The sequence below is a fragment of the Entomoplasma ellychniae genome, from assembly GCF_002930155.1.
Lineage (GTDB): Bacteria > Bacillota_I > Bacilli_A > Mycoplasmatales > Mycoplasmataceae > Entomoplasma > Entomoplasma ellychniae.
This window is the reverse complement of the sequence record NZ_PHND01000001.1, coordinates 115,343-173,013: the sequence shown is the minus strand read 5'-3', so window position 1 is coordinate 173,013 and position 57,671 is coordinate 115,343. Positions and strand designations below refer to the sequence as shown.

Genomic DNA, 57,671 nt, shown 5'->3' with positions numbered 1-57,671 from the left:
TTTAAATCTTTTGCCATTATGCACTCACCTTTACTATTGCATGAACCAATACGCGATCATGGATCATATAACCATCACTAATCACACTAACAACTTTATTTGAATCAAACTCTGCTGATTCAACTGACTCATTTGCTTCATGTATATTAGAATTAAACTCATCTCCAGGTTTTACTCCCATCGCTTTAATTCCATTATTTTCAAATGCATTTTGAATTTGATTAATAACCATATTAAATCCTGCTAGATAATTTTTAACTTCAGGATTATCATTTGGTGCTTCGACAACTTTTTTTAATAAGTCAAAAGGCTTAATCAAATCTTCTGCTAAATTTGCTGAACCATATTTTCTAATAATAGATTCTTGTTCATTTCTTTTTTTAGTTAAATTAGCTATATCAGCATTTCTTAAACCTTTTTGAAAGTAAATTTCTTCTTCGAGCTTTAGGATTTTATCTTTTAATTCTTTTATTTCTAATTTGTGTTTTTTATCATTTGATTTGACTTTTATATTTGCAACATTCTCTAAAATAGTTTCTGCACCATCTTCAATTGTTGTTTTTGCTTTTACAGCTTCATCAACTATTTTATCAACAACATCTTGAATATCTTTTTTATCTTTATCCATTTTCTTCTCCTTTTGAGTTTATAAATTCTGTAAATAATTTTATTAACTGATTTGCTTGTGAATAATCAATTCTTTTCGGCCCAACTAAAGATAATGTTGTAGACCCTTGTTTAGTTTGAAATGTAGTTTCTAATATCGTTAGATCAGACAGTTCTTCAGAAATCTCTTCACCTATTTTAGTAGTTATGATATTTTGTTTTTGGCTTGCAGAATAATTTGCATCAAATCAATCAAAAGAAGACATACCCTCCATCAAACTTATAACTTTTTTTAATTTATTAGTGTCATTAAACTCTGGGTTTTCTAACATATTTTTTATACCAACAATTTCTTTTTTTGCATTTTGTTTTTCTAATATAGTGCCAATAAATGTTTGAAGAATGTACTCATAGTTATTTATGCTCTGAGCTAAAATTTCTTTTAAGTTTTCTATATTGTTTTCAATTTCATTTAAAGGTGTATCTATTAAACAATCTGAAAATATTTTAATAGCTATTTTTAAATCATCAATACTTACATTAGAAAGGTTAAAAGTTTCAGTTTGAATGTTACCATCTGATAATACAAAAGTTACTAATGCTAAAGTTTTGCTTAAAGGAATCAAATCCATTTTTTTAACAGCTAAAAGTTTTTGATTATTTTGATTTGTGACAACAACTGCACTCATTTTAGTGATCTCACTAATAATCTTTGCAGCTTCTTCTAAAACTTCATCAATGTTAGATTTTCTTGAATAAATAATTGCTTTAAGTTTTTCTCTTAACGTTTTGTCTTCTGTATCAAATGTCATCAAGTTATCTACATAATATCTATAACCCTTTGTAGAAGGCACCCTTCCAGAAGAAGTATGTTCTTTTTCTAAAAAACCAGTTTCTTCTAATGCGGCTGATTCATTTCTAATAGTAGCACTTGAAACACTTATAGTTATTAATTCTTGAATTGTTTTAGAACCAATTGGTTGATTGGTTTTAATATATTCTGAAACAATAATTTTTAATATTTCTGCTTGCCTTTGTTTCAACATTTTCCCACCCTTTTATATATTTTAGCACTCTAATGTCTTAATTGCTATTTTTTTTAAAAAATTAATTAAATATTGTATCTAAAGTGAAAATGTTATCTTGAATACTTATTGTATATTTAACATTTATTTTTATATGGTCATTAATTATATTTTGGGCAATTAAAGTTTCAATGTGTTTTTCAATATATCTTTTAATTGGCCTAGCACCATAGTGGACATCATAAGATTCTTTTACTATTTTTTCAACTGCATCATTACTAAAATTTATAAATATATCTTTGTCTACCTCTAAGCGATTTGATAATGTATTCAATTCTTTAATTACTATCTTTTTAATATCGCTAACACTTAAAGTATTAAATGTAACAATGTTGTCTATTCTATTTAAAAACTCAGGTTTAAAGAAATTATTTAATTCTTGATTTATTTGTATACTTAATTCTTTTGGTTCTAATCCTTGTTGTATTATATTACTTGTTAAGTTAGAAGTTAAAATAATAATTGTATTTTTAAAATCAACTAATTTCCCTAATGAATCAGTTATGCGCCCTTCATCTAAAACTTGTAATAAAACATTAAATACATCCGGGTGTGCTTTTTCAACTTCATCAAATAAAACTATTGAATAAGGATTTCTTCTAACAGCCTCAGTTAATCTTCCACCTTCTTCATAACCAACATATCCAGGAGGAGCTCCAATTAATTTTGAAACACTTTGTTTTTCCATATACTCACTCATATCGATTCTTATCATTTTTTTAGGTGAGTTAAATAATATATTGGCTAAACTTCTTGCAACTTCAGTTTTTCCAACTCCAGTTGGTCCTAAGAACAGAAATGAACCAATAGGTTTATTTGGATCTTTAATTCCGCTCCTACTTCTAAGTATTGCTTCGCTTACAAGTTTTAGTGCTTCATTTTGCCCTTTAACTGTTTTTTCTAATTCTTTTTCTAAACTTAATAATTTTATTTTTTCAGTTTCAATTAATTTATCAACAGGGATACCAGTTCATTTACCAACAATTTCAGCAATATCTTTTTCAGTTACCTCTTCACTAACTAGTCCGTTAGTTTTTACATTTTCAATTTCAACTAACTGTTTTTCTAAACTTGGTAATAATGAATACTGAATTTCACCAGCTCTTTTATAATCACCATTTGCTTGAACATAATCGAGTTCTTTTTTTAAACTTTCAATTGTTGTTTTAACATTATTAGCATTTTGCAATGAAGCTTTTTGTTTTTCTCATTCAGCAGATAATATTGATTGGCTTTCTTTTAAATTATTCAATTCATCAACAGCTTCTTCAAGTCTTTGTTTTGACTTATCATCTTTTTCTTTTGATAAAGCGCTTTTTTCAATTTCTAATTGAATCACTTTCCGATTAATTTGATCAAGTTCACTTGGCACACTCGATAATTCAGTTTTAATTGTTGATGCAGCTTCATCAATTAAATCTATTGCTTTATCTGGTAAAAATCGATCATTAATATATCTTGAAGACAAACGCGCTGCAGTAACTATTGCATTATCATGTATTCTCACCCCATGATAAGTTTCGAACCTTTCCTTTAAACCTCTTAAAATTGATATTGTTTCATCAATTGTTGGTTCTTCAACCAAAAATCTTTGAAATCTTCTTTCTAAAGCTGAATCTTTTTCAATGTACTCCCTATATTCTTTTAAAGTGGTGGCACCAATTGCTTTTAATTCTCCTCTTGCTAATGCTGGTTTTAATAAGTTAGAAACATCCATTCCGCCACCATTACCAGTTTTACCAGCTCCAACAATTAAATGAAGCTCATCAATGAATAAAATTATTTCACCACTTGTTTTGTTAATTTCATTAACTATAGCTTTTACTCTTGCTTCATAATCACCAAGATACATAGCACCGGCCATTAAACTTCCCATATCAAGTTCTAAAATTCTTTTATTTTTAAGAATTGATGGGACATCACCTTTAACAATTCTTTGGGCTAAACCTTCTACAACAGCAGTTTTTCCAACTCCAGGTTCACCAATTAATACGGGATTATTCTTTGTTTTTCTTGAAAGAATGCGAATAACTCTCATAATTTCATCTTCTCTACCAATTATAGGATCAATTTTTCCTTCTTTAGCAATTGCTGTTAGATCTCTTGTGTACTTTTGTAAAGCATCACTATTGTCATCTTTTTGTTTTAATTCCATAAAATAAATCTCCTTTATTTTTTAAAGCCATTTCGACTTATCAATATCTTAATACATAAAATTAGCAAAGTCAATAGTAGAGTGCTAAAAATTTAAATATTAAAAAAGTTACTATTTTAAACAGCAACTTCTCCTATTAACTTACCATGAGATTTATAATTAATAACTTCAATGTCTTCAAAGCTAATATCATAAATTGATTTATTTGAATTAATTTTTATTTGACATAAGGGCATAACTTCTCTTTTCAATTGTATTTCAATTTGATCCATGTGATTTAAATAAATATGTGCATCCCCAATAGTGTGGATAAGAAACCTTGGTTTTAAATTACATTCTTTTGCAATCAATACCATTAATAAAGCATAAGAAGCTATATTGAATGGGACCCCTAAAAATATATCACCACTTCTTTGGTAAAGTTGTAAATCTAATCATCCATCTTTAGATACATAAACTTGTCACATTGAATGACAAGGTGGTAATAACATGTCACCAACTTCAGCTGGATTTCAAGCACTCACTATATGTCTTCTTGAATAAGGATTATTTTTAATCCCTTCTATTAGCAATTTAAATTGATCAATTCCAAAAAAGTTTCTTCATTGTTTTCCATATACAGGACCCAAATCACCATATTGATCAGCAAAATTTTGATCTTCTTTTATCTTGTTTACAAATTCTTGTAAAGTTTCGCCTTTATAATCAATTGATTCTTTAAAATTTTTATAAGGTCACTCATTTCAAATCTTGACATCGTTGTCAACTAAATATTTGATATTTGTATCCCCTTTAATAAATCATAATATTTCATGAAAAATTGCTTTATAAAAAACTTTTTTAGTTGTTAATAAAGGAAATCCATTTCTTAAATCATATCTTTGTTGAACACCAAATTTTGATATAGTACCTGTTCTTGTTCTATCTTCACGTCTTTCACCATCAGTCAAAACTTCATTAATTAAATTTAAATACTGTTTCATATTTATAAATCCCTTCAGCAAAAATCATAATGAAATTATATAATATTAAAGCTATTGATTTAATGTATTTTTTAATAAAATATTTTTATTTAAATACTCTATTCCTTTATTTGTTAAGATCCTTCCTTTAATAGTTCTGGTTATTAATTTTTCTTTAATCAAAATTGGTTCTATGTTATTGATAATAGTAGCACTTGGAACATTTATCATTTGTCCAATATAATCAACCCCGAGACATTTATGCTCTTTAAGTTTTTTTAAGTATTCAAAATCTTTTTCATATAAACCAAATTCATATATTTGCATTTGACGAAATACATAATAAATACTTTTTGGACTAAAATCATTAATCTGATTAGTTGTATAATAATCATTAATCCTTTTAATAAGATTAATGATTATTCTTGGTGTGTTTCTACAATGATTAGCAATAATCAATTGAGACTCATAAGAAATATCAATATTTAACTTTTCAGCAGTCATTTTAACTATTTGACTAAGTTCTTGCTTTGTATAGTCGCTAAGTTGAAAATAAATAGCAAATCTATTTATAAAAGGATGAGCTAACCTATCTACTTGAGTAGTGGCACAAACAATAGTAAAGTTTGGAAGCTTAATATCAACTATTTTAGAATTATAGTCTTTTCCAATAATAATAGATATTTTGCTATCTTCTATAACTGGATATAAAACTTCTAATATTTCTTTACTAACAGAATGTATTTCATCTATAAACAAAACTTCATTTTCCTTAATAGCAGTTATTATTGATATTAAGTCACTAGGTTTGGCTAAATTAGGCCCATTAATAATATGTATTTTAACTTTTAATACCTTAGCTATTAAATAAGCTAAACTAGTTTTCCCCATACCACTAGGACCACTGATTAAAATGTTGTCTAAACTTTTTTTATTAGTTACACTTGCTTGTGTGTATATTTTTAAACTATTAATAATATAAGATTGTCCTAAAAAATCTTCTCATTTTTCTGGTCTAAAACTTTTATTCATTTATTAACTCCATAATAGCACTTATCATTTGTTCTATAGATAGTTTATTATCAATAGTATTAATAGCTTTTAATATATCTTTTTGCTTATAACCTAATTTTGTTAGACTTATAAGTACTTGTTCTTTTTTACTATTTAATTTATTTGCAAAAAGATATTGCTGTAATTGATCAATAATGAGTCTTGCTGTATATATACCTATATTTCTAATTGATGATAATAATTCAACATCACATTCTTTTGTAATCAGATACAGTTCTTCAAATGTGAAATTATTTAATAACAGCAATGTTGTTTTAAAACCAACTGTTTTTATAGTAATTAAATTATTAAACAAATTTCTTGTTTCTAATTTCTTAAATACTATTTGAATATCACTAAACTCATTTTTAAATTCACTTATATAAAACTTATATTCTTGTTTTTGGTCTAATTCACTTAATTTATCTGATAAAAGATAATAAAAGTAGTATCCATATTCTTTGTTATCTAAATAAATATATTGTTCATCTATACTTTGTATTTTAGTTTTAATGTAATTTATCATTTATACCTCATTGTGTTATTAAACAAAAAAAATAGAATCATGCGATTCTATTTGATTAATTTAATTAAAACTAATTACTAAACACCAGTTTTTGCAGTTCCAGTATCAGTTCCTTCAGCAGCAGCAACAGTTACTTTAAAAGTTACAGCTTGAGCATCTTTATAAGAAACAGTAATTGTTGATTCACCAACAGCTACAGGTGTAATTTTAATTTTTGATCCGTCAACTGCAACAGTTGCAGCAGCAGGAGTACCAGAAACGGCTGAAATATTTTCACCTTCAATTGGATTTGTAAGTGAAACAGCAACTTCTTTAACTTCTTCTCCAACTTTCATTGACACGGCATCAATTGCTGCAATTACAGGTTTTGTAGAAACAGCAGCTTCAGCTTTAATAGCTCCAGCTATTTCAAAAGTTTGTCCGCTTAATTTGTAACCATCATTGGCAACAGGAGTTACTAGAACATCAGTTTTTGATCCTGATTTAAGAGCAGCTGATAAAGATTTAACTCCTTTTAAAGTTGCATTTGTAGTGCCTTGTAATTTAGCAGCTAATGCAGCATTAACAGCAGCTAAGTCAGCCAAATCCTTAATGTCACTACCTATAGCAGTTTTAATGCTTTCAACTTTAATTTTTGTGTCACATGCAACAACTCCAGCTGAAGCAGTTGCAGTTAAACCTACAGCTGCTAATAATGTTAATAATTTTTTCATATCTTATTATATTTCCCTTCTTATAATTTTATAGATATTTAAATATGTATATTTCACAATATTGTTACCTATCTAAAAAAAGATGTTTCAATATTGCTAATTTAATTATAACTAGTAATTAAAGTGAAATGTTAAAAAATGAAAAAAATAATTATTGTGAGTTACTTTATATTTAAAATTATAACAAGAAAGAAGAAAACACATGAAATTAAAAAATGAAAAATGAAAAATAAAATGAATCAAGAAATATAGTTTGAAATGTATTAGTTATTATTGTTGTTGGTTGCTTATTAATTGGTGCAATTAAAGGAATTGGTTTTAGACATAAAATTAAAAATTATTATGATCAAGATCAAGACTCTTATTATTACACAATCTATATTGTTAATTTAACTAAACTAGGTTTATACAACAGTATTATAAATAATATACAAGTGAGCATTGCGGGTTCACTAGATGTTTTAAATCATGATATTTATGGACTAATAGTTGCTGGAATTGTCATAACTTTTATTTCAGCTTTAATTCCTTAACTCAATTTTTCTTTGAAACTAACAAAGAAAATAAAAAAAGTTCTATTTTCTTAGTAAGTCGAATTATATGTTTAATCGGAGTGGGTCTAGTATTAGTTGCAATCATAGTATATTTAGTTAAATTCACAAACATAACAAATACAAAATTTGATAACAATAATGACAAGGTTTATCAACCATCTAGTCAGTTGTTTGACATGGGGGCTTATCTTGGATTAATAATATTAGTTTCAACTTGTTTTATTATTTCCATCATTTCACCAAGAAATTTAAAATAAAATTACAGTTTACACTTACAAATATGAAAAATAATATTATTTAAGGTTATTTTGGTGCATTAATTGTAAAAGATATTTTCTTTTGTTTTGAATAAGAATTAATTTTTCTTTTTCTTCTATTAATATTTCTCTAATTTCTTTTTGTGTTTTATTAATATTTTTAATTTGTTGATCAACTTTTTGTAATTCTTTAATGATTGCTTGTCTAACTCATTTATATTTAGCTTTATTAGCTAACAAATAAATAGGTGTATTTTTTGCATAATATCTAATAGTTCATATAACTCAAGGAATAACTCCGATACATCAAGCAAACATAAAATAGAATATATCAACTCATTGTTCTGGTTTTATTGGGTCGTTTGGCTGAACATATTGAATATAAAATATTGTAATAGCTAAAGGATAATACAACAAACCAAAAATTAAAAATCCTAATTCACAAATCATTATCACACCACCAATAATAATTAAAGATGCACGATTGAACTCTTGAATATTTTTTTTGTGATTTACTAACATTTGCTTTTCAATAATTTTTTGCAACATTACACGTACTACAAAAATTCTTACTAATAACACTCCACCTACCATTACTAACAAAAACGATATAATTCCAGTTAAAATTCATGCTTTTGATTCCATAAAAACCTCAATATTCTTTCTTTTAATAAATTATAAAACTAATTAAATCATTATTAAGAAAATAAAAATAAAATTTTTGATAGTTTTAAATAAATAAGATATAATTATTTTTATATGATTTTATACATTAAAATGGAGAATAAATAATTATGATATTAAATATTTTTAAAAAGAAAGTTTTATTTAAAGCTATTTTTGGTTTGACTGCAACAACAGTTGTTGTTATTACACCATTAAGCGTAATTGCTTGTGTACCCACAAGTGATTTGAATGCTAGACCAATTAATTGATATAGTCCTGTAAATACTTTGGATGGAACACCAAATGCTTTTGCTAATGATTCATGTTCTATTCTTTGAGATGAAGACCAAAAATTATTTTATAGTTGAATGTTATTTAGAAATGGTAAAGGTTTTCCTTCTGGGTGAATCGAAATGACTTCTCCTGATTTAAACACTTGAACACAAGGTGAATATCGAATTCAACAAAAAAGAGAATTTGACACGATAAATGGTAAAGGTTCAACTTCAGCTTTGGGTGGATCAGTCTGAGTTGATACTGATGGTAAATTTTTTGAACCAGGTGATGTTGTTTTTGTTGTTTCAATGCAACCTTCAAGGATATTAACTCCAAAAAATGAACCAGAAGGTCAGGTTTTAATTGGTGATAATTCTTCATCAAATGGTGATAATTCTTCATCAAATGGTTTAGTTGGTATTGATAAAAATAATGGTGATGAAGAAATAATCAGCAACTCTAACATAACTGATGAAAGCGGTATTGCTTATTTTGTTTCACATGGACTTGGACAAGATTTTTATAAAAAAGGTGTTTTATCCAAAGAAAATTTAAGCAAACCAACAGATAACACAAATTGAAGAGATACATTTGTATTTCAAACAGATGATGGAGTTTATTTTGCAATTTCTGCTCATAACCGTTTAGAGTTTTGAAAAATTAATTCTTTTGAAGACAATGAAAAGGGTGGTAAAAATAAAATTGAAAAAGTAAGTGAACTTTTTGTTAGAAATATTGGGGTTGAAGTACCAAATGTTGTTAAGATAGGTGAAAATTTATGGTATGTATCAGCATCAGTTCAAGACAACCCATTTGGTGGACCTTTTCAATCTGCATGATGAACGTTGTGTGAATGAAATGCTGAAAAAGGATTTATCCCAGTTACAATTGGAGATGATGGTAACTATCATCAAGTTGAAAACTTTAGAACTGCTGAAGCTGCTTTAAAAATTGAAGAAGAATTTCCAGATGATAAAGTTATAGACTGAGATAAAACTAAAAACGAAGATTATAAAGAAATGGTTAATATCTGACAAGCCAATGAGTATGGAACTGAAGGTTATGCACAAAGAGTTAGTGATCCTTATCAAACACAAAACCAAAGAGATAAAAAGTTTGCTGAATTTGCAATTTCACGTTCAATGGTTTCAAACTGAGCATATGATACAGACATTTGAGCATGAAAAGGTGGATCATATGGAAGTGAAAAGTTAACATTTAAAGATGGTAAGCCTAATTTAGTGATGAACGATAAAGTTGAAACTTTAGTAGATAACGGAACTGCTGTTTACAATTTGAAAGGATCAGACTTAGTGGACGGTTACAGTCTTGATTTTAATAATAAACTATTTTCTTTTTATTTAAAAGATAACATCACACAATGAGAAAATAATGTTTCTACAAAATTAAAAAAATGAAATAATAAAGGTGGTCCAACTGATTTAACTGATGATATCACTATTGTTTGAAACAAATGCACACTAACTTTTTATAATGAAACAAAAGGTTGAAATGCTCATTTTATGTTACCACAATGAACAATACATGAAATTAAAGAAGGAGCTAAATCAATTAGCTCTGGTAATTTGATTGAACCAGAATTATAATGATTAACATAAAACACAAATGGTGTTTTTTATATTTAAAAAAATAATGGATTTTGAAATGATCATGTTATTTTATTACAGGGTGTAATTCACTAATCAAATAAAATGCTTAGCTATAAAAGTCAAAAAATGAAAGATTCATTATAAAATCTTTCATTTTTTATAAGAAGTAGGGAATATTACGTTTCAGTAGTTATTTAGCTTTTAGTCATACATATTCGGTTTTCAATTTTTTGTTACTTTTTTTAATTTAGAATAAAAGTGTATATAGGCATCGGGATCATCAATTAATATATTCAAACTTTTTGTAGCTCTTGTCAACAAAATATTTATTTGATTTCTTTGCTTTATTGCTTCAAGATAAACTTGCTCATTTTCCGAATTATCTAAAGAAAATAAATCATGATTTTTAAAAATATATCAAGTTTCATTTTTTCACTTAACTATTTTTAAATTTGGAATATATATAAAAGCATTATCAACATCATAAGAAATTGCATGATGGGTGTTTCCTATCATATTTTCTTCTACGTTTAACCTTTGAGAAAAAAACATTTCTTGAGTTCCACAACACTCAAATTCCTCTAAGCCTATTTTTATTTTTTTATTTTTGATTGTGTAATCCGATGCATCATAATTTGTATATATTTTAGTGTTTTCCCGCAAACTCCTTTTTTTTCTGTATTGTTTAAGAAAATTGTTAGGTGTTAAAAATAAATTTATTTCATAATTAGATAATTCCTCTTTTTTGATTTTTTTGACTTTAGTAGATGAAAGTTGTTCAATTACATTATAAACACCAGTTGGAAACCTTGGAGATGTTTTTAGATATATTTTATCCATTAAATCACAAAACCCTTCTTCGCGTAGCCTACTGAAAAACATACTATAATTTTCATCTGTTTCTGTAAAAATTTGTTTTTCATCACCAAATAAAATGATTTTTTTAGATTTCTCTATTATTTTTTTTAAAGTAGTAAAACTCAATCTTTGTGATTCATCAACGATAACCATTTCATTAGTTCCTTTGTTTAAAAGTCAATCACTACCATAAGTTACTATTTTCTCTCCTCGACTTTCAATATGTTCAACAAAAAAAGTTTTATAGAATTTTTGGTTAAGTACTAACATATCTGATTTTAAATTGTTATAAAATGTTCTCAACGATAAAAATGTTTTTCCAGATCCCGCGTGCCCATTTATAAATAATATTTTTTTATTACTATTAATAAAATTTTCTATTTTTTCATAATAATCATCATTATCTTTTGAAAATTTGTAATTTTTCATTTTTATAGAATTTATTAAATCCTGCGAGGACAACCTTTTCCACGACTGCTCTATTATTTCAGAGTTATGATTGCTTATCTTAAAATTTTTTATTTTTGTTTGAATTTGTTCATATTTTGTTTGTTTGGTTATTTTGGAACTATTTTTAGGTTTGAAATAACCGCCCTTAAATTCTGTTCCTACAAATTTTAAAACTAAAAAGGAGTATTCTGTTTCGTTGAACATTCTATTTAATTGCTTTTCTATGTTTTCTTTAGCTTGTTTATCTGATTTATCAATTACTTCCTCGATGTCCCCCATTTTTCTTTTGCACTCTATATTAAGAATCATTTTTTGCCTTTTATATTCTAAAACATTTATATTATCAAATTCCATTTGTCCTGCGAAAGAAAAATTAAAATACATATATTCGGATTTATCAAAAACAGATGTGTTATTATCAACAAATTCATTAACAACTGATAATGTATGGTATATTTCATCCATATCTTTCAAAGAACTTTCTTCAGCCATTTTGACACCAAGACCCTTCAACAATATTTTTAATTTGTTTTTGGCCATTTTTTTGCCACTTTTTTTAAATGCTTCTAATATTTTTTCAATAATTATTTTATTAGTCTTTATACCTGAATCTTTCATTTTTTATTCTTCACCAAATTCTAAAGTTCCTAATATATTAGTTAACTCGCTTGTTATTTTATTAAAGAATTGATTTTTAATCACATCTGCTGATTTTTTGATTTTATTAGAATTATTAATTAAACTTTGACTTACTTTATCTAAGCTCTCCATTTCAGCTTTTATTTTTTTATAAGAAGTAGGGAATATTACGTTTCAGTAGTTATTTAACTTTTCTTTTTGTGCTTCTAGTTCTTTAATAATATCATTGTTAGATGAACTAGTTAAGATGTTAATCTTTTGATTAAGTTCATATTCGAATTCAATAAAACGTCTTAGCATTTGACCAACAAAAATAAAACTTTCTGAATCAGTGATTCAAATATTGTCATACTCATTTGATTTAATAAATGGTACACCACGATATTGGTCATTAAAACTAGTAGCTATTAAAATACCGTATTTAGTTTTATTATTAGCAACATCTTGTGCTAATTTATTAATTCATCCATTAGATCATTCAGCATTTTTTACTTCATATACTATTTTTCCTACAACTTCTTTTTTAGCGTTTTTTATTGTTTGTAAGTAATCAGCTTTTCTATCCCCAGTAGTTAATTTATCTATTTGGTCAAATAGTCCAAACCCTTTTTGCAATTCTTCTTCAACTTCATGTTCAAAGTTTTCGCCTTTTCTTTTAGAATTAATAATTTTAAATTCGCGATTAGCTTGTGTTAATTCATTAATTCTATTTTCATATTCATTTTTAATAGTTAGTTCTTTTTTTTCTGATTCTAGTTCTTTAACTTTAACTAAATTATCAATTTCTATTTGTTTATTATTTAATTGTAGTTTTAAATCATTTAACTCTTGGTTAAATTGATTCATTATAACTTCTTTATTTTTTGCAACTTCAAGGTTGAATCTTTCTTCCATTGCCTTAATTTCTAATTCTTTATTAGCTACTTTAATTTCTAAACTATTTTTAGTTTCATTAAATTGATTAATTAATGTATTTTTCTCTTTATCTATTTCTAAAGCTTTTTGTTCATTTAATTGTTTTATTAAACTTTCTTTATTATTTAATATAATTTTAAATGATTGTATTTCATTGTTAAAATCATTAGTCATTGTTTGTTTAACTAGATTAATTTCTGATAAGTGTTTTTCATTTAATTGTGAAACTATTTCACTATTTAATTGTTCTTTAAGCTCTATTAGTTGTTGAGCTTTTAACTCACTTAAATAGTTTTCAATTAGTGTTCAGTTTGAACCATGATTAGCAAATGATTCTTTTGTAATGTCCTTATGACAATGAGGACATTTAAATAAGATATTATTCATATAATATCTCCCTTCTATTTATATATTGAATGTTTAAAAAATAAGAATAAGATAATAATCTCACTTTCTGTAATTTTTAAGGTTTCCACCTATTTTTATTATACAATAAATATTAGTTAGAAAGACTAGGTATTTATATGGGTTTTGAAAGAAAAGAATTTAAAGGTTATGAAAAGAAATTTGATGACAAAAAAGGATTTGCAAATCGCAATGGTGGAAATAGAGGATTTGGAAATCGCGATGGTGGTAACAGAGGATTTGGTGGTCGTGATAAAAAACCAGATGGAATGAGTAACGGAAGAATTGATAACTTTGAAAAACCATTATTGTTATTATTAAAAGAAATTAGTGAAAAGTTAGATATTTTAATTAAAGATAAACAAGATACAGAATAATTGTTGATGAATATAAAAAATGAAACCGCATGTTTCATTTTTTTTGTAAATATTTTAGTTAGTAATTAGTTAGAATATTTATTTTAAATAGTTTTGAAAGAATAACTATTTTCACCTTCAGTAGACTATTTTATTTCTAATTGATAATCACCACTAATTGTAGCATTACCATTTATTTTATAACCTTCAACAGCTTTAAGAACAACTGAATAAGTTCCTTTCGCAGATGAACCCTCAACAGCATCTCCAGTAGTTGTTACATTACCAGTTATTTTATCTTTTCAAGTATCAGATTTTAAAACACCTTCAATAGCTGCTTTAGCCTCTTGTTTTGTTCCATAAGTTACATCATTTGCGTTTACTACTGCTTTAATTGCATCATCAACATCAGAAATTGAAACTTCAATTTTAGAAGTTAATCAAGTTGCAGTAAATGATGTTTTAGCATTAGCTGCAAATTTATAACCTGGACTAGGTTTAACATTCAAAATAATTGTATTTTCTTGATTGTCAATTTTTCCATCAAGAGATACACCGGCTTTAAATTTTACTGTTCTTGTGGCAGTAAAAGCAGCTTCAGCATCAGCAAACTCTTGATTTTTAACAGCATTATCTAATAATTCTTGAATATAATCAGTTGAAATATTTCAAGAAGAACTTTGATTACCAATTCATAATTTACGTGTAGTTCCATTTTCAAGATCACTAGCTAATTTATAACCTGGTGAGACGTTTACTGGAATTTTGAAAGTTACTTCTCTATAACCGTTACCACTAGAAGGATCATCGTAATCTATTTCTGAAAACTTAAAACGTGAATCTTCAATTTTTGTTATTGCTTCTACAGCATCAGCTAAATTGTTAAAAGGACCTGAAATTTGTGCCAACACTTCATCAACATCTGCTTTATTAATTTCAATATCTTCTTTACCAATTTCTAAAACTAATGATGTTCCATTTTCAATATCAGCAGCTAATTTATAACCTGTTTTTGCACTAACTTTAACTGTAAAAGTAACGCTAGTAAATGCTCGGGTATTTGAAGTCACATCAACTACTAAAAATGTATCATTTGCAATTGCTTTAATTGCATTAATAGCAAGTTCATTAGATTCATATGGTCCAGTAATTATGTTTAATGCATTATCAACATTTGCTTTATTAATTTCTAGTTCAGTAGGAACTTTAATAGTAATAGTTGTTTTACCATCTCAAGTTCCTAAACTATATTCATCATTAGGTGTAACAGTCACATTAAAAGTTACATCTTTTGTTGGTGTTGATGAAACTTCAGCAACAATTGTTTTGATTCCAGTAATTTTTTTACTTTGAACTTTATCAATAGCATCTTGTAAAGTTGCAAACTCTTGATCTTTAACTTCTTTTTCTAACTCAGCAATTGTAGTATCTTTATCAATTGGAGTAGATTTAACTAATCTTCATTCAGCACTAAATTCAGTTTTAGATCCTTCAGTAAGATTGTAACCTGTATCACCTTTAACTTTAATAGTAATAGTTTCTCCAACATTTGTTGGTTCGCCATCTAAAATTAAACATTTAGCTAAATCAACAGTTTTAGCTGCTTCAATTGCTTTTTCTACACTAGAAAATTTTTTATTTTTAATAACTGTATCTAATGCAGCTTGAACACCATTTGTACCAACTTCTGGTGTAACAACAGGTCCTGATAAAATATCTTTTAATTCAAACTCTTGTTTATCAATTTTATAACCTTTAATTAAGTCAAGTTTAAAATGCACATTTTTTGAACCAACAATTTCATTAGCTTTAACTGATTTAATACCAGTAATAATTATTTTTTTTAATTGTTCTTGTACAGCTTCTATTGAATCAAATGGTTGTTCACCTAATTTACTTGCAATTGTTTTACTTACTTCAGCTACATTTAATGCATATTTTTTATCATTTTTGCATTGAACTACTAAAGTTGTGGATGCAGCAACTAATCCAGCAGCAGCTAATAATCCTAATAATTTTTTCATAATTTATCCCACTTTCTTTCATTTTTTATTTCTATAACTTCAAAAAAAAGTAAAAAGTGGAATCTACAATATGTTGCTTACCACTTTTCTTTTTATAAAATTAATAAAATTTGGTTGATAATCTATAGTCTGCTTTTGATACCTTTGAAAAATTATTTTATAAATTTATTATAAATGCAAAAAAAAAAAAAAAACAACTTTTATGATAAAAAGTATTCTTTAACAATAATATTGAATTCTTGAGTTATTTCATTTAGTTTATATAGTGCTGTTGCATTCTTTATAAAAGTAACACTAGTACCAAAATTATCATGTCTACCTGTTCTACCAATACGATGAACAAAATCTTCATTATCATCTGACAATTCAAAGTTAATCACTAGATCAATATCTTTAACATCAAACCCTCTACCAACAACATCAGTAGCTACTAAAACTTTAACTTTTCCAGATTTAAAATTATTTACAGCTGATAGTCTTGCAAATTGCGTTTTATCACCATTAATAACTTCTGCTGCTATATTATTTTTAATTAAATAATTATAAACATTAAATGATTCTAATTTTGTATTAACAAAAATAATTGTTTTTCTTGATTCTAACTGATCTATAACATGAATTAATGTTTTATACTTATCTAAGTTTTTCACAAAAATATATTTATTTTCAATTTGAGAATTAACTTTAAGTTCATTATTTAATTCTAATATTTTAAATTCTCTTATTTGCTCTTTCATTAGCTCATCAATTCTTTTATTTTTAGTAGCTGAAAATAATCCTATTTGGCAATATTTTGGGATTGCGCCAAATACAATGTCAATATCTTTTTTAAACCCGTATTTTAATATTTCATCAACTTCATCTAAAACTAAAGTTTCTACATTATTTAAATCAAACTTATTTTGGGATAATAGGTCAGTAACTCTTCCAGGAGTTCCAACAATAATTTGTGCATTTTTTAATTGTTCTAATTGAGGGTTATAACTAACTCCACCAATTAGAAGTGCTGTTGAAAGACTTTTCATTTCTTGACTAAAAATTTTTAATTGATCATAAATTTGTACAGCCAACTCCCTAGTTGGAGTCATAATTAATGATTGTATTTTTTCAGACTCAGTATTTATTTTATTTAATATAGGTAATAAAAAAGCAGCAGTTTTACCACTTCCTGTAGAAGACTTTATAAAAACATTTCCATTTTCAAGCAAAAAAGGAATCGATGCATTTTGAACATCTGTTGGTAACTTAAAGTTTATTTTAGTTAATGCTAAAAGCAAAGTTGCTTTTAATTTAAATTTTTCAAATGACATATTGATATCCCCTTTCTTAAAAACTGTTTATGTTTTAATTTTACAATAAAAAAGAGATTATTTAATCTCAATCAGCATTAGTATTCTTTTTAAATGCATTTCATTCTGTTTTTTTAAAATCAGTTTTTCTATCATTTCTTGATTTGTTGTCTCTTGAAGAATAGTTAACACTTCTTGATGAGCTGCTATCTCTTGAGTAATTACTATCTCTTGTTCCTCTTGAATCTCTAGAATTATTATTATCTCTAGAACCACGTGTGCTTCTAGAACCGCCACTTTTGTTTGACCCTGATCATGGACTTCTTGCTTCACCAGAATTACTTCTTGTTGCACTGCGAGAATCTCTTGAACCACGATTATCTCTAGAACCGCCACTTCTTGATGAAGAACTATTTTTTGAAGATCTATCATTTCTAGATCTAGAGTTAGCATTGCGATCTGAAAAAGAAGTTTGTTGTTTTCTTTCAATGTTATATTCACTAATTTCAATTTCGTTAACTTCAATATTGAATTCTTTTTGAATATCTTTTAATTGACGCATAGTTCCCATATTATCAACAAAGGTTATAGAATCACCTTTTTTGTTATTTCTTCCCGTTCTACCAATTCGGTGAACAAAGTGTTCATTTTCTCTTGATATATCATAATTAATAACATAATCAACATCACTAATATCAATTCCTCTAGCAACAACATCAGTTGCAACTAGAATATTTACTTGACCATTTTTAAATGCATTAATTGATCTTGATCTTTGAGATTGACGTTTATCACCATTAATAACAACAGATTTTAATCCAACTTCATATAAAACATCAGCAATTTTATCTGTAAAGTTTTTAGTGTTTGAAAAAATAATTGCTTTTTTAGGTTTATGTAATTCAAAAACTTTTTTAAGTAATTCTTTTTTATCTACATTTTTAGTAAAAATAAAAGTATTTGTAATATTATTATTTACCTCTATTTGGTTTTCAATTTCAATCATTTCATATTCATTCATATATTTTTTAGCTAAAGATAACACTTTTGGGGTTACAGTTGCTGAAAATAAACCTACTTGTGAGTCTGGTGAGATTTGTTCAAAAATAGCATCCATTTCATTTTTGAATCCCATTTTTAACATTTCATCAGCTTCATCTAAAATAATTGTATTTACATTTTCTAATTTTAAGTTTTTTCGATTAATGTGATCATTAACTCTTCCTGGAGTTCCTACAACAATTTGAGATTGCTTCATTTTTTTAACTTGCTCTCTCATTTCAGTTCCACCAATTAGTGGTGTAATTGTTAAGTTATTAATACCAACACCAAATATTCTAATTTGAGTAACTATTTGCATAGCTAATTCTCTAGTGGGTGCCATGATAATTGCTTGGATAACTCTTTTATCACAATTAATATTATTTAAAATTGGTAATACAAACGCTGCAGTTTTACCAGTTCCAGTTGAAGATTTACCAAATACATTTTTATTTTCTAAAAACATTGGTATTGCTTTTTGCTGAATTTCAGTTGCTTTTGAAAAGTTATTTTTATCAAGCGCAGTTAAAACTCTGTTGTTCAGATTTAGTTCTTTAAATTTCATTTTTCTCTCTTTTCCTATTTAGGCTATCAAGATAAAAATGATTCTTCAAGCCAATGTAAATAATTATATCATAATCAGGAAGGTTGTGCATAATAAAACATATCTTGGATAAAATAGTGTTAAAAATGTTTGTTTGCTTTAATATATACTTTTAATTTTCTAACATATTTTCAATTAAGTTTAGGTTAATATTTTCGTTTATAAGTCAGGTTATTATTAATGTTTGGTATTGTTTTAGCATAAGTTCCACCACCCATTGATTGTGGTTTTGCATTCATATCACCAGTTACTTGTGATAAATTTCAACCATTGTAGTAACTAGTTCACTATCTTTTGGTATATAAATAACTTTAGTTTAGGATGAATAATTAATCCTAAAATTATATTCTTTTAGTTTTGTTTCAACTTGTTGTTAAAAACTCAACTTTTAATAACTAGTTTTAATACTAGATTACTAGCACGCTTTAATTGTAATATTTTTAAAGGTAAATTATTATTTGTTGATGTTTCATTCAAAATCTTCAATTTGTTTTAAAACACATTCTGTAACCAGTAATTCAATAATATCACATTGATTTTTTATTGTTGACAAACACTTACACTTAAATTTTCTATGAGCTTTTTCAAACATTTGATCAATTTTATTGTCTCATTCTTTACTATGATTAATACTTAAAAATCTACACATAGAGTTGATTAGACCAGCATAATAATCAGAATATCTGATAGTTGGATTAGTATAAGAATCCAATTGCACAATTTTAATTTTTGAATTGACAAATTTTTGTTCTTTAAACCAAGTTGTAGATATATAACCCTCTAATGATTCTAATTTTAAATCTTTTTGTTTTTTTATATTAGGTGTCAACTTTCTTTGATCTATAAAAACTTTTATGTCAATATCTTCGTTATTATCAACCCTTAAAGATATTAAAGCTATTTCAATTAAATATGAAACCATTATGTTGTATACAAGATCAATATTAGCTTTTTTGCCATCTCTTGATATTCACTTTTTTAAATTACTAGTAATACTTATACTTTGTTGTCCAAAATTCTTTAAGTTATGTAGTAAAAATTCTTTATTATCAGTGGTTAGTCTAGATCATTTAACCTCTTTGTGAATGACATCATCATTCCCAATTAAAAATTGATCTTTGAAAATTTCTACATCTTTTCTAAATTCCTTAATAGATTTTTCGGTTTTTAATATATTGGATTTAATTTTAAGTTTTATAGAATTAATAGTTGAATAAACTGTTGAATAAACAAAAAAACCTCCAACAGTAAAAAAGGTTGAGGATGGAGATCCGCTTTCATCTAAATAAAAACTTATGTATTTTTTCATTCAATAACCTTTTTGTAATAAAAAAAGGATATTACTATCCTTTTCTGCATAAGGGTGCTCGTACTAAAAATACGATTAAGCTTGCTGCATAACCTTACGTCTTACAATATATATATTAACAATTAAAAATTAAAAAAAGGTAAAAAAGTTTATATTTTAGAAATTAAAGTTTCTAAACACTTACTTGTCAATTTATATATTGCTTTGGTAAAAAATTGGTATTGCTTTTTTTAAAGTTTAATCTTATCAGCTATTTTATTCCTGCATGAAAGTTATCAAACCAATTGATCACATTTTTGAATAAGAGTATATCCTATATTTTGTAAGTTTTAGTAGATCCCTTATCTTGTTCTGCCTTTAACCACAAATTAAGTATATAATTTATAATAACAAGAAAGGTGATTATTGTATCAATGCAACAGGCTTCATTCTATAAGAAAAAATATTTTGCTCAATAAAATGAAGTCAAGATTATCGCAACTTTAGTGAAACAATAAGTTGCTATAATGACTGACAAGCTTTGAATTACAAACCTTATTAACGCTAACATTTTAATTAGTGCGTTAAGTTCTTTTCAGGAGGTTCTGATGAATAAAACATTAACATTAATTGCAACAATAATTGTTATTGAATCTGCTGGTTTAATTTGTACTTCTGCTGTGAATACAAATACTTATATAATGCTGGAAAAAACAAAAAATAATTGAAAATAAATTAGAAAAAACTTCAATTAAATTACCTTATTCAAGAGAAATTGAAACTAAACTTAATTTAAGTGGGTATAAGGAAAATATTTTATCAAAATCTAAAGTTATGCACGCTTCAATTTTAAAAGAGATAACTAAAAAATATATAAAATCATTTGATTTAAGAAACTCTTTAGGGATTCAGAGAGTTTATACTTATGATAAAAAGAATATTGAAAAAGAAATTTATTCATTTTTAAATTCAGAATTAAATGAAAAAGAATCAGGTGAATATGATTTTGATAACGAGGTTAGTTTTGTTAAAGATTATTTAAATATTGATTCAATCAATTATGACGATAACTTCAAAAATGAAATTAGCAAATTATATCTTAGAAAAATTGAGATGTCTGAAGATAAAGAAAAACATTTTTTATCTAATTACGCATGACCTAAATTTGAGCAATCTGTAAAAGATGAAACTGATCCTTTCGTTTTTTCACAATCAATTAATGGGTATAGTGAAGTTTATAGCTTTACAGATGATATTTTATTAATTGGTATATGATTTATTATTGCCGCTGTGATTTCTTTTACAGTTAGTGCAACCTTGGGATCAGGGGGTCTTTTAGCACCAGCAATACCTTTAGTTGCTGTTGGGTTGACCAAAATAGGTTTAACAATTTCAGAAAAAGTAGTTAAATTACTTATTAAAAAAGTGATAACAAAAGCTGTTAAGAAACCTTTAAAAAAAACAAGTAGATTCAGTTATAAAAATAATCTTAAATTCTATAAATTTACAACCTATTTTAGATAAAAGTAAAAAATTTATTATGAGCGAGTATGGAGAGGATATATGAAGTAAATACAATGATTTTTTTATTAAAGGTTTTAATAATGGAATGGCTGGTAAGTGAAAATCTTTTTGAGGCGGAGTAAGCGTTAAAGATAGAGCGGTACTTATTTTTGATTCTCTAACAAATCCTCTTTGAAATTTGAAATCAATTAGTTCATATTCAACTGCTAAATTTCAAAACTTGTTACCTTGATGAAAAAAATATACTGAAGCAAGAAAATTTGAACACAATATTGATCAAGCTAAAAAATTAACATTTTTTACAACTATAGTAGCGACAAAAGGAACTTGAACTGGTACATATTATGGTGATGTAAATAATCCAATGGAAAATAGTTATGATTTAAATAAATCAGCTAATCCCTTGTTAAAAACCACTTTAGAATTAACACCAACTTTTGCCAAAAAAACTCAAGCTGTAGGAAAGACTTTGTTTATTAATAAAAATTTAAAAGATACTAGAAAATTAGCTCAATTTTATAGAATTAATCAAAATGAGTTTAGTGGTCTATTAGACCAAACAGATAAAGAAGTTTTATCTAATTACCCAACAAATTATTCAAACTATAATAATAAGTTTTTAAGTTTAGGGGAAATATTTGAATAATTTTTTATTATGAAATGATTAAAAGGAGATAAATTCACAATGCAAAAAGATTATTTAGAAAACGTTAAGTTAGAGTTTAAAAAATATAGAAAGTCACTTATTCGAATCCATGCATGAACTGGTATATTATTAATAGTATTAATATTTCTTGCTTTATATTTAGGTACTTGTTATCCAAAATCATTATTGCCCATAACATTAGTGTGCGTTGTATTAATATGTATATTGGTGCTTTTTCAAATAAACTTATTACAAATGTTAATATGGTCAGCAAAAAGAATTAAAAATGAAAATTATGTTGATGGTTGGCGATTACTTTCAACGCTTTTTCTATCAAAAGCGACATATAATAAAGTTTTTGCAGACAAAAATGATGATTTAGGTCCAATAGCATTTTTTTAGATAGAAATAAAAAAGATGAAGCCCTTTAAGTGGTTGGAAGGCATTTTTTAAAGATGTGTTTTTTACTATGTTTTTGATTGGAATCTGGTGTTTTTGATTTATATTTTCTTCATTTGTGTTGTTATTGATCAAATTAATTTTTTGTTGAAAAATACGTTTAAATGATAAAAAGATTTTGTTAATTATAAAAAATTCTGAAAACAATCAAACAGGTTTTAATAAATAAATTAGAAACATTTTAGAATAAACTAATTGCAGATTTATTTTTTAAAAGTATATGCTCAAAGTGCTTTAATGTTGGGCTATTTATTATATCTGTCTAATAAACTTATTTTAAATACAAATTTATAAACAAGACTTAAAAAATAATTTAATAATTAAAAAGATTAATATACACTTGATCATCTGTTAATTTTTAAAAATAATGAAAGCATTTTAAAAATATAAGTAATTAAAAAATCCACACTTCTCAAAAAAAGAAATGTGGGTTTTATTTTTTAGTTTAAATTTAAACTATTGTTTTTTTACTTAGTCAATTTATAAATTGCTTTAGTATATATTTCTAACATCTTTTTAAGATGATCAATTGCAACATATTCATTATAAGCATGCATTGATGCATTTTCAATATCCATAGCAGCACCAAAAGCAATAATGTTTGGCATTGTTTTAGCATAAGTTCCACCACCCATTGATTGTGGTTTTGCATTCATATCACCAGTTACTTGCTGATAAATATCAAACATTGTAGTAACTAGTTCACTATCTTTTGGTATATAAATAGCTTTAGTTACTGGATGAATATTTAATCCTAAATTATATTCTTTTAGTTTTTTATCTAACACTGGTAATAAATCATTTTCAGGATTAGTAAATACTGGTACTCTAAAGTTAATAACTATTTTGCTTTCTTCATTATTAATATTTAATAAACCAATATTTTGAGTTAAATCACCAGTTTCATCACTAATGTCTCCAAACACTTTTGACATACTAAAGTTTAAATGACATTGTGTAGCTACAAATTTAATTAAAGGATGATCATTTCCAAGTTCATATAAAGCATTAGCAAGGTATGTAGCAGCATTTACTCCAACAAATGGAACACTAGCATGTCCTGGTAATCCTTTAACCACTAAAACTTGATTTTCAACTTGAGTTGAAATATTTTTTACACCATTTAATTTTTCTATTATTAATGCAATATTATCACCAGTATATTCAGCAACATCACAAACCATATTAACAGCTTGTCCTGCTTTTATTTCAAAGTTAGGTTTTACATTACTTGTAATTTCAACAGTTGATATTCACTTTTCAGCATATACACATGGAAACAACCCATCTGGGACATACCCAGTTTTAGCATACCCGTGATCTGCAACATATTTTTCCATACATTTTCAGTTAGTTTCTTCATTTAGTCCAAAGATAACTCTTATTGTATACTTACTTGGATTAAATCCTTTATCTTTTAAATATTTAACAGCATATACATTCATCATTGTTGGGCCTTTATCATCAAAGCTTCCACGTCCTATTAATTTATTATCTTTAATAATGGGATCAAATGGTCCTGTAAATCATTTGGTTAAATCACCAGCTGGTACAACGTCTAAATGACATAAAATAGCAAAAATATCTTTACCAGTTCCAAAATCAAAGTATGCATATTTATTTGTATCATCTTTAACAGGATTAAAACCTAATTTTTTAGTTAGTTTAATAATATATTCTAATGCGTCATGAACACCAAACCCAAATGGTTTATCACCAACTGGTTCTGATTCAACTGATGGTATCTTTATTAGTTCTTTAGTTGATTCAACAGCTTGGTCAAAATATTGTTCGATTAATTCTTTAGTGTCTATTTTCATACAATCTCCTTATTAATTTTTTATTTTTTTAATATATTCATATGCGTGATTAATTTCAACCATTTTATCTTTAGCTTCTTCATTCTTGTTAATATCTGGATGGTATTGTTTTGCTAGTTTACGATATTGTTGTTTAACTTCATCAAATGTAGCTTTACTATTTAACTCTAATGTTTCATATGCTCATTTTTCATCATCAAAATCATTTCAATGTGATTCATTATTTTGTTGTTTATTATGTGCTTTTTGTTTATGTCAACCATTTTGATGATAAAAATTATTCTTATTAAATGTTTGACCACTAACATTTTTTCTTTTTTCTTTAGCTCTTATAAGCAAATCGCTTATAAGTTCTGTTGTATTTTGTTTTAATTGTTCCAATAGTCTTTCAACAATAGGCTTTTCATTAAAATTTGCTGTTCCCAATATATAAGCAATTTTTCTTAAAAGAATTAACTTTACAAAACCATTTTTAATTAACAAATAATAATTATCTAAGCTTTTCGTATAGTAAGTCATTAAAAATGCTCTATTCGCACTAGTATCAGCAATATTTGTTTTATCAAAATTAGTTAGCAGTCTTTTTTGTTGAATTCTAAATTCACTAAAAAATTGATCTTGTATTTTGCTCATATCCTCTATAAAAGTTTCAATAGTATTAAATGAAACTTTTTTATCAATTAAAAACTTTTTAGTTTTATTAAAATCTGTCAGATATGGGAATTGTGCAAATTCTTCTCTATATTCATAATTTCCAATTACTACAGTTCGTTTAGTTTTTCGCATTCAAATTGTTCGCTGATGTCTAACCGATTCTATATTCTTGGTTAATTGCTCTTGTGAGTTTGTAACTCTATTTTTATTATTAGTAAATAAAAATACTACTATTCCAACCAAAAAGATAGCGATCATGATTGATATGATAATGATTAAAAAAATTAACATGATGCTCCTTTTCTAAATTAATATAATTTTACATTTTTAGTAATAAAAAAAGATTAATCATAAGACTAATCTTTTAAATTATTTTATTAGTTTGCAAGTGGAACTACTTTAACTCTTTTACGGTTTTTGCCAAATTTTTCATATTTAACAGTACCTTCAATTAAAGCGAACAAAGTGTCGTCTCCACCACGTCCAACATTTTGACCAGGATGGATTTTAGTACCTCTTTGTCTAAAAATAATAGCTCCAGCGGTTGTAAACTGACCATCAGCTTTTTTTGCTCCTAAACGTTTTGATTCAGAGTCACGACCATTTTTTGTTGACCCAGTACCTTTTTTAGAAGCAAAGAATTGTAATCCTAATAAGAAACGCATATTAGTGAACCTCCTTCATTTGTATGTTTTTTTTATATTGAGTTCAAATAGTAAATAATTGAACTCGTAACATTTCTAACATGACTTGTAAATCATGATTATTCAAATTTAAATTCTCAATTATTATTTCGTTTTCCAAAACTTGTAACTTCACATCTTTTTCAAAATTTGTATCTAATGCATTTAAAGCACCACTTACAATTCCTGTAACAGCTGCACAAACTAAATCTTGATTAAACTTACCAGCATTAGCATGGCCTGAAATATTTAATTGTTGAATTTTTTTATTAATGTTTTTAATAATGATATTTATCATATTAGTTATTAACCAATAATTTTTTCAATTTTAACTTTAGTGTAAGGTTGTCTGTGACCATAAACCTTATTAACATTTTTTTTAGGGTGGTATCTAACAACACGAATCTTTTTACCTTTGCCTTGTTTAACAATAGTAGCAGTAACTTTAGCTCCATTTAGTAACGGTGCTCCCACTTTGCTATCAATCATTAAAATTTCGTCAAAAGTAATCTGATCATCTACTTCACCATTTACTTTTTCAATAAAGATTTCGTCCCCAGCTTCAACTTTAATTTGTTTTCCACCTGTTTTTATAATTGCGAACATATTCTATATCCTCCAGTCTAGACTCGCCTTCATATGTGAGAAATTAAATACTTCTACTTAGTTACATACTTAGAAAAGAGCGGTTGAAACTTGATTTCAACTATTTGATTATACCTTTTTTTACCAATGTGACAAGTAATTTATGTATTTTTATTTCTTAGATTTTAATATTTCAAATATTTCTAATGTGTGTTTCTCAGCAATTTTTTGAATATTTTCACTCATGAAATATACTTCTTTGTTTATTTTATTGCAATTTATAACAAAATAATTGTTTAACTTCATGTCATTAATGTTTATTTCATTAAATCTTTCTTCTAACAAATGCTTATAAAGGGTCAATTGTAAAGTTTCTTTTTGAAGATCAGGATGTCTTGTTGTTTTTATATCTCCAATTAAATACTGCTTTGTTTTATTATTGATAAGTAAAATGTCAAGAGTTCCAACATATCGTTCGCCCACCATTGATAGTTCACTTATGATTTCTCATCCATCTTCTTCATTATAGTCATTAGTTATTTTTTGTAGTATTTTTAATAATCATCTTTTCATTTCCAAATGACCATAAAGATTGCAACAAGTTCTTTCTTGGCGATCTTTTAATCAAACTTCTGCTATTTTGTGTAAATGCAAACCTCTAGTTATTGCATTTACCAAAATTTCTTTACCTTCTTGTGTTTCAGCAAATGAATCATCAAAAACATATTGTGGTAAATATTGCATAATAGCTGAAACACTTGGTCTGTTGATTTCAACACCTTTTAAATAATACTTATGTGATTCTTCATCAATAAATATTTCTTGTCTTAATATATTTTCTATTTTTTCCATAAATACCACCTTTAATTTATATTTATTATACTTTAAGATTTTAATTAAAAAGATTTAACATATAAAAATATTTTTATTATAAAATTTATTGGTGTTTAAACATTTAATACAAGAAAGGAGAAAAAATGAAATTAAATAAAAAATATGGTTTTTGAACAGTACTTGTATCAACATTAGCAGCTGTTGTTGGCTCAAGTATAATAATTTCTTTTAATATGGTTTTTACTTTAGCTGGAAATAATCCGTTATTGATGATATTAGCTTGAGTTTTTGGAGCATTAATTGTTTTACCAGATGCTTTTGTTGTAATAGAACCTTCAATTGGTTATCAAGAAAGTGGTAATGGATATAGTTGAATTAGAAAGTGCAATTGAAGAATACTTGCATTTTGATTTGGATGAGTATTAATTTTATTTGTATCAGCAACTTCACTTGCTAGTTGTTGTTCTGCTATGAGTTCTATGATCACAATGATTGTTGAAATAGATGATAAAACAATTGGTGCTCAAACTTTACAAAAAGCATTAGCTATCATAATTCTTGTCAGTTTAGCAGTAATTCAAATTATGATTAAAAACAGTAATAAATATACTCAAATGTTTTTCTTATTTGTTAAAACATTACCAATATTATTAGTTTTTACATTAGCAATTATATATGGTTCAAGTGATGGGTTATTATCTAACAATGAAATGAATAAAAATTTAGGTAGTGCTTATGTTTCTTCAGCGATGTTAATTCCTGCAATAACATATACTGGTTTTGCATATTCAGGGCATGAATTCCCAACTTACATTACAGAGGAAATTGAAAATCCAAAAAAAACAGTACCATGAGTTATGATTAGTGCGATTTTAATAGTTTTAGTTATATATGTAACCTATGGAATTGCTTTATTATCTTTAGCAGAAAGTTCAAAAGTTGTAAGCGAAGGACAAGGGACTTCAGCTATTTTTGCTCAATATAAATGAGCTGTCTTAACTTTTAATATTTTTGCAATATTTTTATTTATTGGTTCAGTTAACTCTTTATTATTTTTTCAATCAAGATTAATTCATAAACTTTCAGAAACTGGTGACATGCATTCAATATTTGGAAAAGTGTATGGTAAAACAAATCAACCTTATATGGCAATTATCTTATTAGGATTAGTGGCATGCTTTTACATACTATTTAGTTCTATTGCTGAAATTATTTCATCTTTTGCTTTAGCAACAAGTGCTTTAAAATTATTGTTAAATGCTTCAATCATTAAATTAAGATTAACTGATCCTAACTATAAAAGAATATATGGTAATAAAACATTTTGAATTTTGATGATATTAAGTTTAGTGACATGTGTATTAACTTTAATTGGTTCAATTTATTTAATGGTTATATTGCCACAAGCTAGTGGAAAAAGTGCTTTTGCAGTTCTATGAAAACCCATATTGATGATATTTGTTGCTTTTTTAGTTTATTTATTCGGAATTTTTAAATTTAATAATTTAAAAATTAAATAGTCACTATTAACTAGAAAAGGTTTATTAATGATCAAAACTTTCAAAAATTCAAAAATAAATGATGTTAATGCATATTTAATAATTAATAAACAGCTAAATAAAGCTATTTTAATTGATGGTGCTTATAGATGAGAAAGTATTTTTAAATATCTAAAACAATATGAAATTATTTTAACAGATATTTTTATCACTCATTTTCATCACGACCACACCATTGGATTAGATAAGTTAGCTTTATTAACTGGGTCTGCAATACATATACATAAGTTTGATTATCCTTATTTATTAGACAAAACAGTGAATGAAAGTCAAAATGGGCAAGTAGTTGAGTTTGATAACCCAGAAATAAAATTTGAGATTTTTAAAAATGATGTTAAGTTAAATATTAACGGTTTTCAAATTAATACTATTCATAAAGGTGGTCATACACCAGGAACAGCTTTTTATGAACTTGATAATAAATATTTATTTGTTGGTGATACTTTATTTATTGACAAAGTTGGATTTCATAAAGCTATGTTTCATAATTTACAAAGTAGTGCTTTAAAATCATTAATTGATCAAACTTGTGATGATGATAGATTTTATGCTTCAATTGATTCTATTCTTAAAGACTATTCTAAACATTTGGTATACCCAGGTCATTGAAAACAAGGTTTTAAAGCAAATGATGTTTTAAATAATAAAAATCACGTTTATAATAAGAAAATAAACAGACACTTTAGTTAGTGTCTGTTTTAATAATTTCTACAAATTTTCAAGTTTTATTAGTCGTTTCGTATTCAAATTTAAAAACTATACAGTTGAACATATTTTTAGGTCTTTCAACTTTGCTGTTTAATAAATGTAAGTCAGAAAATTCTCTTAAAATTCTACCATGTGATACAACCAATATATTTTCGTTAAAATCCTCTTCAGCTATTTTATTCATTATAAATTTTGTTCTTGATCTTACTTGCTGTTGGTTTTCTCCACCTAATTCAACAAAATAATTACCAAAAGGAAATTTAATATGTTCATGTTTAATTGCTGGATCACCTTCAGCTGACCCAAAGTTTCATTCATTTAATTCAACAAAGCTTTTAAACCCCAAATTCGGTGCAACATATTTTATTGTATTTTTTGTTCTATTTAATTCTGAAGTATAACCACTACCAAATAATATATTATTTTGATTAAACCATTTACCAGCAGTAATAGCTTGCTCTATTCCGTTTTCAGTTAATGGGGAATCACAAAAACCTTGCTTAATTTTTTTAACATTAAATCAAGTCTCACCATGTCGCATTAAATAAATGTTTTTTTCATAATTACCTCTTACTAAAATTATAGAGTATAAACCCCAACAATGGTTGTTGTGGTTTATATTTTAAGTTATCCAAAGTAATTAATAGTTTCTTCTACTTCAGGATTTAATATTGTATATTCTTCTTGTTCATTGCTCATCAGAATATATTGATTATGTTCGTTATAATCATTACTGATACTTTTTAAGGTTTGAACTTGCACAAAATCACTATCATGATGAGACAGCTGTGGTTGATTCTTAACAGATGCTGTATCATCAAATTCAATTGAAGTAGATCCTAGCTTAAATTTGGCTTTGTCGTGATTTTTTGATGATTCTATATAAACTAATGGCAAAGCTGCAATATCTAACAAAAAATCAGTCGCTTTTCCAATAATTGCTGCAACCCCATTTAGCAAAGCACCACTAGCACTAGCACCACCAATTATTTCTTTTGCTTTTTTAGTGTCAATTTTTTTAATTATATCACCTCCTTTCATTTCAAAAAGTATTTAATGTGAAATTTTTAAATAAAGGAGTTTTTGTATAATGTTGCTAACAAAAGATAATGAAAAAATGCCTTTTTTGCCTTATTAATATGCTTTTTTTCCACAAGTATTTTACATATATGTATAATATTTGTGAGCTTAATAATATTGTATCTAACTTACACATAGCAACATATTGGGTTGCTGTCCTGCCTTAGACCTATCTAAGACTGTAAGAAGAATAATGATATTAAATGTGATGGTGAAAATATAATTTTTATTGAGTTTGATATTAAACGAAGAAAGAGGAAAATTCAACATGAAAAAATTATTATTATCTTTAATGTCAGTTTCAGTTGTTGGCACTAGTGCAACAAGTGTATTAGCGTGTGTTTCAAAAAATGACACAGATATTTATTTAGTACAAGGAAATAGTGGGGAAATCAGAGATAAAAGTTTTAATGAATCTGCTTTTAATGCTGGTAACAACTTCTTGCAAGAAGTTGTAGGTAGAAAGAAAAATATTTCTTATGTTAGAGTTAAAGATTCAGAAACAGCAACTCTTACAAAAGCTTATAATAATGCTATTAGAAATAAACCAAAAACTTTAATACTACCCGGTTTTTATCATGCAGTTCCAGATAACGGGAATAATAGTGCCGCTGGTTTAATGAAGGGTAAAGGTTCAACAATCTTAATTGATGCTGCTGATCAAATAGAAAATCAAATTAACATTTCATATAGAGGAGATGTATCAGGGTTTTACGCAGGAATGGCTGCAATCGTTACTGAATTAGGTAAAGATGATGCTAAAGAAGTTAAATTAGGAGCATTTGGTGGAAACTCAAACCCTAAATCAGTGGATAACTTTATCGTTGGTTATATGTCTGCTATTGATGTTTGAAATCAAACAAGTGTTGAAGATAAAACACAACTATTTGCATCAATAGATGAACAAAAAGCATCAACATGAGCTAAAAGAGATATAACAGTTAAAACTACTCAAAAGATTAGTCCTGAAGCTACAATGGAAAAAAATGATACAGATTGATTCTCAAATTCATTTGTTGTTGGTGAAGCTGTCCCGCTTTTATCTAAATTAGATGCAACTGTTGTTATGCCAGTTGCAGGGCCTCAAACAGCTGATGCTATTAGTGTTACTGGTAAAAATTTCAAAATTGTTGGAGTTGATACTGATCAATCTCTAGCATTTGAAAAAGGTAATTTTATAACTTCAGCTGAAAAAGCTATTGAATCATCAACTTTAATTTCTTTAGCTCATACTCCAGAGTGAAAAGATGTTAATTTAGGAGAAGAGACAGTTTTAGCCAAAACTGCAAAAATTGTAAAAGAATCAGGATTGAGTTTAACTAGACAAGATAGCAAAGACGGAGAATTCAAAGACGTTGATCTTGCTGAAAACAAAGATTGAACTAACTCAGTATTATGAGCAAATGGTGACATGTCATCTGGTGGTAAAAATGCTTTAAGTGATAAAACTAAAAATGCTATTAAAGAAATTTATACACCAAAAGTTTTAACTGAGGCTTCAAAAGATTTATTTACTTACATCGATGGTCAAAATGCTGAATTTTATAATAAATATTCAATTATTAGTAAAGTTTCTATTGACGCATACGCAAATAAAATTGTTAGTGGTAAACAAATGAAAAATTTATCAGATGATTTAAATCCATTAGACTTAGGTGAAATAAATGATAATGACAGTTCAACTATTCTTAATGCAATTTTAAATAAGAATAGCACAATACCTAAAGATGAATTAATTATTTCTAAAATTGAAGGTAATAAAGCTGAAGTAAGTGTTAAAGATGGTTCTACAGTTTATAATAAACTTGATTCTCCTTTGGTTATTACTTTTACTATTAAATCTCCTGCATCTGGTGAATAATATTAATTAAAACATTTTTTAATAGGACCTTGGTTCTATTTTTTTAAAAATAACTATTAAATTAAATATTATTTACATCTAAATAATATTAAGTATCTTTGAAAGGTTAAATGCTTATGAATGCAATTGAAATGAAAAATATATCAATGATTTTTAACAAAAAAATTGTTGCTAACAAAGATATTAGTTTATCTGTTAAAAAGAGTGAAATTCATGCTTTGATGGGTGAAAACGGAGCAGGTAAATCAACATTAATGTCTATTTTATTTGGTATTTACCAACCAACAAAAGGAAAGATAATTATAAATGGTAAAGAAGAATATATTTATTCACCTATACAAGCAACTAAATTAGGTATTGGTATGGTTCATCAGCACTTTAAATTAATTGATATTTTTCCTGTTTGAAAAAATATCGCCTTAGGTGCTGAAGATGTGGGTTTAAAACAATTTATAAGAAAGAAAACAATAGTAAATGACTTAACAAAAATTATGAAAAAGTATAATTTACACGTTGATCTTTTAGCAAAAGTTAAAGATATCTCAGTTGGGATGAAGCAAAGAGTAGAAATACTAAAAGTTTTATACAGAAAAGCAGACATAATGGTTTTTGATGAGCCTACAGCTGTACTAACCCCAATTGAAATAGATGGTTTACTAAAAGTAATTTTGGATTTAAAAAAAGATGGCAAAACAATTATAATAATTACTCATAAAATGGCTGAAATTCAAAAAGTTGCTGATAGAGCTTCAATTTTAAGATTAGGCGAATTTAAAGGAACTTATGATGTCAAAAAAACTAATATAGAAACTCTGTCAATGGCAATGGTTGGAAGAGACTTAGTTGAAGTTAAAAATGATAGAAAAGTTATTAATCATAATGATGTTATTAAAATTAAAAATATTAACGTTAGAAAACATCATAAGATTTTAGGATTAAAAAACTTTTCTTTGAATGTTAAAGCTGGTGAAATTGTAGGAATTGCTGGTGTTGAAGGTAATGGCCAATCAGAAATAGCAGAAGCCTTAACTGGTATAAAAAAAGTTGAAAGTGGCACAATTCATATTAATAATAAAGATATCACACATTTAAGTATTAAAAAAAGATATAAAGATCATAAAATGTCTTTTATTCCAGAAGATAGACAAAAGTTTGGCTTAGTTTTAGATACCAACTTAATCGACAATATAGCTTTGCAAAATATTGATGATCCAAAGTATTCTAAAAATGGAATAATTAATAGATTGGCAATTCAAAAAGAAACACAAAAAATTATTAAAGAGTTTGATGTTAGAAATGCAAGCTCTGGGTTTGCTATAGCTAGATCTTTAAGTGGTGGAAATCAGCAAAAACTTATTGTTGGAAGAGAACTATCAAGACAAAGTGATTTTATAGTTATTTTTCAACCAACAAGAGGACTAGATATTGGTTCAATCGAATTTATACATACACAAATTTTAAAAGCAAAAACTGAAAATAAAGCAATAATTCTTATTTCTTATGAATTAAGCGAAATTATACAATTATCTGATAGAGTGTTGGTTTTAAATGCCGGTAGTGTAATTGGTGAACTAGTAGGTGATCAAATAACAAGAGAAAAACTAGGTAAAATGATGGTTTCATCTTTGGGGGCAAATCATGAATAATAAATTAAATGTTTTTGCAATAAAACAAAAAATGTATTTTAAGTCATCTATTTTTAAAGAAAAAGTCAGCAAAACAAAAGTAACGACTTTGGCAATCTTAATTGGTTTATTGCTGTCAAGTTTATTTGTTTTTGCAGTTGGTTCAAATGGATTCGAATTTGTACTTTCTAGTTTTATTGCTCCATTTAAATATACAGATAATTTAAAAGAAACACTTATTTGAATATCAACTTTTACTTTGCTTGGATTAGGAATGGGGTTAGGTTTTAAAATTAAACTTTTTAATATTAGTGGAACTGGGCAAGCAATCTTAGGTTTAATAGTAGCTTATACTATTTTGTATAAGATTGCTGGTTCAAACGAGGGTATTAAAGATATTTCAGCAACCTATGGATTTCCAATATTTTTAATTTTTATATTAACAGGCGCTGCTTTATCTTGTTTAATTGGTTTTTTAAAAATATATTTAAATATTCATGAAGTTGCTTCTTCAATTGTGTTAAATTGAATTATTTGATATTCTTTTGAATTATATGTTAATAAATTTTTTGGTATTGGTGATATTTCTACTTCATCACCAGAATTACTAAAACCTTTTGGCGAATATATTTGAGTTTTTGGGCTTGTGTTGACTGCTATTTGTGTTATTGGTGTCACTTTTGTTTACAACAAAACAACCATTGGATACAAATACAAAGTGATGGGATTACAAAGTGATGCTGCTATTTATTCAGGAATAAATGTAAAAAAATATTTACTATTTGTAACAGCTATTCAAGGTTTACTAATATCTTGTGGAGCTTTTATGTATATATTTGGAATTAAATTCCAAATGGGATGAAAAGACACAGACTTTCCCACAATAGGTTTTGATGGATTACCGATTGCTCTAATTGCTTTCAATAATTTTTTAGCAATGGTACCTATAGCAACTATTTGATCTTTTCAAAAAGTTGGAATGAAACTTTTAATTGATGGGGGGGCTTTTAATACAGTCCCAGAAGCAACTTCGGGTTTAGTTTTTGGAATTATTATGTACATTTCTGCTTTATATGTTGTCTTTGCAAGATTTGATTTAAAAGATTTATATTACAAGACTAAAATGAAACTTATGAATCCTGCAGTAAAATTAAATAACAATCATATTAAAGCTGAAAGCTTAAAAGTTAAAAAGCAAATTAAATTACTTAAAACTAAATTAAATGTAAACGCTAATGAAAATCTAAATATCGAACTAGATAATTTAAAAAAGATTTTAATCGATCTTAATAGCTCTAAAAAAGATTTTAAAAATAGTCAATATAAAAAGTTTAGTAAAAACATTAAAATTAGTATTAAAGATGCCCAACAAAGTATATATGTTGAAAAAACATATAAGCTATTAGATGAAATTTCACTGCTTGATATTGATAATAATTATAAGCAAACAGTTAAAGATTTATTAGAGCAATATGATATAGAAAAAAAAGATATGTTTAAAAAATTTAAACTGCAGTTAAAGAGTTATGATAGAGAAATAAAAATGTTATCTAAAAAAAGCAAGTTTAAAATTAAAAAAGATAATAAAAAACTTTGACAAAAAAAAGAATTTTATTGATTTTATTCAACAATTAGTTTAAATAAAAAAATAACTTTTAATAAAGTAATAAAAGTTAAATTAAGTCGTCAACAAGAAAAAGTTATCAAATACAATAGGTATTTGGCTATAGGAGGTAAGTATGTCAGAAGCGTTAATTAGATATGCATTATCTTTCTTTGTTATTTTTTCTTTAGCATCTCTAGCTGCAATGATTTGTGAACGCTCAGGAGTTATTAATTTAGGTATTGAGGGCTTTATGATTATAGGTTGTATGATATATGCATTACTACCTAAAGCTTTAGCAATAATAAATGTTGATTATGATAGTTATTGAATAATAATATTCATAGCTAGTATAATACTAGCTATTTTAGGAACATTTTTATTTTCATTGCTACACTCTTTTATTGTTTTAAAATTAAAAACTGATCAAATAGTTTCAGGAACAGTAATTAACTTATTAGCGCAAGGAATTGGTTTTTTCTTAGTTGGGGTTGAAAATCTTGGTAGTTCAGGCAATATACAAGGAACAATAAGTCCTATTTTACAAGAAACCCCAGCTGTAAGCATTTATTTTATTATTACATTAATTTTTATAACAGGGTTATTTGGATATTTCAAATTTACAAAAATTGGAACAAGACATATTGCTGCTGGGGAAAACCCTAATGCTTTAGATACTGCTGGGGTTAGTGTTAATAAATATCGTTTTATAGCAATTTCTGTTTCTTCATGTTTAGCTGGCTTAGCTGGAATTATTTACACAATTAACATAAAAGTACAATTTGCTGTTCCTGATGTAAATGGAATTGGATTTATTTCACTAGCAATTATGGTTATTGGACAGTGAAAAGTATTACTAATTGTATTTGTATCATTTGTGTTTTCCATTTTCTTTACAATAGGGAAAATGATTAATATTCCAAACTTTACGTTTGGTCTAGCTCCATTGCTCCCATTCTTGATGTCACTAGTTGTAATGGTAATTGCATCAAAATGATCAATAGCACCAAAAGAAGCTGGAATACCTTTTGATAAAACTTTAAGATAAAAAAATGCATGTGAAATGCATTTTTTTATCATTCTCATGTTTTTAATTTGTCAGTGTCCATAATAGCAATATATGGTAAATTTCTTAACTTTTCATCATAATCAAGACCATATCCAATGACAAACTCATTTTCAATAGAAAAACCTATAAAGTTAGCTTCAAACTCAATTTTTCTTCCCCCTGGCTTATCAACTAAAGTTACAACATTAACTGATGCAGCTTTTCTTGATTTCAAATAATCTTTTAAAAAACTTAATGTGTGCCCAGTATCAACTATATCCTCTACTATTAAAACATGTTTATTTTTAATATCTGAATTTAAATCCAAATTAATTTTTGGTTGTTTATTTGATTTTAAACCTCCAAGATATGAACTAATAACCATAAAATCCATAACTACATCTTGTTTAAAGTTCATAAAGAACTCTGCGTAAAATGGTACACACCCTTTCAAGATTCCTACTACAACAATATCTTTATCCTTAATATTGTTTTTTTTGTAATGTTCTGCAACTTCTGTTGCTAATTCTGCTACTCTTGTTTTGATTTGTTCTTCTGTTAAAAGTACTCTTTTAACCAATGGGTGTAATGCCATGACTTCTCCTTTATTTATTTATACTAAAACAATAACATAATTCAATTTTTAATTGTTATTTTTTATACTTTCAATGTACATTTCTAAAATAAGTTGCGCTGCTAATGTGTCTTTGTGCTCTTTTTGTTTAGCTCTTGATATTCCAGCTTCAATCATAATAGCTTTAGCCATCTTAGTAGTTCGACGCTCATCTACTTTAATTACTTGTGAATGTGATATATGTGAATTGTATTGCAAAAATCCATCAATAAAATAATCAACCATTTCAGCTCTTTCACCAATTGAACCATCCATGTTCTTTGGATAACCAAAAACAAATACTTTAAAGTTTTTTTCTTTGATATATTCAGTTAATAAATTAACACCAGCTTCAAAATCTCATTCTTCAAACTTTAAATTAATTTCTTTTTTAGCTATTTGACCATTTGAAGATGCTAAACCAATAGTTTTACTGCCAATATCTAATGCTAATATATTATTCATATGTTTTACCTTTTTTAAATTTTATACTTAATAAAAAACTGAAGATTATTATACTTATAATCATAGCACCAGTTACATCAGTTAAGAAATGAGCAGCTAAAACCATCCTTGAACCAGCAGTTAATATTGCAAATAACAACGCTATTGCAAAATTAATTGGTACAATCACAGATTTTCTATTCATCACAAAAATTGGGGCTAATAAACTCATTGCAGAAGTTGTATGACCAGATGGGAATGATTTATTTTTTCCAATAATAGCATTTGATCAATCAAATTGTCACCAAGCATGATATTCATAAGTGCCATCAATTACATTTCTTGGTCTTGGACGAGAAACTACATTTTTTAGTATCTCAGTTGATAAATATATTAGCAATACAAACACAATTGCCAAAATAATTTTTTTTACTAAATTTTTATCTTTTACAAGCTCAATGTTTTTATGTCAAAAATAAGAAATAATTAGATCAAAAATAATGATTATAAGTGCATTAAATTGAAGAGGTAATAATTTATTACTTCGAAAAAAAATTGATTCAATCATTAAAAAAATGAATAAAACTAATATTTCAAAAATAATAATTATAAATGAACCTTGTGTTTTTGTAATCCCTTTGTAAAATACATAGTGGTAAACCAAACCTACAATAATAAAATTTAAAGGTATAATAATAGCTATTTTTCCAAATATATCAAATGTTTGTCCATATAATGATTCTTTGTTAACTAGTTTTTCAGCTATTTTAAGATCATAAAAACTACCAATAACAAATACACTTATAATTAAGACTAAGCTTGTGGTGATTAGTATACGCAAGGTTGGATTATAACTTTTTGTTTTTAATTTTAAATTCATAATTACATTTTACACTAAAAGTAAAACTTAATAAACTTTTTAAATTTATAATTTAATTGAAAATTAGTTAGTTTAATAACAGTTTTTGTTTAATAAATTTTATTTCTATATTAAAAAGTTTTTGACTATAGCAATGAAATAATAATAAGTAAATAAAAATTAGTTTTAAAAGGGATTTTAAGATTATGAAAAAAATGTTAGTATTATTAGATTTTATTGCTTTTACTACAAACTTTTCTCTAGTAACTATGTCATGTTGATGAGTAATTACTGCTCACCATATTTTCTCAAGATTCATATGAAACATATGGATGATTAAAAAACACTGTTATCAGAAGGTTTAATTCAATTAAAAGACCTAAAATAGAGAAACATAAAGATAATATTGGTTAACACCAAAAGAAATAGGTAATTCTAAAAAGTTATATTATTTTTATGTTTTAAAGAAGAAAGTTGTAAATTCACTCAACGATTAGAGAATTTGAAAGATTTTATCCAAAAGGTAAAATGAGAATATACAAAACCTATTTTTAGAATTTCAAAGCTTGTTAATAATTGTTTTATAAACAAATAAAATTTCTTAATAATATTGAGGTTTTATTTACTTTTTTATTGGAAAAGTAATTTTTAAATTAAAAAAACTAAGCAAGAGCTTAGTTTTATAAAAATTTATTTATTAATTTTTAAGTTGTAGAATGTTTTAAATCCATCGTAAATTGCGTTTGCGCCCAATTCATCTTCAATTTGTAACAATCTATTGTATTTTGCGATTCTATCTGAACGTGACATTGATCCAGTTTTAATTTGACCTGTGTTGAATGCAACAGCTAAGTCAGCAATAGTAGAATCTTCAGTTTCACCTGATCTGTGAGAAACAACAGCAGTTCAACCAGCTTTTTGACTCATTGTAATAGCTTCGATTGTTTCTGATAATGTACCAATTTGATTTAATTTAATTAAAGTTGAGTTTGCAGCACCTTTATTGATTCCTTCTTTAATAAATTCTGGGTTAGTAACAAATAAGTCATCCCCAACAATTTGAACTCTATCACCAATTTTTTGGTTTAATAGAACAAATCCATCTCAGTCTCTTTCGTGTAGTCCATCTTCAACTGAAATGATTGGATAGTTGTTTACTAATTTTTGTAAGTAAGCTACCATTTCTTTAGTATCTAGGGCATATTCTTGTCCTGTTACTTTTTCAATTTTTTTGAAGTGGTATTTTTTATCTTCTTTATATAATTCTGATGAAGCACAATCCATTGCAATCATCACACCTTCAGCACCAGTTTTGTAACCTGCTTTTTCAATAGCTTCTAATAATAAATCTAGAGCTACTTCAGCTGGTGTTTTTTTCTTGAATGAAGCTAAATCTTGTTTAGCATAAGCTCAATGGAAATTTGGTGCAAATCCACCTTCATCACCAACTGCAGTAATATCTCCTTTATCATGTAAAATTGATTTTAAAGCTTGAAAAATTTCTGATGATCATCTTAATGCTTCTTTAAAAGTTGGAGCACCAACTGGCATAATCATGAATTCTTGGAAATCGATTGCTGATTCAGCGTGTTCTCCACCATTAATAACATTTAACATTGGAACTGGCAAGCGTTTTGCTTGTACTCCACCAATGTATCTATATAAAGGAACTTCTAATTCACTTGCAGCAGCATGAGCAGCAGCTAATGAAACAGCCAACATACCGTTTGCTCCTAATTTTTTCTTAAATGGAGTTCCATCTAAATCTAACATAATTTGGTCTAGACCTAATTGGTTTTGAACATCAAATCCAATTAAAGCTGGAGCAATTTTAGTATTAACGTTTTCAACTGCTTTTAACACACCTTTACCGTTGTAACGTTTTTTGTCTCCATCTCTTAATTCTAAAGCTTCACTTTCTCCAGTAGAAGCTCCTGATGGAGATTTAGCTAATCCATAACCACCAAATTCTGTTCATAACTCAACTTCAACAGTCGGAGTTCCACGTGAATCTAAAACTTCACGTGCAATAATTTTTTCAATTCTTGACATTTTATATCCTCTCTTTTTTAACATAAACATGTTTTACATTTATAATTATATTCTTTTTTAATGAAAATAAAAAAATAAAATCATCAAATGTGTTATTATTTAAAAGTTATATATAAATACAAGGAGAAAAAATGTCAAACAAAAAAATAATTAACATTGCTGTGATTGCCCATGTTGATGCAGGTAAATCTACATTAGTAGATGCTTTGCTAAAGCAAGGTGGAGCTTTCAGAGATAATCAAGAAGTAATCGAACAAGTAATGGATTCAAATGACCAAGAACGTGAACGTGGAATTACTATTTATTCAAAAAACTGTGCTATTGAGTACAAAGATATCAAAATTAATATCGTTGATACACCAGGTCATGCTGATTTTTCAAGTGAAGTTGAACGTATTATGAAAACTGTTGACACAGTTATTCTATTAGTAGATTCCAGTGAAGGTCCAATGCCTCAAACTAGATTTGTTCTATCTAAAGCATTAGAATTGGGATTGAACCCAATCTTAATGATTAACAAGATTGACAAAAAAGATCAAAGAGCTATTGAGGTGGTAGATGAAGTTTTAGAACTATTTATGGAATTAGACGCTACTGATGAACAATTACATTTTAAAACAATTTTTGGAATTGCAAAAAATGGAATTGCTCAGTTCTCATTAGAAGATGAAGGTAAAAATTTAGATCCTTTATTTGAAACAATAGTTGAACAAGTTGGAACATATCCAATTGAATTAGCTGACAAACCTTTAAAAATGCAAGTAAGTTCATTAGCTTATGATTCATTTATTGGACGATTAGGAATTGGAAGAATATTTGAAGGTAAAATTGTTGAAGGTCAAACTGTTAGTGTTGTTAAAAATGATGGTGAAGTTAGACAAGGTAAAATTTCTAAATTAACTGTTTATCAAGGGTTATCTAAAGTTGCTGTTAAAGAAGCTTTTGCTGGAGATATTATTAACTTTGCAGGAATTGAACATATTTCAATTGGTGATACAGTTAATGAACTAAACAACATTAATCCAATGGAACCAATCATTATTGAAGAACCAACAATGAGTATGAACTTTTTAGTTAACAACTCTCCTTTTGCTGGTAAAGTTGGAAAATTTGTAACTTCTAGAAATATCAAAGAACGTTTAGAAAAAGAAATGGAAATTAATGTTGGGTTAAAAGTTGAACCATTATATAATCCAACTATTGAAGGTTTTAAAGTTTTAGGGCGTGGAGAACTTCACTTATCTGTTCTAATTGAACAAATGAGAAGAGAAGGTTTTGAACTTGCACTTTCAAAACCAGAAGTAATTTTTAGAAAAGAAGAAGGTTCAAAAGAATTATTAGAACCAATGGAAAGAGTTATTATTAACGTTCCAACTGAATACTCAGGAACAGTTATTAACAAGTTAAATCAAAGAAAAGGTTTAATGATTGACATGGATAGTGATGGAATTAGAGATAAAGTTATTTATAACATTCCATTACGTGCATTAATTGGTTTCAGAAGTGAATTTACTAATGATACACATGGTGAAGGAATTATGGTTAGAAGTTTTAATGGTTTTGAACCATATAAGGGCGAAATTGAATCACGTAAGAATGGCGTTCTTATTTCTATGGCTAATGGTAAAACTTTACCTTATGCATTAGGCAATATTGAAGAACGTGGAACATTATTTATTGGTCCTCAAATTGAAATTTATGATGGGATGATCATTGGACAACACTCAAGAGACAATGATTTAGAAGTTAACCCAACTACTGGTAAAAAATTAACCAATACTCGTTCAAGTGGAACTGATGATTCAGTTAGATTAACTCCACCTAAACTAATGACTTTAGAAGAAGCTTTAGAATACATCGAATGAGATGAATTAGTAGAAGTAACTCCAGATAACATTAGATTAAGAAAAAGATGATTATCTTCAACTGAAAGAAAACAACATCGAAACGATAACAAAAAAGCTATTGATTAATAAAAGTTTTAACAGCAATTTAATTGCTGTTTTTTTGTTGTGATATATCATTTAAAAAAAGTTAAGAGATTTTTGAATTATAACTTTATCTAAATAACATTGAGTTATTTTAGAAAGGAGAGTTTAAATGATAGATTTAAGTTTTTTAATATTGCCTTGCATTTTAATAATATGAGAAATATTTTATATATTTAAAGAAAAAAAGACTTCAACTATATTAAAACACATATATGAGCATCATACATAAGGTTTGTTTGTTTAGTTATTTCAATAATTAGTTCAGTTTTATTTTTAGTGGTTTGACCAGTATCAAATCATTTAATTATTTATACATATTTTTTGTTGGATTTAGTTTGATTAATAATTTTGTCTTACGAAAGTTTTGTGTTTGTTACAAATTGCAAATAGAAATGAAACAATATGGAATTGAAGTTAAAAAGTGAGTCAAATTTTTACCTTTTATACCATTATTTAATTTAATATTTGACATTTTATATTGATATCATTTTAAAAATATTCAAGAAAATAAATAAAAAGAAGGTCATTTTCATAAAATTACCTTCTTTTCCATAGTTTTTAGAGGCTTACCACCCCACCACATCAAGACACTATCATAAAAAAATTCTTTTACTTGTAATCTTTAACACTTAACATTATCTCTAATAATGTTGTATTTTTTAGCCACATCATAAATATTGGATATTGATGCTTCGAATAATATTTTATTTTTTGTTTTTTTCATTATTTTGCATACAAAAAAAACACCCTAAATAAAGTATTTTATTACACAAATTTGTAGTTTTTGTGTGTCAATTTTTTTACTTTATTATAGATGTTTACAATAGTGTAATTTTAATTAATTTATTAATATATTGACTTTTCAGTTATCAAAAAAATTTTAGCAACTACTAATATTAAAATCTAATATTTAGCATAATAAACATTAACATATCCTGTTAATTTTCTATTTTTTGTTTGACCATATATTGTAAAAAATCCTTGGTTTGTACTAATGTAAAAATCATCTTGAGTTAGAGTGTTATTGCCTGTTAATTGTTTTAATAAATTTAAAATTTGTGTTGGGTTAGCATCGCGGAATTTATTTTGTAGTTGTGATTCAAATATTGCAACGTCATAAATTGTAGAATTTGTCGGTTGAGACGGTTGAGAAGTATCTTCATCCTTTACAAGAGCAGGTATTCTTAAGAATTGACTACCTTTAATTTTTGTTGAAGCAGAAGAAGATGAAATTGTGATCGAACCATTTTTATCATAATCAGCATTATTTTTACTAAATGAAAAATCATTACTTGTTAAATCACTAATTCCCGTAACTTTTTTTAAAGCAGCTAGCACTTCTTCTTTTGTTAAATCATTTGAAATTTTTAAACCAAGATTCGGATTTGAAATATCATATAGTTTTAAAAGAGCAGGTATTCTTAAGACTTGATGACCTTTAATTTTTGTTGAAGTAGAAGAAGATGAAATTGTGATCGAACCATCTTTACCATAATCAGCATTATTTTTACTAAATGAAAAATCATTACTTGTTAAATCACTAATTCCCGTAACTTTTTTTAGCGCTTCTAATACTTGTTCTTTTGATAAATCATTTGAAATTTTTAAACCAAGATTCAGATTTGAAATATCATATAGTTTTAAAAGAGCAGGTATTCTTAAGAATTGACTACCTTTAATTTTTGTTGAAGCAGAAGAAGATGAAATTGTGATCGAACCATCTTTATCATAATCAGCATTATTTTTACTAAATGAAAAATCATTACTTGTTAAATCACTAATTCCCGTAACTTTTTTTAAAGCAGCTAGCACTTCTTCTTTTGTTAAATCATTTGAAATTTTTAAACCAAGATTCGGATTTGAAATATCATATAGTTTTAAAAGAGCAGGTATTCTTAAGACTTGATGACCTTTAATTTTTGTTGAATCTGTAGGAGATGTAATTGTGATTGAACCTGCTTTCCCATAATCAGCATTAGTTTTATTAAAGTCAAAATCCTCAAGAGTTAAATCATTAATACCAGTAGCTTTTTTTAGCGCTTCTAATACTTGTTCTTTTGTTAAATCATTTGAAATTTTTAAACCAAGATCTTTAATTGATACATCAACTGGATCTAAAGCAGGAATTGTTAAAGTTTCATCAATTTTAATTTTTATTGAATCTGCAGGAGATGTAATTGTGATTGAACCAGGTTGACCATAATCAGCATTAGTTTTATTAAAGTCAAAATCCTCAAGAGTTAAATCATTAATACCAGTAGCTTTTTTTAAAGCTTCTAATACTTGTTCTTTTGTTAAATCATTTGAAATTTTTAAACCAAGATCTTTAATTGATACATCAACTGGATCTAAAGCAGGAATTGTTAAAGTTTCATCAATTTTAATTTTTGTTGAATCTGCAGGAGATGTAATTTTGATTGAACCAGGTTGACCATAATCAGCATTAGTTTTATTAAAGTCAAAATCCTCAAGAGTTAAACTATCAATACCAGTAACTTTTCTTAACGCTTCTAATACTTGTTCTTTTGTTAAATGATTTGAAACATTCAATCCAAGATCTTCATTTGATACATCAACTGGATCTAAAGCAGGAATTGTTAAAGTTTCATCAATTTTAATTTTTATTGAATCTGCAGGAGATGTAATTGTGATTGAACCAGGTTGACCATAATCAGCATTAGTTTTATTAAAGTCAAAATCCTCAAGAGTTAAACTATCAATACCAGTAACTTTTCTTAACGCTTCTAATACTTGTTCTTTTGTTAAATCATTTGAAACATTCAATCCAAGATCTTCATTTGATACATCAACTGGATCTAAAGCAGGAATTGTTAAAGTTTCATCAATTTTAATTTTTATTGAATCTGCAGGAGATGTAATTGTGATTGAACCTGCTTTCCCATAATCAGCATCTTTTTTATTAAAGTTAAAATCATCAAGAGTTAAATCATTAATACCAGTAGCTTTTTTTAAAGCTTCTAATACTTGTTCTTTTGGTAAATCATTTGAAATTTTTAAACCAAGATCTTTAATTGATACATCAACTGGATCTAAAGCAGGAATTGTTAAAGTTTCATCAATTTTAATTTTTATTGAATCTGCAGGAGATGTAATTTTGATTGAACCAGGTTGACCATAATCAGCATTAGTTTTATTAAAGTCAAAATCCTCAAGAGTTAAATCATTAATACCAGTAGCTTTTCTTAACGCTTCTAATACTTGTTCTTTTGTTAAATCATTTGAAATTTTTAAACCAAGATCTTTAATTGATACATCAACTGGATCTAAAGCAGGAATTGTTAAAGTTTCATCAATTTTAATTTTTATTGAATCTGCAGGAGATGTAATTTTGATTGAACCAGGTTGACCATAATCAGCATCATTTTTATTAAAGTCAAAATCCTCAAGAGTAAAACTATCAATACCAGTAGCTTTTTTTAGCGCTTCTAATACTTGTTCTTTTGTTAAATCATTTGAAATTTTTAAACCAAGATCTTTAATTGATACATCAACTGGATCTAAAGCAGGAATTGTTAAAGTTTCATCAACTTTAATTTTTGTTGAATCTGCAGGAGATGTAATTGTTATTGAACCTGCTTTCCCATAATCAGCATCTTTTTTATTAAAGTTAAAATCATCAAGAGTTAAATCATTAATACCAGTAGCTTTTTTTAGCGCTTCTAATACTTGTTCTTTTGTTAAATCATTTGAAACATTCAATCCAAGATCTTCATTTGATACATCAACTGGATCTAAAGCAGGAATTGTTAAAGTTTCATCAACTTTAATTTTTGTTGAATCTGCAGGAGATGTAATTTTGATTGAACCTGCTTTCCCATAATCAGCATCTTTTTTATTAAAGTTAAAATCATCAAGAGTTAAATCATTAATACCAGTAGCTTTTTTTAGCGCTTCTAATACTTGTTCTTTTGTTAAATCATTTGAAACATTCAATCCAAGATCTTCATTTGATACATCAACTGGATCTAAAGCAGGAATTGTTAAAGTTTCATCAACTTTAATTTTTGTTGAATCTGCAGGAGATGTAATTTTGATTGAACCTGCTTTCCCATAATCAGCATCATTTTTATTAAAGTTAAAATCATCAAGAGTTAAATCATTAATACCAGTAGCTTTTTTTAGCGCTTCTAATACTTGTTCTTTTGTTAAATCATTTGAAACATTCAATCCAAGATCTTCATTTGATACATCAACTGGATCTAAAGCAGGAATTGTTAAAGTTTCATCAACTTTAATTTTTGTTGAATCTGCAGGAGATGTAATTTTGATTGAACCAGGTTGACCATAATCAGCATCTTTTTTATTAAAGTTAAAATCATCAAGAGTTAAATCATTAATACCAGTAGCTTTTCTTAACGCTTCTAATACTTGTTCTTTTGTTAAATCATTTGAAACATTCAATCCAAGATCTTCATTTGATACATCAACTGGATCTAAAGCAGGAATTGTTAAAGTTTCATCAACTTTAATTTTTGTTGAATCTGCAGGAGATGTAATTGTTATTGAACCTGCTTTCCCATAATCAGCATCTTTTTTATTAAAGTTAAAATCATCAAGAGTTAAATCATTAATACCAGTAGCTTTTTTTAGCGCTTCTAATACTTGTTCTTTTGTTAAATCATTTGAAATTTTCAATCCAAGATCTTCATTTGATACATCAACTGGATCTAAAGCAGGAATTGTTAAAGTTACACTACCTTTAATTTTTGTTGAATCTGAAGAGGCTTGAATTTGGATTGAACCAGTTTGACCATAAACAGCAGCATTTTTAACAAATAAAAAATCATTAGTTGTTAAATCGTGAATTTGAGAAGATTTTTTTAACGCTTCTAATACTTTTTCTTTTGTTAAATCATTTGATGAATTAATGTCTAATTTAATATAACTAATATCTATTTTTTTATCTTTTATTTTTACAACACTTAAGTAAATAGAAACCTCTGACAATGCAATTATTGATAAAAATATAAAGCTAAAATAAACTTTTTTCTTTTTTGGTTTCATGATGCTCCTTCTACACTTTTTAAAGTATTAACTTTTATTATAAGAAAAAAAAAAAAAAAACAAGAGGAATAGAAACTATGATTAAAAAATTGTTAAATTGCAGATCATATCCTTATAATGAATAAGTGAATATAAATGTTCAAATTTAAAATGATATTGAAATAATCAATAAAATTCTTTTTATATTTTCACAAAACATTATAAAAATAATTTTAAGGAATTATATGTGTGAAATAGAAAATATTTGGTATTTATTATTCAAAAATGTTGGGAACATTAATTATATTTAATATTATAAATATCTTAGTTACAGTATAGTTTTAATTGTTTTGTGATTAGAATTTTAATTATACCTATAAGGTTTTGGTGATCATTGTACATTAAGGTAATTAAACTTAAACAACTAAAAAATTATAAAATCAAAGGAAAATAAACTTCTTTCTTTAGTTTATACATAAAAGTTTATAGTAATTTTATAAAAGATACTTTTTTTCTTTACTATATCTTTTATACCTGCAACTTTAATTGTTACGCCCTCATTATTTTTGTTATTTGCATACATAATATTAACATATTTATTAGTGAAATTATTTATTTATTTATTTTAAAATAAATAAATAAATAATTGAAAAGTAAGTTGAACTAAATATATAGAAAATCATAGAGTTTGATTAAATATTAATCTCAGCTTAAAGCATTTATTGTTTATTTGCTTACTTTTAAAAAATTCATAAGTTTTAAGATATACTTTTACAAAATAATATTTAAATTATTTTGTAAAAGAGAGCGAAATATTAATTAAAGAAAAATAGACATTAAGACATCATATACAAGATTTGTCTGTCAATTAGTGTAGTATTATTTTAGTGGTTTGATCAGTATCAAATATTTAATAATTTTGCATATATCTTATTGAATGAATATGATTGATAATTTTTTCTTATAAAAGTTTGATGTTTTTCACACTTTACAAAAAGAAATTAATAATAATTGGATTAAAACTAAAAATTAGTTAAATTTTTATCTTTTTTACCATTATTTAATTTAATATTTGACATTTTATATTCATATCATTTAAAAATATTCAAAAAAAATAGGAAATGTTCCTATTATTAAAAATTATTATTTTCGTTGTTAGAGTTCATATGTTCTAACATTGCTATTTCATCATATCTTTCAATTATATTAACTTTATGAAATTGGCTTAGTGCTTCTTTTGACTCCAAAAATTGATATTCTAAATGTTCAGCTAGTAATATCAATCTATCAAAAAGTAATTCATGTTGAACTAAAAGTTCTAAATTTTTATTAGCGCTATCAAACTCAACTTCATCTAAATTAACTTCCATGTCATCAACATTATCAATCATAGAACTTAAAAGTTCCATTAGCATATAAGGCATATCTTTTAATGCATTCTTAGAACTTTTGTTTTTTGAGGCAAATTCAATAACACTAGTTTCAAAATATTTGAAGACATCTAAAAACTGAGTTTTTTTAACCTTTTCAATAAATTCTTTCAAATAAATTTGTGACAATTTTAAAAATGATTTTTCAATAGAAACATCAACCCCATTTTCATCAATAGCATCAAACCCTTCAATATTAAAACTTTCATAAATTTTTGAAAAATCTTTGCATACTTTAAAAGTTGCTTCAAAACTCATAATAATTATTTTTTTTACAAATTGAATATCTGATTCATCACTATTTGTAATTTCAGCTCTTTCAAAAAAGTTAGATTTAATATCTAATATTTTTTCGTTTTTAACAATATTTCAATAGCTTTCATATGATTCATCACTTTTTAACCATGATTGATACATGAAAAAAAGTAAATCAGCAGCTGATTGGTGATCTGGGATAGATTTTTGAATGAAAAATTCATTTTCAATGAATTGTTTTATGGAGTTTTTGTAATAGAATTTTTTCATACTTTTCCTTTCAATTAGTCGTCTAATTTTAAGACTGCAATAAATGCTTCTTGTGGAACTTCAACATTCCCAATTTCTTTCATCTTCTTTTTACCTTCTTTTTGTTTATTAAGAAGTTTTTTACGTCGAGATTTATCTGCTGCATGTAATTTTCAAGTCACATCTTTACGATAAGCTTTAATTGTTTCTCTGGCTAAAACTTTATTGCCAATAGCTGCTTGTATTGGAACTTCAAAATTTTGTCTTGGAATTAATTCTTTTAATTTTTTAGTTAAAGCGTTACCTCTTTGATAAGCAAACTGTTTGTTCACAATCATTGAAAATGCATCAACTTTATTACCATTTAATAAAATATCCATTTTAACTAATGATGATTCTTGATAACCAATAATATCATATTCAAATGAAGCATAACCTCTTGAAATAGATTTTAACTTATTAAAAAAATCAAAAATTATTTCTGCTAAAGGCATATCATAAATTAACATTCTTCTTTTATCATCAATTACCTGAATGTCTCTATATGTTCCTAATTTATTTTGACATAAACTCATTAAATCTCCAACTGATTCTAGAGATGTCATGATTTTAACATTAACAAAAGGCTCTTCAATATATTTAATTTTTTGAGGGTCAGGTAGTTTTGCGGGATTATCAATTGTAATATCACTACCATCAGTTAGATAAACTTTATAAATAACTGATGGAGCTGTTGCTATTAGATTAAGATCATATTCTCTTTCTAATCTTTCTTGCACAACTTCCATATGTAATAAGCCTAAAAAACCAACTCTAAAACCAAATCCTAAAGCTTGAGATGTTTCTGGTTCATAAACTAGTGATGAATCAGATAATTCCATTTTTTCTAACGCTTCTTTAAAGTCTTGATATTGATTTGTATCAATTGGATAAATCCCACAATAAACCATTGGTTTAAGTTTTTTATAGCCTTCTAAGGGTTCAAGTGCTGGATTATTTTCGCTTGTAATAGTATCACCAACATTAATATCTTTAATTGTTTTAATTGATGCAGCTATTCATCCAACTTCACCAGCTTCTAAAGTTGCTTTTTTTGTTATTTTTGGTGTTTTAATTCCTACTTCAGTTACTTCATAAACTAAACTATTAGACATAAACTTTATTTTTTGACCAATCTTAATTGAACCTTGTCTAACTCTTATAGACATAACTACACCCAAATACTTATCATAATAACTATCAAATATTAAAGCTCTTAGTGGTTCTTGATCAACAGCATCTTTAGGAGGTGAAATATGATTTACAATCGCTTCTAAAACATCTTCAACATTTAGTCCAGTTTTTGCTGAAATTAATGGAGCATTTCTACAATCAATTCCAATGGTATTTTCAATTTCTTCTTTCACTCTTTCAACATCAGCTGAAGGTAAATCTATTTTGTTAATAACTGGGATTATTTCAAGATTATTTTCTAAAGCTAAATAAACATTAGCTAAAGTTTGTGCTTCTACACCTTGTGTAGCATCCACAACCAAAATAGCACCTTCACAAGCTGCTAAACTTCTTGATACCTCATATGCAAAATCAACATGCCCTGGTGTATCAATTAAATGAAATACATAATCTTCATTATCTTTTGACTTGTAATGTAATTGAACTGAGTTTAACTTAATTGTTATTCCTCTTTCTCTTTCAATATCCATTGAATCTAGTAATTGTTCTTGCATTTCTCTTTTAGAAACTGTTTTGGTTATCTCTAAAATACGGTCTGCTAAAGTAGACTTACCATGGTCAATATGAGCTATTATGCTAAAATTCCTAATTTTTGATTTATCCATTTTATACCCTTTTAATCTAAATTTTTGTTAATAAATTCAAGCACATCTTTTATTGCATAAATTTTATCTTTATCATTAAAAATTCTGTTTCTTGATTTTTTGTAAATTTTAAAATCTACATTATTACCTAACTTTATAAATTTTGTAAACAATCTTCTAGTACTTTTAGAGAATTTTGTGTATGCGTCTTGTTCACCTGTCATTAACAGCATTGGAAAATCTTTATCGATCATATCAATATTTTTAATTTTAGAAAGAAATACTTGTCCTTCTAAAATGTCTTTATTTGCACAATTGGTCATTCAAGACAATTTAAGAGTGTCTTTATTAAATCTACTTACAAATTCTTTATCTGAAGATAACCATGCGTTTTGCATTGCTGGGTTTCTTTTATTACCAAATGAACCATCCAAGTTTTTAAAAAAATAATTACTTGGCCATTTATTAATTAAAATGCTTGCTGTTTTTAATTGAATATACTTAGGTAAAGTTTTTATATAAGAATGATTTTTAACTCCACTTAAAATAAGACCAGATATAGTTTCACAATATTTAATAGCATATGCAAGGCTAAAATCTGTTCCAATTGTTTGACCTAACATAAATATTGGTAAATCCATATATTCTCTTCTAATATATGTATTGACTGTTCTTAAATCTTCAATACTGTTATTTCAGCCTTGATGTCTAGCAAAATAACCCCTTTCTTTGCTTTCTAAAGAAGATTCACCAATTCCTCTTAAATCTGTTCCAAACACTAAAATACCATGTTTATTTAACTCTCTAGCTATATCTTGATACATTGACATGTGTTCATCAATATTGTGAACTATTTGTACAATAGCTTTTGCCTGTTGATCAGGAGCTCATTCAAAATTAATTAATTCATTTCCATCAATCATTTGTAATTGAAATTTTCTCATTTTAAACCTCCTTATTCATTTCCTGAAAGTCAGCTTCAGCAGCCAAACGATCAGCTAGATCGTTATACTTGTCTCCACTGTGACCTTTGACTCATATAAATTTTAGGTTTACTTTTTCTTTTATTTTACTACAAAAACTTATATATTCTAAAGCTTCTGTATTTTTTGCATTTCATTCACCTTTAGCCCACTTTGCTATTCCTTCATAATCATGATATAAAGTTAAGTGTTTAATGTTATTTGCAAAAGCAAATAACATTGCTCTTTTAGCACCTTCAAGCTCACCACTGACATTTCACATTGAAGTTTCTTGCGAATCATCAAATCTTTTTGAAAAATGAAATTCTCTTGTGTTTCAAAGTACAACAGCACCATACGAATAAGTTTTATTACTTTTTAAAAAACTACCATCACTGTACGCTATAGCATGATTCATATCAATTATTAAAGTTTCAGATTTTTGCTTTAAAACATTTTTAGGTTTATCATGAAGTCAAGCTTCAGCTTCTTCTCAAGTTGAAAAAGATTTATAAATAGCACCTTTAAAATTAAGAATCTGTGCTTGGCACTCTTCTCATGTTTTGTAAATACCAATTTTTTTACCTTTTTTAACTGAATAATATTTCATATAACCTCACTTAGTAATTAATATGCTCTAGCAAAATAAACTTGCATCTTTGTATCTTTATTGCAATTAAAGCATTTCATATTTTTATTTTCTTGTTCAAATGGAATACAACGTGAATTGGTTGAAGTCTGTTGTTTAACATCCTCTTCACATGAAATTTCCCCACAAAATGGAACAAGTATAAATCCTTGATTGGTATTTAAAACATCTTTATACTCTTGAATTGAATTTACTGAAGTTGTTCTTTTTTTTCTATTTTCTAAAGCTAAATTAAAAATATTTTCATCATATGCTTTAATCATTGAATTAACAATTTTTTCAACATCGATAATGTTAACTTCCATTTTTTCTTTTGTATCTCTTCTTGAAATCACAACAACTTTTTTTCCTAAATCTCTTGGTCCAATTTCAATTCTTAAAGGAATACCTTTAATTTCAGCTTCACTAATTTTAAATCCAAATGATTTATCTGTTTTATCAATATCAACTCTATATTTATTTGATAACATATTTTTAATTGATTCACTAATTTTAATAACTTCATCAGTGTCTTTGATTTGAATTATTCTAACTTGAATTGGAGAAATTTTAGAAGGTAATACTAACCCATTATCATCTGAGTGAGACATAATAATAGCACCAATTAATCTAGTTGATACACCTCAACTAGTACTATAACCATGTTCTAATTTACCTTCTTTATTCTGAAATTTTATATCATAAACTTTTGAAAAGTTGTCTTCAAAGTAATGTGAAGTTCCACATTGTAAAGCTTGCCCATCATACATTAAAGATTCAATTGTATAAGTGCTATGTGCACCTGCAAATTTTTCTTTTTGTGTTTTTTGACCCATAATAACTGGTAATAATAAAAATTCTCTAGCAAAAGTTTCATAAATATTTAAAATTTTCAAAGTAAAATCATGCGCTTGAACTTTTGAATCATGAACAGTATGTCCTTCTTGTCATAAAAATTCACTAGTTCTTAAAAATGGTCTAGTTGTTTTTTCTCAACGCATAACATTTGCTCATTGATTAAATAAAAGTGGTAAGTCTCGATATGATTTAACTTCTGTTTTGAAAAAGTCAGCCATTAATACTTCACTAGTAGGTCTAATAAATAATGGTTCTGGTAATTGATTATCACCAACTCTTGTAACAGTTGCTATTTCTGGTGAGAATCCATCAATATGTTCTTTTTCTTTATTGAATAAAGATTCAGGAATCAATAATGGAAAATACACGTTTTCTACATTAATTTTTTTAAATTCTAAATCAAGTTGTTTTTGAATTAGTTCTCAAATAGCATATCCATATGGTCTAAAAATAATAGTGCCTTTAACAGGAGCGTAACTGGCTAATTTAGCATTCAAAACAATATCTGTATATCATTTTGAAAAATCAACATCTCTTGGAGTTATTTTATCTAGTTGTTTCATATTATAATTCTCCTGTTCTTACCATTCCATCATGGCTTATATATATTTTAATTTTTAATTCTTCATCTTTTATAATTGTTTTGATTAAATCAAAATATTCTTCATCACGAATCAATATTCAATTAATGTCTTCAACTTTAATTGCTTCAACAACATTAATCATTCCATAAGCTCGGTTAAATATTCAATCATTTTTAGAACTTTTAGCAAGTTTCTCAGGATCAATACCAATTACCATAAACTCATTATCATTGATTGTTTGATCAGATAATCATTTTCAAAAATGTGCTCTTGATGATACATCAAAATCTAAATTTATTGATTCTTGTCTTTGATGATAATCTCAAACAACAAACTCTTCATTTGTTTTCAACTTTAATTCTTTAACTGGTCTTATTCCATGTTTTAAAATATTTGAAGCATTTTTAATATTTGTATAAAATAAAAAATGATTAATTTTTTTTGTTTTTGTTAATTCAAGTATTAGTTCTTTTTCACTCCCAGCATTAATAAAAAGCGATTTAAAAAAACTATCTAGCTCATTTTCTTCTAAAATATCATCACTAAATGTTTTTCAAAACATTAACTTAGATAACATGTTTTTTATTTTATTGCTCATGACTACTCCAAAACTATATTATATTATATATTTATTTACGATTTTATACATAAAAAACTACCCTTAAGGTAGTTATTTTTTTAAAACTGGCGGGTTAAGAGAGACTCGAACTCTCGCGCCGGAAACCGACCTAACACCTTAGCAGGGTGTCCTCTTCACCAACTTGAGTATTAACCCGTGAAAACACTTAAATATTATAACAATTAAGTGTCAATTTATTTGTAATTACTTGTGATATTTTTCATTTTTAATAATTTTGAAGCTTCTATATATTTGTTCTGCAAGAATTATTCTAAATAATTGATATGGTAATGTAATATTTCCTAAAGATATTTTTGTGAATTTTTGCTCCAATAATTCTTTAGAAAAACCATCACTTGGACCAATTAAAAATAATAATTTAGCTTTTTTAAAGTTTTTATTAGTTTTAATTATATTAGCTAATTCTTCACTACTAATAATTTTTGAATTAACGTTTAAGCAAATGATTTCATATTCAGAATAACTTTTAAGTTTCTCTAAAATGGCCTTTGAATTAATAATTTTATTATTTTCATCTTCTTTATTAAATTCTTCTTTTAATTCAATAACTTCAAATTTTGAATAATTTTTTATTCTACTTTGATATTCGTTAAAAGATTTTATAAAAAAATCTTTGTCTAAACTTCCAAAGCATAATATTTTAATATCCATGTATTAAAAACCAAATCCTTTACCACCAAAATTTGGCATACGACCACTTTTCATTTGTTTTCCCATTTCAAGAACTTGTTTTTTTCCTTTTTCAAATGAATTAATTAACTCATTTAATTCTTTTTCAGATCTACCAGAACCACTAATAATTCTTGATTTTCTAGAAAGTGATTTTAAAAGTTTTGGTTCTCTTCTCTCTTTTAAAGTCATTGAACTCATTAAAATTGAAAACACAACTAATTTTCTTTGTGATTCTTCTATTTGATTTTCTGAAATCTTAGCACCGGGAATCATTTTCATTAAACCACCAATGTTACCCATTTTAGATACTTGAACTAATTGGTTTCTTAAATCTTCTAAATCAAATTGACCCATGAACATACGTTTCATTGTTTTTTGTATTGAACGTTCATCAACATTTTCAACTACTTTTTCAAATAAAGTTTCAATATCACCCATCCCAAGAATACGATCAGCCATACGTTTTGGATAGAACGGTGCTAATGCAGCAAAACCTTCACCTTCACCAATAAATTTAATTGGTAGTTTTGTCATATGTCTGATTGATAGAGTTGCTCCTCCACGAGCATCTCCGTCAAGTTTAGTAACAATAACTCCTGTTAGTTTTAACTGATTATTAAATTCATTAGTTACGTTAATAATTTCTTGTCCAACCATACCATCAACTACTAATAAAATTTCTTGAGGTGATGTAGTTTTTCTTAAATCATTTAACTCATTCATTAATTCTTTATCAATTTGTAAACGACCAGCTGTATCTAAAATTATTAAATCATGATTATTTTTTTCAGCAAACTCAATTGCTTGTTTAGCAGTTTTTAAAGGATTTTGTTTTTGTTTTTCAAAAACAGGGATATTTATTTTTTTACCCAATTCAACTAATTGATCAATAGCCCCTGGTCTATAAATATCTAATCCTACTAATAAGGGTTTTTTTGCTTGTTTTTTTGATAAGTAATAAGCAAGTTTGCTTGCGGACGTAGTTTTTCCAGAACCTTGTAAACCAACCATCATAATTATTGTTGGTTTTTTTGATAAGTTTAAAGGAGCAACTTCTTTCCCTAAGATGTCCATTAATTCACTATGCACTATTTTTAAAAGTTGTTGTTGAGAAGATGCACCTTCCTCAATATAACCACCAATGGCTTTTTCCTTAATTTTACTAATTAATTCTTTTGCAACATCAATATTAACATCAGCTTCTAACAAAGCTAATCGTATTTCGCGTAATGTTTCTTGAATGTTTTCTTGATTCAATGTAGATTTTGCTATATTTTTCTCCATTGAACGCTTCATGCGTTTTGCTAGAAAATCTCCAAATCCCATTTGATACCTCCAATTTATCTTTTTTAATTATAAACAAAAAAGTGTGTTTTGTGATAATAACAAAAAAGTAAGTTTAAATTTAAATAAGGGATTTAAAATAAAAAACTTTTTATAATTGTTAAAAAATATATAGTATTATAAAACATGTGTTTTTAATTCGAAAAAATTAAAAAAGGGAGGAGTAAGTTCTATTTGGGTGTCAGTTTTAATGCAAACCCACCAAGCTCAACTTACTCACAATATTTCGTAAATAAATCATTTTTAAC

At 26.4% G+C, this 57,671-nt stretch carries 50 protein-coding genes, 1 tRNA gene and 1 riboswitch (1 of these 52 cut by a window edge); of the genes, 14 read left to right on the top strand and 37 right to left on the bottom strand.

Going from position 1 to position 57,671, the window contains the following annotated elements; all coding sequences use genetic code 4:
- From EELLY_RS00745 to EELLY_RS00710, 8 genes are all read right to left on the bottom strand, one after another.
- Positions 1-17, bottom strand: the start of a protein-coding gene (locus tag EELLY_RS00745) for a hypothetical protein (protein ID WP_104205614.1). 238 nt of this gene lie to the left of the window's left edge; the window shows 17 of its 255 coding nt (coding positions 1-17); its start codon is at positions 15-17; the stop codon falls past the left edge of the window.
- On the bottom strand, positions 17-628 hold the full coding sequence (locus EELLY_RS00740; RefSeq protein ID WP_104205613.1) for a nucleotide exchange factor GrpE: 612 nt from the start codon (positions 626-628) through the stop codon (positions 17-19). Before EELLY_RS00740 ends, EELLY_RS00745 begins: the two co-directional genes overlap by 1 nt.
- Complete coding sequence (hrcA, locus tag EELLY_RS00735; RefSeq protein WP_104205612.1) at positions 621-1,652, bottom strand: heat-inducible transcriptional repressor HrcA; 1,032 nt, start codon at positions 1,650-1,652, stop codon at positions 621-623. The genes EELLY_RS00740 and hrcA overlap by 8 nt, the downstream gene beginning before the upstream one ends.
- A 61-nt stretch (positions 1,653-1,713) precedes the next feature.
- Positions 1,714-3,846, bottom strand: coding sequence for an ATP-dependent Clp protease ATP-binding subunit (locus tag EELLY_RS00730; RefSeq protein ID WP_104205611.1), 2,133 nt, complete (start codon positions 3,844-3,846; stop codon positions 1,714-1,716).
- 116 nt (positions 3,847-3,962) lie between these two features.
- Positions 3,963-4,829 (bottom strand): thymidylate synthase, encoded by an 867-nt coding sequence (locus tag EELLY_RS00725; protein WP_104205610.1) that lies wholly within the window; start codon positions 4,827-4,829, stop codon positions 3,963-3,965.
- Between the two features lie 51 nt (positions 4,830-4,880).
- The gene (gene ruvB, locus EELLY_RS00720) at positions 4,881-5,840 is read right to left on the bottom strand and encodes a Holliday junction branch migration DNA helicase RuvB (protein WP_104205609.1); all 960 of its coding nucleotides are present in this window, start codon (positions 5,838-5,840) and stop codon (positions 4,881-4,883) included.
- Positions 5,833-6,387 (bottom strand): Holliday junction branch migration protein RuvA, encoded by a 555-nt coding sequence (gene ruvA, locus EELLY_RS00715; protein ID WP_104205608.1) that lies wholly within the window; start codon positions 6,385-6,387, stop codon positions 5,833-5,835. The genes ruvB and ruvA overlap by 8 nt, the downstream gene beginning before the upstream one ends.
- A gap of 77 nt (positions 6,388-6,464) precedes the next feature.
- Positions 6,465-7,100: a lipoprotein gene (locus EELLY_RS00710; protein ID WP_104205607.1), complete on the bottom strand. Its 636-nt coding sequence runs from the start codon at positions 7,098-7,100 to the stop codon at positions 6,465-6,467.
- Positions 7,101-7,713: 613 nt separating this feature from the next.
- On the opposite strand from EELLY_RS00710, the gene EELLY_RS04115 reads away from it, so the two are divergent.
- Positions 7,714-7,911 (top strand): hypothetical protein, encoded by a 198-nt coding sequence (locus EELLY_RS04115; protein ID WP_146063615.1) that lies wholly within the window; start codon positions 7,714-7,716, stop codon positions 7,909-7,911.
- A gap of 36 nt (positions 7,912-7,947) precedes the next feature.
- Here EELLY_RS04115 and EELLY_RS00705 read toward each other — a convergent pair whose 3' ends face one another.
- Positions 7,948-8,556, bottom strand: a complete 609-nt coding sequence (locus tag EELLY_RS00705) for a hypothetical protein (protein WP_104205606.1) — start codon at positions 8,554-8,556, stop codon at positions 7,948-7,950.
- Between the two features lie 149 nt (positions 8,557-8,705).
- Here EELLY_RS00705 and EELLY_RS00700 point away from each other — a divergent pair, with 149 nt between their 5' ends.
- Complete coding sequence (locus EELLY_RS00700; RefSeq protein ID WP_104205605.1) at positions 8,706-10,460, top strand: hypothetical protein; 1,755 nt, start codon at positions 8,706-8,708, stop codon at positions 10,458-10,460.
- 204 nt (positions 10,461-10,664) lie between these two features.
- Here the strand turns inward: EELLY_RS00700 and EELLY_RS00695 are convergent, their stop codons facing one another.
- Both EELLY_RS00695 and EELLY_RS00690 read right to left on the bottom strand, forming a co-directional pair.
- Complete coding sequence (locus tag EELLY_RS00695; protein WP_104205604.1) at positions 10,665-12,389, bottom strand: DNA/RNA helicase domain-containing protein; 1,725 nt, start codon at positions 12,387-12,389, stop codon at positions 10,665-10,667.
- 3 nt (positions 12,390-12,392) lie between these two features.
- Entirely contained in the window at positions 12,393-13,712 is a 1,320-nt protein-coding gene (locus EELLY_RS00690) for a DUF2130 domain-containing protein (protein WP_104205603.1), read from the bottom strand.
- Positions 13,713-13,849: 137 nt separating this feature from the next.
- On the opposite strand from EELLY_RS00690, the gene EELLY_RS00685 reads away from it, so the two are divergent.
- Entirely contained in the window at positions 13,850-14,107 is a 258-nt protein-coding gene (locus EELLY_RS00685; RefSeq protein WP_104205602.1) for a hypothetical protein, read from the top strand.
- Positions 14,108-14,232: 125 nt separating this feature from the next.
- On the opposite strand, the gene EELLY_RS00680 is transcribed toward EELLY_RS00685, so the two are convergent.
- The 4 genes from EELLY_RS00680 to EELLY_RS00665 all read right to left on the bottom strand — a co-directional run bounded on the left by EELLY_RS00680 (position 14,233) and on the right by EELLY_RS00665 (position 20,353).
- Positions 14,233-16,110 (bottom strand): lipoprotein, encoded by a 1,878-nt coding sequence (locus EELLY_RS00680; RefSeq protein ID WP_104205601.1) that lies wholly within the window; start codon positions 16,108-16,110, stop codon positions 14,233-14,235.
- Between the two features lie 200 nt (positions 16,111-16,310).
- Positions 16,311-17,420, bottom strand: a complete 1,110-nt coding sequence (locus EELLY_RS00675; protein WP_104205600.1) for a DEAD/DEAH box helicase — start codon at positions 17,418-17,420, stop codon at positions 16,311-16,313.
- 61 nt (positions 17,421-17,481) lie between these two features.
- Positions 17,482-19,005, bottom strand: a complete 1,524-nt coding sequence (locus EELLY_RS00670; RefSeq protein WP_104205599.1) for a DEAD/DEAH box helicase — start codon at positions 19,003-19,005, stop codon at positions 17,482-17,484.
- Positions 19,006-19,498: 493 nt separating this feature from the next.
- Positions 19,499-20,353 (bottom strand): DUF3800 domain-containing protein, encoded by an 855-nt coding sequence (locus EELLY_RS00665; RefSeq protein WP_104205598.1) that lies wholly within the window; start codon positions 20,351-20,353, stop codon positions 19,499-19,501.
- Between the two features lie 587 nt (positions 20,354-20,940).
- On the opposite strand from EELLY_RS00665, the gene EELLY_RS04330 reads away from it, so the two are divergent.
- The 4 genes from EELLY_RS04330 (at position 20,941) to EELLY_RS00650 (ending at position 22,904) form a co-directional block, all read left to right on the top strand.
- Positions 20,941-21,066, top strand: coding sequence for a hypothetical protein (locus EELLY_RS04330; protein WP_281253989.1), 126 nt, complete (start codon positions 20,941-20,943; stop codon positions 21,064-21,066).
- Between the two features lie 100 nt (positions 21,067-21,166).
- On the top strand, positions 21,167-21,856 hold the full coding sequence (locus EELLY_RS00660; RefSeq protein WP_104205597.1) for a hypothetical protein: 690 nt from the start codon (positions 21,167-21,169) through the stop codon (positions 21,854-21,856).
- 16 nt (positions 21,857-21,872) lie between these two features.
- Positions 21,873-22,502 (top strand): hypothetical protein, encoded by a 630-nt coding sequence (locus tag EELLY_RS00655; RefSeq protein ID WP_104205596.1) that lies wholly within the window; start codon positions 21,873-21,875, stop codon positions 22,500-22,502.
- Positions 22,503-22,541: 39 nt separating this feature from the next.
- Positions 22,542-22,904: a hypothetical protein gene (locus EELLY_RS00650; protein WP_104205595.1), complete on the top strand. Its 363-nt coding sequence runs from the start codon at positions 22,542-22,544 to the stop codon at positions 22,902-22,904.
- A gap of 524 nt (positions 22,905-23,428) precedes the next feature.
- Here the strand turns inward: EELLY_RS00650 and EELLY_RS00645 are convergent.
- The 6 genes from EELLY_RS00645 to EELLY_RS00620 all read right to left on the bottom strand — a co-directional run bounded on the left by EELLY_RS00645 (position 23,429) and on the right by EELLY_RS00620 (position 27,555).
- On the bottom strand, positions 23,429-24,781 hold the full coding sequence (locus EELLY_RS00645; protein ID WP_104205594.1) for a M20 family metallopeptidase: 1,353 nt from the start codon (positions 24,779-24,781) through the stop codon (positions 23,429-23,431).
- 12 nt (positions 24,782-24,793) lie between these two features.
- The gene (locus tag EELLY_RS04235) at positions 24,794-25,726 is read right to left on the bottom strand and encodes a J domain-containing protein (RefSeq protein WP_219818094.1); all 933 of its coding nucleotides are present in this window, start codon (positions 25,724-25,726) and stop codon (positions 24,794-24,796) included.
- An 86-nt stretch (positions 25,727-25,812) separates the two neighbouring features.
- Entirely contained in the window at positions 25,813-26,100 is a 288-nt protein-coding gene (gene rpmA, locus EELLY_RS00635) for a 50S ribosomal protein L27 (protein ID WP_104205593.1), read from the bottom strand.
- 1 nt (position 26,101) lies between these two features.
- Positions 26,102-26,416, bottom strand: a complete 315-nt coding sequence (locus tag EELLY_RS00630) for a ribosomal-processing cysteine protease Prp (protein ID WP_104205592.1) — start codon at positions 26,414-26,416, stop codon at positions 26,102-26,104.
- Positions 26,417-26,424: 8 nt separating this feature from the next.
- On the bottom strand, positions 26,425-26,724 hold the full coding sequence (gene rplU, locus EELLY_RS00625; protein WP_104205591.1) for a 50S ribosomal protein L21: 300 nt from the start codon (positions 26,722-26,724) through the stop codon (positions 26,425-26,427).
- Positions 26,725-26,874: 150 nt separating this feature from the next.
- Complete coding sequence (locus EELLY_RS00620) at positions 26,875-27,555, bottom strand: PD-(D/E)XK nuclease family protein (protein ID WP_104205590.1); 681 nt, start codon at positions 27,553-27,555, stop codon at positions 26,875-26,877.
- Between the two features lie 125 nt (positions 27,556-27,680).
- Between EELLY_RS00620 and EELLY_RS00615 the strand changes: the two genes are divergently transcribed.
- Both EELLY_RS00615 and EELLY_RS00610 read left to right on the top strand, forming a co-directional pair.
- The gene (locus tag EELLY_RS00615; RefSeq protein WP_104205589.1) at positions 27,681-29,057 is read left to right on the top strand and encodes an amino acid permease; all 1,377 of its coding nucleotides are present in this window, start codon (positions 27,681-27,683) and stop codon (positions 29,055-29,057) included.
- 27 nt (positions 29,058-29,084) lie between these two features.
- Positions 29,085-29,786: an MBL fold metallo-hydrolase gene (locus EELLY_RS00610; protein WP_104205588.1), complete on the top strand. Its 702-nt coding sequence runs from the start codon at positions 29,085-29,087 to the stop codon at positions 29,784-29,786.
- On the opposite strand, the gene EELLY_RS00605 is transcribed toward EELLY_RS00610, so the two are convergent.
- Positions 29,779-30,345 (bottom strand): histidine phosphatase family protein, encoded by a 567-nt coding sequence (locus EELLY_RS00605; RefSeq protein WP_104205587.1) that lies wholly within the window; start codon positions 30,343-30,345, stop codon positions 29,779-29,781. The two genes, EELLY_RS00610 and EELLY_RS00605, sit on opposite strands and share 8 nt — an antisense overlap.
- Positions 30,346-30,431: 86 nt before the next feature.
- A complete protein-coding gene (locus EELLY_RS00600) occupies positions 30,432-30,845 on the bottom strand; it encodes a hypothetical protein (RefSeq protein ID WP_104205586.1) in 414 nt (137 codons plus the stop codon).
- Positions 30,846-31,010: 165 nt separating this feature from the next.
- Positions 31,011-31,071, top strand: a riboswitch (nucleoside riboswitch).
- A gap of 81 nt (positions 31,072-31,152) precedes the next feature.
- Between EELLY_RS00600 and EELLY_RS00595 the strand changes: the two genes are divergently transcribed.
- The 4 genes from EELLY_RS00595 to EELLY_RS00580 all read left to right on the top strand — a co-directional run bounded on the left by EELLY_RS00595 (position 31,153) and on the right by EELLY_RS00580 (position 37,021).
- Positions 31,153-32,745 carry a hypothetical protein gene (locus EELLY_RS00595; protein WP_104205585.1) on the top strand — a complete coding sequence of 531 codons (1,593 nt, stop codon included), beginning with the start codon at positions 31,153-31,155 and terminating at the stop codon, positions 32,743-32,745.
- A gap of 116 nt (positions 32,746-32,861) precedes the next feature.
- Complete coding sequence (locus tag EELLY_RS00590) at positions 32,862-34,391, top strand: ABC transporter ATP-binding protein (RefSeq protein ID WP_245859137.1); 1,530 nt, start codon at positions 32,862-32,864, stop codon at positions 34,389-34,391.
- A complete protein-coding gene (locus EELLY_RS00585; protein WP_104205583.1) occupies positions 34,384-36,129 on the top strand; it encodes an ABC transporter permease in 1,746 nt (581 codons plus the stop codon). The genes EELLY_RS00590 and EELLY_RS00585 overlap by 8 nt, the downstream gene beginning before the upstream one ends.
- Entirely contained in the window at positions 36,110-37,021 is a 912-nt protein-coding gene (locus tag EELLY_RS00580; RefSeq protein WP_104205582.1) for an ABC transporter permease, read from the top strand. The genes EELLY_RS00585 and EELLY_RS00580 overlap by 20 nt, the downstream gene beginning before the upstream one ends.
- 25 nt (positions 37,022-37,046) lie before the next feature.
- Here the strand turns inward: EELLY_RS00580 and hpt are convergent, their stop codons facing one another.
- From hpt to eno, 4 genes are all read right to left on the bottom strand, one after another.
- Positions 37,047-37,616 (bottom strand): hypoxanthine phosphoribosyltransferase, encoded by a 570-nt coding sequence (gene hpt, locus EELLY_RS00575; RefSeq protein ID WP_104205581.1) that lies wholly within the window; start codon positions 37,614-37,616, stop codon positions 37,047-37,049.
- Positions 37,617-37,664: 48 nt separating this feature from the next.
- A complete protein-coding gene (gene ruvX, locus EELLY_RS00570; protein ID WP_104205580.1) occupies positions 37,665-38,099 on the bottom strand; it encodes a Holliday junction resolvase RuvX in 435 nt (144 codons plus the stop codon).
- A complete protein-coding gene (locus tag EELLY_RS00565; protein WP_104205579.1) occupies positions 38,092-38,958 on the bottom strand; it encodes a phosphatase PAP2 family protein in 867 nt (288 codons plus the stop codon). The genes ruvX and EELLY_RS00565 overlap by 8 nt, the downstream gene beginning before the upstream one ends.
- A gap of 669 nt (positions 38,959-39,627) precedes the next feature.
- Positions 39,628-40,989, bottom strand: coding sequence for a phosphopyruvate hydratase (gene eno / locus EELLY_RS00560; RefSeq protein WP_104205578.1), 1,362 nt, complete (start codon positions 40,987-40,989; stop codon positions 39,628-39,630).
- A 131-nt stretch (positions 40,990-41,120) separates the two neighbouring features.
- On the opposite strand from eno, the gene typA reads away from it, so the two are divergent.
- Positions 41,121-42,962, top strand: a complete 1,842-nt coding sequence (gene typA / locus EELLY_RS00555; RefSeq protein WP_104205577.1) for a translational GTPase TypA — start codon at positions 41,121-41,123, stop codon at positions 42,960-42,962.
- Positions 42,963-43,883: 921 nt separating this feature from the next.
- Here typA and EELLY_RS00550 read toward each other — a convergent pair.
- From EELLY_RS00550 to ffh, 10 genes are all read right to left on the bottom strand, one after another.
- Positions 43,884-48,005 carry a hypothetical protein gene (locus EELLY_RS00550; protein WP_104205576.1) on the bottom strand — a complete coding sequence of 1,374 codons (4,122 nt, stop codon included), beginning with the start codon at positions 48,003-48,005 and terminating at the stop codon, positions 43,884-43,886.
- A 1,112-nt stretch (positions 48,006-49,117) separates the two neighbouring features.
- On the bottom strand, positions 49,118-49,939 hold the full coding sequence (locus tag EELLY_RS00545; RefSeq protein ID WP_104205575.1) for a hypothetical protein: 822 nt from the start codon (positions 49,937-49,939) through the stop codon (positions 49,118-49,120).
- A gap of 14 nt (positions 49,940-49,953) precedes the next feature.
- The gene (gene lepA / locus EELLY_RS00540; RefSeq protein ID WP_104205574.1) at positions 49,954-51,756 is read right to left on the bottom strand and encodes a translation elongation factor 4; all 1,803 of its coding nucleotides are present in this window, start codon (positions 51,754-51,756) and stop codon (positions 49,954-49,956) included.
- Between the two features lie 11 nt (positions 51,757-51,767).
- Positions 51,768-52,679, bottom strand: a complete 912-nt coding sequence (locus EELLY_RS00535; protein ID WP_104205573.1) for an alpha/beta fold hydrolase — start codon at positions 52,677-52,679, stop codon at positions 51,768-51,770.
- A gap of 1 nt (position 52,680) precedes the next feature.
- A complete protein-coding gene (locus EELLY_RS00530) occupies positions 52,681-53,307 on the bottom strand; it encodes a ribonuclease H1 domain-containing protein (RefSeq protein ID WP_104205572.1) in 627 nt (208 codons plus the stop codon).
- A gap of 17 nt (positions 53,308-53,324) precedes the next feature.
- A complete protein-coding gene (gene proS, locus EELLY_RS00525) occupies positions 53,325-54,746 on the bottom strand; it encodes a proline--tRNA ligase (RefSeq protein WP_104205571.1) in 1,422 nt (473 codons plus the stop codon).
- A gap of 1 nt (position 54,747) precedes the next feature.
- Positions 54,748-55,365 (bottom strand): hypothetical protein, encoded by a 618-nt coding sequence (locus EELLY_RS00520; RefSeq protein WP_104205570.1) that lies wholly within the window; start codon positions 55,363-55,365, stop codon positions 54,748-54,750.
- 87 nt (positions 55,366-55,452) lie between these two features.
- A tRNA-Ser gene (locus tag EELLY_RS00515) sits at positions 55,453-55,542 on the bottom strand.
- Between the two features lie 48 nt (positions 55,543-55,590).
- Positions 55,591-56,058, bottom strand: coding sequence for a 23S rRNA (pseudouridine(1915)-N(3))-methyltransferase RlmH (locus EELLY_RS00510; RefSeq protein ID WP_104205569.1), 468 nt, complete (start codon positions 56,056-56,058; stop codon positions 55,591-55,593).
- A 3-nt stretch (positions 56,059-56,061) separates the two neighbouring features.
- Entirely contained in the window at positions 56,062-57,405 is a 1,344-nt protein-coding gene (ffh, locus tag EELLY_RS00505) for a signal recognition particle protein (RefSeq protein WP_104205568.1), read from the bottom strand.
- Positions 57,406-57,671: the final 266 nt, after the last annotated feature.